The following is a 57671-nucleotide window of genomic DNA, read 5'->3' as shown; positions in this document are numbered from 1 at the left end:
CGGAAGCATCAAGCCTGAAATACGTGCTCGAACACCTCGAAGAGCTGGTCGTCAAGGAAGTGCACGGTTCCGGCGGCTACGGCATGCTGGTGGGACCGACGGCCTCCAAGAAAGAACGTGCCGATTTCGCCGAGAAGCTGAAAGCCAAGCCGAATAATTATATCGCCCAGCCGACGCTGTCGCTCTCCACCGTGCCGATCCTCGTCAACAAGGGCATTGCGCCGCGCCATGTCGATCTGCGCCCCTATGTGCTCGTCTCCGACAAGGTTCAGATCATTCCGGGCGGGCTCACCCGCGTCGCGCTGAAGCAGGGTTCGCTCGTGGTCAATTCCAGCCAGGGCGGCGGCACCAAAGACACCTGGGTATTGGAGGACTGATGCTCGGAAGAACTGCAAACGGCCTTTACTGGATGTTCCGTTACATCGAGCGCGCCGAAAATATCGCCCGCCTGGTCGATGCCGGGCTGCGTATGTCGCTCACCCGCAGCAGCGCCGGCGACGACAATTGGGACGGCGTGCTGCAAAGTGCCGGCGTGCGTGAGGCTTATGACGAGAGCCGCACGAAGCTGACCAACGCCGAAGCGATCGACTATCTCCTGCGCGATCGCGCCAATCCGTCGAGCGTCATGTCCTGCATCGAGTCCGGCCGCAACAATGCCCGCATGGTGCGCACCGCGCTGACACGCGAGACCTGGGAAGCGACCAACGAATGCTGGATCGAGCTGAAGGCCCTGCTCGAAAAACGCGTCAAGGCCGCCGACCTACCCGAAGTGATCGACGTCATCAAGCGCCGTGCCGGCCTCATCCGCGGCGCCTTTCATGGCTCGACGCTGCGCAACGAGCTCTATAATTTCGCCCGCATCGGCACCTTCATCGAGCGCGCCGACAATACCAGCCGCATCCTCGACGTGAAATATTACGTGCTGCTGCCCTCGGTCTCGGCGGTCGGCTCCTCGCTCGACAACGTGCAGTGGGAATCGATCTTGCGCTCGGTCTCCGCGCACCGTGCCTATAGCTGGGCCTATGATGGCGAATACCGGGCGATGAACATCGCCGACTTCCTGACCCTCAATGTGCAGATGCCGCGCTCGCTCGCCTATTGCTACGAGAAGATTGTCAGCAATCTCGGTTATCTCGCCCAGGATTATGAGGCGCGGCTGCCCGCCCACGATACCGCCGATGCGATCCGCACCACGCTGCAGACCAGAGCGATCCGCGACATCATGGATCAGGGCCTGCACGAGTTCCTCGAGGATTTCGTCTCGCGCAACAACCAGCTCGGCGCCGAGATTTCCGACGGCTACCGGTTCTACGTTTAAGCGGATCAGAACATGAGACTGAAGATCAGCCACCTCACCGAATACCGCTACGACGAACCGGCGCAATTCTCGCTCCAGCGCCTCAGGCTGACGCCGCCGACATCGGCCGCCCAGAAGGTGCTCGGCTGGTCGCTGAACGTCGAGGGCGCCACGCCCGAAGTGGAATATGACGACCAATACGGCAACCACGTCAATCTGGTCTCGCTGGAAGGCGCGCAGCACGTGACCCGTATTCTCGCCGAAGGCGAAGTCGAGACGGCCGACAATAACGGCGTCACCGGCCCGCACACCGGCTTCTGCCCGCTCTGGCTCTTTCTGCGCGAAACGCCGCTGACCAAGGGCGGCAAGCTGGTCAAGGAACTCGTCAAGAGTGTCGCCGGCGATAACGAGCTTGCCCGCATGCATGCGCTGATGGCGGCGATCCACGCGACGGTCGATTACAAGCCCGGCACCAGCGATACCGCAACGACGGCCGAGCAGGCGCTGGAGAAAAAGAGCGGCGTCTGTCAGGATCACGCCCACATCTTCATTGCTGCCGCCCGCGCTCTGCAGGTGCCGGCCCGTTACGTCTCAGGCTATCTGATGATGGCGGAAAAGGTCGAACAGGCAGCAACCCACGCCTGGGCCGAAGCCCATATTCCCGGCCTCGGCTGGGTCGGCTTCGATCCCGCCAACGAGATCTGCCCGGATGCCCGTTACGTCAGGATCGCCTCCGGCCTCTGCTACCGCGACGCCGCGCCGATTTCAGGCATGCGCATCGGCACACCGGGCGAAACGCTGTCGGTCATGGTGAAGGTAGAAGACAGCGGCCAAATGCAAAGCCAGAGCCAGAGCTGAGCGAGGGCGGGAAGCCGCATCTATCCAGCCGCAAGAACCTGGAGATGACCGCGCGCTCCATAGCGGAGGATTGCTTGATCCGCCGTCAGCAACGGCACGCGATGGAACCGGGCCGTGGCAGCGATGATACGATCCGCGGGGTCGGCATGAAACTCGCCGGGCAGCCGAACGCTGTCTATCGCGATGGAAGGCTCAATCGGCGCAAGCTGAAGCCCGGGCAGCGACAGAGCGCTATCGATCCATCGCCCGACATCGTCGCCGAGCGCCAGGCGCCCCTTCTGCACGAGCATGGCGATTTCCCAAGGTGTAATCGCCGAAATCAGGATGCGGCTTTTCTCCGTCATCTCGTCGATGATGCGCCGGGCTTGTGAACCGAGGCGCGCATCATCCTGCATCGCCCAGACGAGGATGTGCGTATCGATGACGATCAACGGAGGACGTCCCAATCCTCTGGTTCGACTGCCGGAGACAGCGGATCGTCATAACGCAATACGCTGCCCTTCATCGCGCCGATGATACTGCTGCGTCCGCGGGTGTGAGGTGCCGGCGAAAGCACGGCAACTGGCTTGCCGCGCTTGGTAATGACGATAGATTCGTCGTCCTTCGCCATCTGATCGATAAGGTTCAGACATTTCGCCTTGAACTCGGCTGCGCCGACGGTCTTAGACATGACCATATCTCCTGTACATTTGTACAGAATATAATACCATTTTTTTATTGAACAAGCGCAAAGAGAAAGGCGGGGTGTGCCCCGCCTTTCATCGATTTCCAATCCTGGTTTACCCAGTCAGTGGCTGTCCTTGCCGACAGCGTTTCCGCGACATCCCTTGAGGAAGTCGAGGTCGGCGCCGGTGTCTGCGCCTTCGACATGCTGCTGATGCAGGAAGGCATAGCCTGATTTGGGCAGATCGTGGTTCGGCTGCCACTCGGCGAGACGGCGCGCCAATTCCTCGTCTGATATGTCGAGATGCAGGCGGCGGTTCGGCACGTCGAGCTCGATCATGTCGCCGTTCTTCACGACCGCCAGCGGTCCGCCGACGGCGGCTTCCGGCGAGGTGTGCAGCACGACGGTGCCATAGGCCGTTCCGGACATGCGGGCATCGGAGATGCGCACCATGTCGAGGATGCCCTTCTTCAGCACCTTGGGCGGCAGCCCCATGTTGCCGACTTCGGCCATGCCCGGATAGCCCTTCGGCCCACAGTTCTTCATGACCATGATGCAGGTTTCGTCGATGTCGAGGTTATCGTCGTTGATCTTGGCCTTGTAGTCGTCGATATCCTCGAACACCACGGCCCTGCCCTTGTGCACCAAGAGATGTGGCGAGGCGGCCGAAGGCTTCAGCACCGCGCCCTTCGGGGCGAGGTTGCCGCGCAGAACGACGATGCCGCCCGAGGAGGTCAGCGCCTTTTCAGCCGGTAGGATGACATCCTCGTTCCAGTTGACGACGTCCTTGACCTCGTCCCAGACGGTTTCGCCGGAGACCGTCAGCGCATCCTTGTGCAGAAGGCCGGCCTCGCCAAGGCGCTTCAGCACGACCGGCAGGCCGCCGGCGTAGAAGAACTCTTCCATCAGGTATTTGCCCGACGGCATCAGGTTGACGATGGTGGGCACGTCGCGGCCGCAGCGGTCCCAATCGTCGAGCGACAGATCGATGCCGACACGGCCGGCAATCGCAAGCAAATGGATGACGGCGTTGGTCGATCCGCCGATCGCCGCATTGGTGCGGATGGCGTTCTCGAAGGCCTGCTTCGTCATGATCTCGGAGGGCTTCAGGTCGGCCTTGACCATCTGCACGATACGGCGGCCGGTGAGCTGCGCCATCACCTTGCGGCGGGAATCGACACCCGGGATCGCGGCATTGCCGGACAGCGCCATACCGAGCGCTTCGGCCATAGATGCCATGGTGGAGGCCGTGCCCATCGTGTTGCAGGTGCCCGACGAGCGGCTCATCGACGCCTCGGCCTCGAGGAATTCGGCCTGCGTCATCTCGCCGGCCTTCACCATTTCGGAGAATTTCCAGAGATGCGTGCCGGAGCCGACGCGCTCGCCGCGGAAATAGCCGTTCAGCATCGGACCGCCGGTGACGACGATCGACGGCAGGTCGCAGGAGGCAGCCCCCATCAGCAGCGACGGCGTGGTCTTGTCGCAGCCGACGAGCAGCACGCAGCCATCCATCGGCTGGCCGCGGATCGCTTCCTCGACTGCGAGTGCCGCCAGGTTGCGGTACATCATCGCGGTCGGGCGGAAAGTGTTTTCCGATGCCGAGAACACCGGCACCTCGAGCGGGAATCCGCCGGCTTCCCATACGCCCGCCTTCACCTTCTCGGCGAGTTCTCTCAGATGACCGTTGCACGGGGTCATATCCGACCAGGTGTTGAGGATGCCGATCACCGGCCGGCCGTCGAACAGGTCGTGCGGGTATCCCTGGTTTTTAAGCCAGCCGCGGTGATAGATCACGTCGCGGCTCGTGCCGCCATACCATTCCTGCGACCTCAGCCTGCGCGGCCATTCGGCTTTCTTTTTCATCGTCTCTGTCCTTCAAGTGATTGCCGGGCCGCCTCGTACGGCCCGGATCATCGCCCTTTGTTTTAAGCCAGCGTGTAGGCTGTTTTGACGGTTGTGTAGAATTCGGCAGCGTACTTGCCCTGCTCGCGCGGACCGTAGGACGAACCCTTGCGGCCGCCGAACGGAACGTGGAAATCGACGCCGGCCGTCGGCAGGTTGACCATCACCATGCCGGCTTCCGAATTGCGCTTGAAATGCGTCGCATGTTTCAGGCTTGTTGTGGCGATGCCGGCAGAAAGGCCGAACGGCGTGTCGTTGGCGATGGCGAGCGCCTCGTCGTAATCTCTAGCGCGGATCACCGAGACCACGGGGCCGAAGATCTCCTCGCGCGAAATGCGCATCTGGTTGGTCGCTTCGGTAAACAGCGTCGGCTGCAGATAGAAGCCGGGCGTGTCGCGGGAGACGAGTTCGCCGCCGAAGGCGAGCTTGGCGCCTTCCTTTTTGCCGATCTCGATATAATCGGTATCGGTCTTCAACTGCCGCTCATCGACGACCGGGCCGATATGGGTGCCGGCCTTCAGCGCATTGTCGACGACAAGCGTCTTCAGCTTGTCGGTCAGCGCCGCGACGAACTTGTCGTGGATGCCTTCGGTGACGATGAGGCGCGACGAGGCGGTGCAGCGCTGGCCGGTGGAGAAGAAGCCGGAATTGGCGGCGGCTTCGACGGCGACGGAAAGATCGGCATCGTCGAGCACGACCATCGGGTTCTTGCCGCCCATCTCGAGCTGGAACTTGCGGTTATGCTCGATGGAGGCGGCGGCGACCCGCCGGCCAGTGCCGGTGGAGCCGGTGAAGGTGATGCCGTGAACGTCGGGGCTTTCGAGCATGGCCTGGCCGACCACCGAGCCCTTGCCCATGACGAGGTTCAGGACGCCCTTCGGCAGCCCGGCGCGGTTCAGGATATCGACGATCGCCCAGGAGCAAGCCGGCACCAGTTCGGCCGGCTTGAAGACGATGGTGTTGCCGTAGCAGAGCGCCGGGGCGATCTTCCAGGCGGGAATGGCGATCGGGAAGTTCCACGGCGTGATGATGCCGATAACGCCGAGGCCCTCTCGGGTGATTTCGACGCCGATATTCGGGCGAACCGACGGGATGACCTCGCCGGCCAGCCTGAGCGCCTCGCCTGCAAAGAATTCGAAAATCTGCGAGGCGCGGATGACTTCGCCGGTGGCCTCCGGCAGGGTCTTGCCTTCCTCGCGGGCGAGCAGCGCGCCGAGTTCGTCCTTGCGCGCCATGATCTCGTCGCCGGCCTTCTTCAGGATGACGTGGCGTTCCCAGATGCCGGAGCGCGACCAGGCCGGAAAGGCGGCCTTGGCGGCGGCGATGGCGTTCTTGGTGTCCTCGGCGCTGCCGTCGGCATAGAGGCCGACGACTTCGTTCGTATCGGACGGGTTGATGTTCTTCGTCGCGTCGGTGCCGACCCATTCGCCGGCGATCAGGTTTTGATAAATGGTCATGGGCTGAACAAGCCTCCTCTACCGTCTATGGAAAATCAGAGCTGCGTGACGGCGATCTCTTCTTCGGCGGCCACCTTCAGCGGATTGCGCAGCGCCAGGCCGAATTCGGCGACTTCGATTTCGAAGACATCGCCCTCTTCCGCCTTGATGCCGTCGGCAAAGGACAGCGTCGCCGTGCCGAACATATGGACATGCACATCGCCCGGGACACGGAAGATGCCGTATTTGAAATGGTGATATTCGAGATTGGCGAAGGTGTGCGACATGTTCGCCTCGCCCGACAGGAAGGGCTTTTCGAAGATCACCTTGTCGCCGCGTTTGATGCGCGAAGTGCCGCGAATATCGTCGGGGGCGGCGCCGATGCGGATTTCCGGACCATAGGCGGCCGGGCGCAGTTTCGAGTGGGCCAGATAGAGATAGTTGATCCGCTCGGTGACGTGGTCCGAAAACTCGTTCGACAGGGCAAAGCCGATGCGGAACGGCGAGCCGTCCTTGGCGATCACATAGATGCCGGCCATTTCAGGCTCTTCGCCGCCGTCGAGCGCGAAGGAGGGCGAGACGAGCGGCGCGCCGGGGGCGGCCGTGCCATAACCGTTGCCCTTGTAGAACCATTCGGGCTGCACGCCCTTTTCGCCCGCCTTCGGCTTGCCGTTCTCCAGGCCCATCTTGAACATCTTCATCGAGTCGGTCAGCGTTTCCTCGGCCGCCTCGCTGGTCTTCTTGTGCATGGAATCGCGCGTTGCCGCCGATCCCAGATGTGTCAGGCCGGTGCCGGTGAGATGCAGGTGGGCGGCGTCCGGATGGGTGATCGGCGGCAGGAAACGGCCTTCCGCATAGGCCTTTTCGAGATCGACGGCATCGCCGTAACCATGGGCCTCGATGACAGCGGCAAGCGACTTGCCGCCGTCGGCGGCTTCCATCGCCAGCGCATAGACGCTGCCGGCATTGTTGACCGACCTGGCCGCGCCGCCCTGCTCGCGCACGGCGACGACGATCTCTCCGTTGGCACCCTTGATCTGGGAAATAAGCACGACTTCAATCCTTCTCGTTTCGGCGAGGCTTGAGAAAAAGCTCCGCCTGTCCGGCTCCCACGGGAGCCGGAATCCATCATTCATATGACTGCGAATGCCCGGGCTGCGCTTAGGCGCTCAGCCCTTGTTCTTGTTGTAGACGTCGAAGAACACGGCGGCGAGAAGCACCGCGCCCTTGACCATCTGCTGCGAGTCGGTGCCGAGGCCGTGGATCGACATGCCGTTGTTCATGATGCCCATGATAAGCGCGCCGATAACGGCACCGGTCACCTTGCCGACGCCGCCCTGGGCCGATGCGCCGCCGATGAAGCAGGCCGCGATGACGTCGAGCTCGAGACCGAAACCGCCCTTGGCGGTCGCCGAGTTGAGGCGCAGCGCCACGATGAGGCCAGCCAGGCCGGCAAGCAGACCCATATTGGCGAAGGTCAGGAAGGTCAGCCGCTCGGTGTTGATACCGGAAAGCTTGGTCGCCTTCTCGTTGCCGCCCATGGCGTAGATGCGCCGGCCGATGGTCGTGCGACGGGTGATGAAGGCATAGGCGGCGACGAGGACGAGCATGACGACAAGCACGTTCGGGAAGCCGCGATAGATCGACAGCTGGAGGCCGAGCCCGAGAACCGCGAGCGCGACAATGCCGTTCTGGACGAGGAAGAAGAACATGGGCTCGACATCATTGCCATGCTTCTCGTTCGAAAGACGCTTGCGCCAAGCCATATAGAAGAGCGTGACGGCGCCGATGACGGTCAGGATGATCGAGGTCGAGTTGATGCCGCCCATATCGAAGAGGTTCGGCAGGAAGCCGATGCTGATCAGCTGGAACTCCGGCGGGAAAGGGCCGATGCTGGTGCCGGTGCCGGATGCCGTCATCACGAACAGCGTCAGGCCGCGGAAGACCAGCATGCCGGCGAGCGTGACGATGAAGGACGGGATCTTGTGATAGGCGACGAAATAGCCCTGAACGCCGCCGACAACCGCCCCCATGGCAAGGCAGACGATACCGGCCAGGACATAGTTGGTGTGCCACTGCACCGTCATCACGCCGGCGATGGCGCCGATGAAGCCGACGACCGAGCCGACCGAGAGATCGATATGGCCGGCGACGATGACCAGCAGCATGCCGAGCGCCATGATGACGATGAAGGAGTTCTGCAGAATGATGTTGGTCAGGTTGAGCGGCCTGAAGAGAACGCCACCGGTCGAGAACTGGAAGAACACCATGATCGCGATGAGCGCGATGAACATGCCGTATTCGCGGATGTTGCCGCGAATATAGTCTCCGATGGAGACGACACGCCCCTGCTCAGCGATGGGTTGATTGATCGGCGTCATTGTTTCTTCTCCCCTGAGCGCATGATAGCGCGCATGATGGTTTCCTGGCTTGCTTCTCCCTTCGGCAGTTCCGCGACGATGCGTCCTTCGTTCATCACGTAGATGCGGTCACACGTGCCAAGCAGTTCGGGCATTTCCGACGAGATCATCAGAACGCCCTTTCCATCGGCGGCAAGCTGGTTGATGATAGTATAGATTTCGTATTTTGCGCCAACGTCGATGCCGCGCGTCGGCTCGTCGAGGATCAAAATATCGGGATTGGAAAACAGCCACTTCGACAGCACCACCTTCTGCTGGTTGCCGCCGGACAGATTGACCGTCTCCTGGAAGATGCTTGAAGAGCGGATGCGCAACTTCGAGCGATAGTCGGTCGCCACCCGCGATTCCTTGACGCTGTCGATGACCGAGGCATTCGACACCGCCTTCAGATTGACGAGCGTCGTATTGTGCAGGATCGTGTCGTTGAGCACGAGGCCGAGCTGCTTGCGGTCTTCGGTGACGTAGGCGAGACCGGCGTCGATCGCCTTGCGCACGGTGCTGACGTCGACCGGCTTGCCGTGCATCAGCGCCTCGCCCGAGATCTTGTGGCCATAGGACTTGCCGAACAGGCTCATGGCGAATTCGGTGCGCCCTGCCCCCATCAGCCCGGCGATACCGACGACTTCGCCCTTGCGGACGGTGACGTTGATATTGTGCAGGACCTGACGGTCGCGGTGCTGCTGGTGATAGGCGTTCCAGTTCTTCACTTCGAGAATGGTTTCGCCGATCGGCACCGAACGCGGTGGATAGCGGTCCTCGAGATCGCGGCCGACCATGTTGCGGATGATGATGTCTTCGCTGATCTCGTCGGCGTGACAGTCGAGCGTCTTGACGGTCATGCCGTCGCGCAGGACGGTGATCTGGTCGGCGACCTTGCGGATCTCGTTCAGCTTGTGGGAAATGATGATCGAGGTGATGCCCTGCTTGCGGAACTCCATCAGCAGCATGAGCAGCGCGTCGGAATCGCTTTCGTTGAGCGAGGCGGTGGGCTCGTCGAGGATGAGCAGCTTGACGCTCTTCGACAGCGCCTTGGCGATCTCGACCAGCTGCTGCTTGCCGACGCCGATATCGGTCACCAAAGTGTTCGGAGATTCGGACAGGCCGACTTTCTTGAGCAGCTGCTTGGTGCGGTTGAAGGTCTCGTCCCAGCTGATGACGCCGCTCTTGGCGTTCTCGTTGCCGAGGAAGATGTTTTCGCCGATCGACAGCAACGGCACCAGCGCCAGTTCCTGGTGAATGATGACGATGCCGATTTCTTCGGAGTCCCTCAGCGCCTTGAAGTTGCGCGTCTCGCCTTCATAGACGATGTCGCCGTCATAACTTCCGGTGGGATAAACGCCCGATAGGACTTTCATCAGGGTCGATTTGCCGGCCCCGTTTTCGCCGACCAATGCGTGAATTTCACCCTTGCGAACCTTGAGGTTCACGTTCTCCAGCGCCTTCACGCCCGGGAACGTCTTGGTGATGCTCCGCATTTCGAGGATGGTGTTGTCCATAGTCAAAGTTCCAGCGCCCCCAGCCATTTAATGGATGGGTCATCATAAAATCGAAGGCCGGAACCCGCAAGCGCGGGCCCCGGCCTCCTGTTCAACTTACTTCAGCTTGTCTTCGGTGTAGTAACCGCTGTCGACCAGGATCTGCTTGTAGTTGGTCTTGTCGACGGCAACCGGCTTCAGCAGATAGGACGGAACGACCTTGACGCCGTTGTCGTAGGTCTTGGTGTCGTTGACCTCAGGCTCCTTGCCGGACATGACGGCATCGACCATGGCAACAGTGACCTTGGCGAGTTCGCGGGTGTCCTTGAAGATCGTCGAGTGCTGTTCGCCAGCAATGATCGACTTGACCGACGGGATTTCAGCGTCCTGGCCGGTGACGATCGGCAGCGGCTGAGCAGCCGTACCGTAACCAACGCCCTTCAGCGAGGAGATGATACCGATCGACAGACCGTCATAGGGAGACAGGACGGCATCGACCTTGGCATCGGTGTAGTTGGCCGAGAGCAGGTTGTCCATGCGGGCCTGGGCCGTTGCCGGATCCCAACGCAGCGTGCCGACCTTGTCCATGCCGGTCTGGCCGGACTTCACGACCAGCTTGCCCGAGTCGATGTAGGGCTGCAGGACGGACATGGCGCCATCATAGAAGAAGAAGGCGTTGTTGTCGTCCGGCGAACCGCCGAAGAGTTCGATGTTGAACGGACCCTTGCCATCCTTGAGGCCGAGGCCGTCAACGATGGAGCCGGCCTGCAGAACGCCGACCTGGAAGTTGTCGAAGGTTGCGTAGTAGTCGACGTTGCCCGAATCGCGGATCAGACGGTCATAAGCGATGACCTTGATGCCGGCGTCGTGTGCCTTCTGGAGAACGTCGGAAAGCGTGGTGCCGTCGATCGAAGCGATGACGAGAACCTTGACGCCCTTCGTGACCATGTTTTCGATCTGCGAAAGCTGGTTCGGAATGTCGTCGTCGCCATACTGCAGGTCGGTGCCGTAACCGGCGGCCTGCAGCTGCTTGACGATGTTGTTGCCGTCGTCGATCCAGCGGGCAGAAGCCTTGGTCGGCATGGCAATGCCGACGGTGCCCTTATCCGCGGCCATAGCCGGTGCAACGAACGAAGCGACGCCGAAGGCAGCCGCAGCCATCAATGAGATAATGGATTTCATTTCTCTCTCCCTTGTTAATAGAGCAGCGGACGAAAAATCGCCCGCCCCGAAACTGTGGCAGGTTCCGTATTGGATAGTTACTTCAGATGGTGAGAAACGAAGTAGGTCTCCTCCACGATCTCACACGTGTTGAGTGCCAACCAGCACACGGCGGCAAACTGGTATGGATTCCTATAACTGTCAAATAGAATAACTGGTAATGTGCATAACAATTTTGGTATATCGTTAAAAAGTATTACTTTTGATGGAGCGCAGTGGGGAGGCTGCAACCATGACGATCGTTTCCGAGCCCATTTCGATGGACCACGTCGATATCGCCAGTGACAATTTCGGCGATGACAACCTTTTGCGTGCAGGACTTAAACTGAATCACCTGCGGATGATCGTCGCAATCGAAGATAGTGGACAGATTTCCGCAGCTGCGGAAGTCCTGAACATTTCGCAGCCCGCCGCATCGCGCATGCTGTCGGAAATGGAATCGATCACCAAGACCCAGCTCTATGAGCGGGTGGCCCGCGGCGTGGTGCTGACGACCTTCGGCGCGGCGCTCGCCAGACGGGCGCGGAAGATCCTGCTGGAACTGCGCGAGGCGAGCCGCGAAATCGGCGAGCTGAAGAGCGGCAAGGGCGGCGCGGTCTTCATCGGCGCGGTGACGGCGCCGGCCATGAGCCTCGTCGTGCCGGCGATCAACAGGGTGCGCAAGGCATATCCCGGCATCGAGATCAACATTCAGGTGGAGACCAGCAACGTGCTGGCGCGCGAGCTGCTCGCCGCCCGCCACGACTTCATCATCGGCCGCATTCCCGACGATCTCAACCCGCGCCTGTTCGAAGTGACCGAAATCGGCGTCGAGCGGGCCTGCCTGATCGTGCGCAAGAGCCATCCGCTGCTGAAGCAGAAGGCGAGCAGCCTCTCCGACGTCCGCGATTACGACTGGGTGTTCCAGCCGCCGGGCACGCTGCTGCGCCGGACGATCGAGGATATTTTCCTGTCGCGCGGCGTGGCGCTGCCGGAGAATATCGTCAACACCTCATCGCTGTTGCTCACCTGCGCGGTCATCTGCGAAACCGATGCGATCGCCCCCGTTGCCATCGACGTCGCCCAGTTCCTCGCCGGCCAGGGCGCCAAGGCCTCCGACGTGCGCATGCTGCCGATCGATTTCGACATCAACGTCAAGCCCTACAGCCTGATCGCCGCCAAGGAGAGGGCGCTGCCGCCGAGCGCAAGGCTGCTTTATGACATTATCCTCGAGGAGAGCCTGAAGCAGGCCGGCTAAAAGCGTATGCGGTTTTCGGGCGACAAGCCCGGCGCCATCTTGCTCTCTTTTAATACCCTTCGAAAGGAAGGTGGATGCTGTTCGGACAGTCGGTATTTCAATCAGTCCTCGAGCGGCTGAAGGCGGAGGACGAGACGGAAGAAGAGGCTGAGGCGCCGGCCGCCCATCGCGTCGCCGGCCTCGGCACGGGGCTGGCCTTCGATGTCATGGAGGGTGTCTCGGTCGCCTCGCAACGCCCGGGCCAGGCCTATTTCGACAATCTGGATCTCGACGCCGCCGCCGGGCTTGTGGAAAAACCGGCGCCTTTAGCTCCGCCCGAGCCTGTGATGCCGGATCATCTCACCCGCACGGCACCGCAGGAAGTCGCCGCCGAGCTTGCAATTTCGGCGGCCGATACGCCGCTGACGCTCGGCGAGAAGCGGCGCGCCTTCGCCCGCGCCAATCACCCCGACGGTGTCGCCCTGCCCTTCCGCGACAATGCGACGAAGCGCATGATGCTGGCCAATCTACTGATCGACGAAGCACTGCGGCGATTGCGCTGATTATTCCGCCTGCCCGTCCTTCGACGGCTTTGCCTGAGGGGTTTCCTCTTGCTCTTCCTCGACGTCGGGCCCGGCAGGCGGCGCGGCGACCTCAGGCTGCGGCTTGAAGGTCCAGAACAGCATATAGAAGGAATAGGCGCCGGCGCCTCCCGCCAGCACTGCCCAGAACGGATCGCCGGTGATCAGTTCGACCCCGGCCCAGCCGAAGCAGACGGCAACGATGGCAATCCGCACCCAGAGGCGCCTGTATGCCGGATGGTTGGGATCGATCAGTTGCATCTTTGCTCCGCGGTCGGATATGTCGCACTGCGCTTTGCATGTGTCGCACTGCTCTTTAGTTCGAATCTTGCAAATGTGAAAGAGCCGCGGGCTTGACGCCGCGCATGGAAGATGGAATGAAAATTCCAGATTTTTGGCAATTCGGTTCATTTATTCCGAATTCAAGGGAGGTTGAAATGACTGTAAGATTTGGTCTTCTCGGCGCCGGCCGCATCGGCAAGGTTCACGCCAAGGCCGTCAGCGGCGACGCCAATGCGACGCTGGTTGCCGTCGCGGACGCCTTTCCGCAGGCGGCGGAAGCCATCGCTTCGGCCTATGGCTGCGAGGTTCGCACCATCGAAGCGATCGAGGCCGCCAAGGATATCGACGCCGTCGTCATTTGCACGCCGACCGACACCCATGCCGACCTGATCGAGCGTTTCGCCCGCGCCGGCAAGGCGATCTTCTGCGAAAAGCCGATCGATCTCGATGTCGCCCGCGTCAAGGCCTGCATCAAGGTGGTGGAAGAAACCGGCGCCAAGCTGATGGTCGGCTTCAACCGCCGCTTCGACCCGCATTTCATGGCGGTGCGCAAGGTGATCGACGACGGCAAGATCGGCGATGTCGAAATGGTGACGATCACCTCGCGCGACCCCGGCGCCCCGCCGGTCGACTATATCAAGCGCTCGGGCGGCATCTTCCGCGACATGACCATCCACGATTTCGACATGGCCCGCTTCCTGCTCGGCGAAGAGCCGGTCTCGGTGCTGGCGACCGCCGCCGTCCTGGTCGACAAGGCGATCGGCGAAGCCGGCGACTATGACAGCGTCTCGGTGATCCTGCAGACCAAATCCGGCAAGCAGGCCGTCATTTCCAACTCCCGCCGCGCCACCTATGGCTACGACCAGCGCATCGAAGTGCATGGCGCCAAGGGCATGGCATCAGCCGAAAACCAGCGCCCGGTCTCGATCGAAGTGGCCAACGGCGACGGCTACACCCGCCCGCCGCTGCATGATTTCTTCATGACCCGCTACACCGAAGCCTACGCCAACGAAATCGCCGCCTTCATCGCCGCGATCGAAAAGGGCACGAAGATTGCGCCCTCCGGCGCCGATGGCCTGGCAGCATTGGCGCTCGCCGATGCCGCGGTGCAGTCGGTCAAAGAAGGCAAGCTGATCAAGATCGGCTGACGATCCTCTCCCGATCGGACGTCGTGCATGAGATGGCCGGGCATTGCCCGGCCGTTTTTGCGTTTGATGACAAGGCGCGAAAACCCCTCCCCAACCCCTCCCCACAAGGGGGCGGGGCTTAACCTGCCGCACCCGTTTTCCATATCCGCGACGTTTCGAGTGGAACGAGACGGGCGCTCCAGGGCAGCCCCTCCCCCTTGTGGGGAGGGGTTGGGGAGGGGTCTTTTTTCTGCCGCGACCTCTCGCCCTGTGCACGTCACAGGAATGAGCAAGAGGAGATGCGTCCTCATTCCCCGCCCTGCACCCCCGAGATTACGATATCCTGGTCGATCACCGAGAGCGCCCGGTTGAGATGGCCCTCGAAGACGAGGATCGGTTCGTCGGGGACGACGCGGATTTCCGGCATGCCTTCCATGCGGACGATATGGGATTGGCCGAGGCCTTCTTCGATGCCCTGGCGCAGCAGGTCGTAATAGCGGGTGCCGGGGCCGGTGATTGATATGGGCATGCGTTCCGTGAGGCTGAGCATGCGTGACAGGCCGTTGCCGAGCGCCAGGCCGGCCTGGCGGAAGGCGAAGGTGGAGGTGCGGTGGCCTTGGCGGGCGCGGGCGGCGATCTTGTCGAGTTCGGCGACCGGCACGAACTTGGCCGGGATCGTATCGAGCGGCACTTCGAAGGCGCTGCGCAGGATGGCGTAGAAGCCGGCATAGGCCTCGATGCAGCCGCGAGTGCCGCAGCGACAGAGGCCGCCACCTGCCATGTGCAGCATGTGGCCGAAATTCGGGGCCGAGACCTCCTGGCCGGTCTCATTGCCGCGCCGGACGATGCCGAGGCCGATGCTGTGGCCGAGCGACAGGGCGGCGAGCGAGCGGAAATCGGCGCCCTTGACGATCTCCTCGCGCGCGCCGAGGGCGGCGGCGACCAGCAGCGTCTCGTTATCGAGGATGACTTTGGCCTGCCATTCCGGCCGCAGCGCCGATTCGAAATCGATCTGGTCGCTGCCGAAGATCGGCGACCAGACAAGCACCGGCTCGGTGGAATTGACCAGTCCTTTGCTGCTGATCGAAATCAGCAGCACTTTTTCCTGGCTGATTTTCGACCGATCGAGAATGCGTGAAAGACCGGTACGCACGGCCTGGACGAATCGGCCAGCGCCCGAGGGATCATGCGAGCGCTCCTCGCTGAAACGGTCGATCAGCTTGCCGGCATAATCCACCAGCGAATATTGCACGGCATCCGAGGAGATGATGACGACGATAAGATAGCCGCAATCGCGCCGCTGGCGCAGAAGCACACGCGGCCGGCCGCGGCCGCTGGCCGCCTGCTGCTCGGATTTTTCGATGATCTGGGCTTTTTCCAGCTCCGTGGTGATCGCCGAAATGGTGGCCGAGGAAAGGCCGGTGAAATCCGATATTTCGGTATGCGCCAGCTGACCGTGGCGGCGCAGCACGGACAGCACGAGCACGCTGTTTCTCTGCCGGACCAGCTCCGTGCTCGACTTGGTCAGCATGAATGCCGCCCTCTCCTCCCGCTATTCACTCTTGCTTTCCACTGCATCTCCGGCCGCTGCTGCGCAAGGAAATTAAGCCGGCAGTCCAGTGTTGACAGCTGAAAAAATCTCTGACATCAAATTTCTCGACTGTCGAGAAAATAATCCGAACTTTCCTCGACAGCTTTACGCGGTGGCCGGAGGAAGCATGGGCTGGGCCGGTCGCAACTCACTCGGGAGGACATTATGAAGTCTATTTTGAAATTGATGGCCGGCGCTGCCATCCTCGTTTCCGTTCATACCGCCGCCATGGCTGCCGATCTCGTCGTCGGCGTTTCCTGGTCGAACTTCCAGGAAGAACGCTGGAAGACCGACGAAGCCGCCATCAAGAAGGCTCTCGAAGCCAAGGGCGCCAAGTATATTTCCGCTGACGCGCAGTCCTCTGCCGCCAAGCAGCTCACCGACGTCGAATCGCTGATCTCGCAGGGCGCCAACGCGCTGATCATTCTCGCCCAGGATTCCGACGCCATCGGCCCGGCGATCGAAAAGGCCGCTGCCGAGGGCATCCCGGTCGTCGGCTACGACCGCCTGATCGAAAATCCGGCCGCCTTCTACATCACCTTCGACAACAAGGAAGTCGGCCGCCTGCAGGCCGAGGGCGTCTTCAAGGCCAAGCCGGAAGGCAACTACGTCTTCATCAAGGGCTCGTCTTCCGATCCGAACGCCGACTTCCTGTTCTCGGGCCAGCAGGAAGTGCTGAAGGCCGCGATCGACGCCGGCAAGATCAAGAATGTCGGCGAAGCCTATACCGACGGCTGGCTGCCGGAGAACGCCCAGCGCAACATGGAGCAGTTCCTGACCGCCAACAACAACAAGGTTGACGCCGTCGTCGCCTCCAACGACGGCACGGCCGGCGGCGCGATCGCAGCGCTCGACGCCCAGGGCCTCGCCGGCTCCGTTCCGGTTTCCGGCCAGGACGGCGACAAGGCGGCGCTGAACCGCATCGCGCTCGGCACGCAGACGGTTTCCGTCTGGAAGGACAGCCGCGAACTCGGCAAGCGCGCCGCAGAAATCGCTCTCGACCTCGCCGGCGGCAAGGACATGAGCAAGGTCGACGGCGCACAGGCTTTCAAGGGCGGCCCGAAGGGCGTGGAAATGCAGTCGGTCTTCCTGAAGCCGCTTGCCATCACCAAGGACAACCTGAACGTCGTCATCGACGCCGGCTGGATTTCCAAGGCTGAAGCCTGCCAGGGCGTCAAGGCCGGCACGGTTGCCGCCTGCAAGTAAGCAGCGCCTAACTGAACTGCCGGCGCCGCAGCGGAAAGACCGCTGCGGCGCCGGATGCGGGAACTCCAACGACGAAGTTCCTCCGCCTCGCCGCGCCATCGCGGATTTTCATTCCCTGCCGGAAGGGTGTCGCGACGCCACGCGTGCGGTTTCCGGGAAGCATCGCGATGGTCAGTTGAAGAACAGACGCCGCCGCCGGCAGCCTTAAGCACGCCGGCGCGTCCGTCCAAACACAATGGGGGAACGGCAAACCCATGGCCGAAATGGTAAAATCAACGACTTCAAGCGGACCGCGAACGGCAGAAGCCGGTCCGGTGGCCCGCTTTTTCCGCGCCACCGAGATCGACACGCGCCTGCTCGGCATGATCGGCGCGCTGGTCATCATCTGGATCGGTTTCCACATCATCACCGGCGGCCTGTTCCTGACCCCGCGCAATCTCTGGAACCTCTCGGTCCAGACGACCGATATCGCGATCATGACGACGGGCATGGTGCTGATCATCGTCACCCGCAACATCGACCTTTCGGTCGGTTCCGTGCTCGGCCTCTGCGGCATGATCATGGGCGTGACGCAGGCCAAGATCCTGCCTGAATATATCGGCTTCGACAGCCCCTTCACCTGGGTGATCACGCTGCTCATCGGCCTGATCGCCGGCGGCCTGATCGGCGCTTTCCAGGGCATCATCATCGCCTTCCTCAACGTTCCCTCCTTCATCGTCACGCTTGGCGGCCTGCTGGTCTGGCGCGGCGCCACCTGGCTCGTCACCAGCGGCCAGACGGTTGCGCCGATGGACCAGACCTTCCGCATCATGGGCGGCGGCGCTGAAGGCTCGATCGGCGCCACGTGGAGCTGGATCGTCGGCATCGGCGCCTGCCTCTTCGTCATCGCCAGCATCATCGGCTCGCGCCGGCAGCGCCGCCGCTTCGGCTTTCCGCAGCGGCCGGTCTGGGCGGAATATTTCCTGGCGACGCTGAGCTGCGTGCTGATCCTTGGCGCCGTCTCGATCGCCAACAGCTATTACTGGCCGATCAACATCGCCAAGAAATATGCCGAGACCAACAATATCCCCTGGCCGGAGACCGGCCTGGATATTCCCTACGGCATCGCCGTGCCGGTGCTGATCGCCATCGTCGTCGGCATCATCATGACCTTCATCGCCACACGGCTGCGCTTCGGCCGCTATGTCTTCGCGATCGGCGGCAACCCCGAGGCGGCCGAACTCGCCGGCATCAAGACCCGCTGGGTCACCGTGCGCATCTTCGCACTGATGGGCGTTTTGGCCGCTATCGCAGCGGCGATTTCCACCGCCCGCCTCAACGCCGCGACGAACTCCCAGGGCACGCTCGACGAGCTCTACACCATCGCCGCCGCCGTTATCGGCGGAACGTCGCTGGCAGGCGGCACCGGCACCATCGCCGGCGCCATGCTCGGCGCGCTCGTCATGCAGTCGCTGCAGTCGGGCATGGTGCTGGCGCATGTCGACACACCGCTGCAGAGCGTCGTCGTCGGCACCGTCCTTGTCGTGGCGGTCTGGCTCGACACCGTCTACCGCGCCCGTGCCAAGTGAGAGGAGCCCCAGATATGGCTGATCAACGCACTCCCCTCGTGGAACTGAAAAACATCTCGATCTCCTTCGGCGGCATCCACGCCGTGGACAATGCCTCGGTGGATCTCTACCCCGGCGAAGTGGTGGCCCTGCTCGGCCATAACGGCGCCGGCAAATCGACGCTGATCAAGATCCTCTCCGGCGCCTACAAGCGTGACGGCGGCGAGATCCTGATCAACGGCGAGCCGGCCGACATCCGCAATCCGCGCGATGCCAAGAAATACGGCATCGAGACGATCTACCAGACGCTTGCCGTCGCCGACAATGTCGATGCAGCCGCCAACCTCTATCTCGGCCGCGAGCTGAAGACCCGCTGGGGCACGCTCGACGACGTGGCGATGGAAGCCTCGGCCCGCCAGGTAATGGGGCGGCTCAACCCCAACTTCAAGCGCTTCAAGGAGCCGGTGAAGGCGCTTTCGGGCGGCCAGCGGCAATCGGTGGCAATCGCTCGCGCCATCCTCTTCAACGCCCGCATCCTGATCATGGACGAGCCGACGGCAGCCCTCGGGCCGCAGGAGACGGCGCAGGTGGGTGAGCTGATCAAGCAGCTGAAGAAGGAAGGCATCGGCATCTTCCTCATCAGCCACGACATCCACGACGTCTTCGACCTCGCCGACCGCGTCTCGGTGATGAAGAACGGCCAGGTGGTGGGCCACGCCCGCACCGAGGACGTGACCAAGGACGAGGTGCTCGGCATGATCATCCTCGGCAAGGTGCCGCCGAAAGCGATCCCCGGCCCCGGCGCCATGCAGATCTGACAGCAAGGCGACAAGCCCACGACAACCCACTCCGCCGCCCGCAAGGCCGGCGGAGTTTTTTATGCGTTCTCGCAGGCTGACGGATAAAAACACGTGCCAAACCGCAGGCATCGGTATTTCTGAGAATTTCGCGATTGAAGCCGGCCGCAAGCTAGGCTAAGAACCACCCATCGGACAGGCGATTCAAACCGCCTCAGGCATGCACCCGTAGCTCAGCTGGATAGAGTGTTGGATTCCGATTCCAAAGGTCACAGGTTCGAATCCTGTCGGGTGCGCCACCGACTACCGGTTCATTCTGGACACATAGGTGGTTTATTCCTGAGAGATGGGTAACAACGTCGTGCTGGACGGTTGTCGGCTTGCAACGTCCCCTGCTCCAGGTCGACATATCCCAATTCATAATGCATTCAGCTTATGAGCCAAATGCCGTCGTCGAGGTCCTTGAGGCCGAGCCGCTGTCCGGCCATGCCGGTGGAGAGCAATGCCTGATCCAAGCGCCCGTGCGGTCGCTCATACACCCGCGATGCTGCCAATCGTTAACCTCGCGAACGCTATCGGGCTTGATATCCGCCGATAGTCTTCGTCCGCTTCCGTCCATAGAACGCCGACTGAGCGACAGCATGATTGCGTTCGACCATATCCTCGAGGTCTTGATCTCTTCTTGGATCTGGTAGTGACGCTACCGCGCCATACCTATCTGCGCTCCCATCCTGACCGATCGACGTGAGCACAAATTCTTCGGCAAGGCTATGCAGAGGTTCGAATGTAAAGCTGGCTGTGACCCGTGCGGAAATAGTGCGCGGGCGAAAAAGGTTTGGCGTATTCAAAATCATCTAGGCTCCAATCGTCGGTAATGAATATTTAGCAATCACTATCCTAGATGGGTTTTCCCCAAACAACATCCTATACTTGTAGAAACAGAATCAGTTATCAAAATCTAAGGCTTTTTGTGCGGCGCGGTGGACATGTTCAGGAGTCTGCGGCGAGCAAAGGCACCTAGGGTTTAAGTTTTCTGATAAAGGCAGAGTTAAAGTGGCATTGAAAAGTCGGGGAAGACCGTTTTTGAGTCAAGCCGAAATCGGCCTCATCACCCAAGGCACGATCTTCTCTTGCGCCCATGCATCTAGGTATCTTTCGAGGGCAGTGCATGGGCTAGCGATAACCGCCAGATGTGACATGGCGCAAAAGAAATATGGGCTGCTTAACTACGTTCCTGTAGTTAAACTCGAAGATTGGCTTCGTATAGATGGGCTAGAAATACTTATCGCAGACGAATCAAGGGACCTGAAGGGACGAGTGGAAAGTGCACTCCGAGACTCCGGGCTTGCCACATCGCTGACTGTCGCTATTCCTCTTCGCAAGATCGCTTCAATCCATTTCTCACCTGAAGGAGGCGATAGAAAATCACGCGAACGCGCCGAAAAATTCTCGGGTCTCATCGACCTTATTGAACAATTTGAAGCTTCGATCGCCGCTGGATCTGACGAAGCCCTAGGGTGGTTTAAACGTTATCGAACGAAAAAGGTCGCCGAACTGATCCGAAAACTCAGCAGACATGATGTGACCGGCTTTTACTTCCTAGAACGACTAGCAGAGCTCGACCCTCCCAGCGGTTATGTTTGTTTGCTGCGAGAAGTAACCACAATTCCGCAGGCAATAGCCGAAGAACTGGCAAATGGCCTGACGAAAGCTGCGTGGAAGGAGCGCTATGAACGGGGCGGGACGGGGTGCCTAAAATTTGACGCCGACGATTTTGGAATGCCAATCTCTCAAATTGCATCACCCACGATCGAACACTTGATGCAGTGTTTTTCAAATCTTTTCGGCAGGATAGGCTTACCTGATCCCTTGGAAGATGAAATATCTTTGATAATCACTGCATCCACACAGTTGGAGGAAGCGCATTGAAATACGTTTGCATTGACGACGGCGCGGTGCGTGAGCTTATCTCTGGCCGCGAGCTACAAAGTGTCGATTTCGAAGATGGGCGGCGGTTGATTGAAAGACTTCAAGGCAGAACCCAAGTCTTCAAAGGGACCGGCAGCTTTCTCGTCAATCTTGATAAAGATGGGATGTACCTGACAACACCTGGGAAATGGAAAGACAAAAAGTACCTCGTTGTCGATTGCGAAAGTTCGAATCTGTTTAGTAGCGTGAGAGATGCTGAAACCCTTACATCCCTCCAAAAGCTTTTGAGATTCTGCTCGAAGTTTTGGAGCGGGAGCAATGCTTATACGCCAGCCGAAAAAATGATCGCCGGCACGAGCAAAACAATTCTCTTTCCCCTGCCGTTTTCAAGTGGAACAGGCTTTCGCGTCGCGATAGAGCGCGAACCGATGAAGGAGCGTCTCGAACGTCGCGATTTGTCGGGGAATTTCTTATTAGTATACAAGACCGGCTTTGATGGGGCTAATTCCTTTACTGAAGAAGCAAGCCTCCAGAATTTTCGTAAGGTTATCGAGGCGCTCCCATCAGTCTATGATGCACTCCCTCGCAGGATTGAATTCATCAATGAGCACGAGCAGAATAAAACTCGAAATGGCGTGTTTGACGAACTAAAGATCGCTGCGCCGCGTAATCAGCTGCCACGCGGCAACATGTTGACTCTGGGTGATTGGCTTCCACGACTTACGAAACAACAGAGACAGTTTGTGCAGGCACCAGTCGAACAGGCGCTTCGATTAGTCGGCGCCGCCGGCACAGGAAAGACCACGACACTAATTCTCCGCACCATGTTTATACTTCTCAAGGCGGAGAGCGATAAGCAACAGATGAGGGCACTGTTTGTTACGCCGAGCGAGGCAACGCGGAAGTCGATACTTGAATCGCTACAAGTCATTAATCCGAACGGCTTTTGGGAGAGGGACCCGAAGAGTTCGGCCGTTTCTCTGACCGTAACAACTCTAGCGTCCATATGCGCCGACAAGCTCAATCAAACAATCCAAGAAACCGAGTTTGTAGATAGAGACGCCCAAGACTCTAAAGTGATGCAGGGCCTCTACATTGAACAAGCCATCGCAGAAGCCCGCGCGAATGATTTTAAATCCCACGCCCCTCACCTAAGCGATAAGTTCCGTTCGTTTTTCGATGAGACCGAGAATACTGATCTCGTAGACTTATTCCAACATGAGATAAGCATGCAGATAAAGGGGCGTGCCGGCGATCCTTTTGATGCTTACAAAGAATGCCCTCCGCTAAAATATGGCCTTCCAGTTGAAACTGACGCTGATCGGGGTTTTGTCTTCAGTGTATTCAGAAAATACCAGCGACAACTAGTCGATGTAGCGCAATTTGACACAGATGACGTTGTCCTTTCAGCCACCGGCCAGCTTGACACACCGATCTGGCGGCGTAGACGATCTCTTGAAGGTTATGATTTCATAGCGATCGATGAAGCACATCTTTTCAATATAAATGAACTTCACCTGTTCCATTACTTCACAAGAGATCCAAGCGCCGCGCCGATTTCTTTCGCGATCGACCAAGCGCAGGCCGTGGGTGAGCGTGGATGGGAAGTGAGCAAAGAACTCGAATCTAATCACGGACGACAGGAAGAGGAATTAAATTATGGAACCGTTTTCCGCAGCTCAACCCAAATAATTGAGCTTTCTGCTTCGATCCTTGCTTCGGGAGCTAATCTATTTTCAAACTTTAAAGATACATTAAAAGGGGCGCAGAGCGGATTTACCAGCGACGACGAAAGGAGGACACAGCCCGTTCGATTCATAGAGGCTGTTGATGACGACACCATGGTGGAGCTTGCGTTTAAACGCGCTGCCGAACTCGGAGCCCTGACAGAATCCTCGCCGTCAGACATACTAATCACCTGCCTCGCACCCGATTTGCTCCAATCGCTTAAAGATTACGCGGCAAAGCGGCGCAAACCGATCACAGTGCTGGACCGCCGGGGTGACTATGCAAAGGTCCGGTCCGCTCAACGCGATGGCCTCATGCTGCTTGGCCACGCTGACTACGTAGGTGGTCTAGAATTTAATATTGTAATTGTTGTTGGTGTCGATAAAGGGCGAGTTCCGTATGAGGGGTCTTCAACCACCAAGGAGTCGCGGAACTTCATGAGATATATCGCCCACAACAGGCTCTATGTGGCGTGTTCAAGAGCACGCTTTGCACTCGAATTATTGGGCGTCAAAGCACGCGGTCCGAGTGACATTCTAAGCGGCGCTTTTACCAAAAATCTTTTAGAGCTTGTAGAATAGCCGCGTACGTACCACGATGCTTGCATCTTGTTTGACGATACTACAGGTCCTGGTATTGGATTCCGCCCCTCAAGAGGACGGAGGCGCATGAAGAAGCAGAGATTTGCGGAATAGCAGATCATTGCGGCGCTGAAAGAACAAGAGGGCCGGACTCTGATCCATTCTGGAGGAAGTTCTCAGGGGCAAGTCAGAGGTCGCGATTGCGCCCTCCACCTTCACCGATCGGCATTGCGGTAATCGAAGCTTATAAGCAGGCTGTTTGGGCCTACGTCATATGGCGCAGAAAAGATACGGCGAACATCGTTGCGCACAACCACCGGGACTCCGTCAACCAGATCCCACTGGCTTGAGCTTATTTGCTCTTTGAGCTTATTTCGAATTGCGGAGCCGAGTTTGTCGGCCAGAATGTTATTTAGGACGTTCTTGCCAATAAATTCAGCAAGGAAGCCGATACCAAAATCCATCAGATCGTAGATAGTTCCTGCGACAAGCGTCAAGTTCAAGTCATCAATTGATACGAGCGTGCCGCGGAGCTTAACCGTGCCTTGTTGATCCACTGCTGGATAAAAGCCAAGGCGAACATTCGGATTTGGATGAAGCGGACTGCAGAACGCCAATCCGCCTCCTATTGGGATTCTGGCAAAGCACAAGTCCTGCGTAACAGCCACTTTCACCGTTACCGCAATATCCTGATCCACGAAAATACCGCCACCAGCTGTGTCGAAGGAAAGACTCGCCTCCCCGAAACTAACGGTCGCATCGGCGGTGAAACCTATAAAGCCGTTGTCCGACACGCTAAGATTAATATCCTTTGCTGCCCGATCAATCCGCGTGATTGCAGACGCTGTTTTCCGGCTAATGTACAAGCCGGCTACACCGCTACCATTGGGCCGAAGTCCGAAATCCTTATGTGGGTCTTTCCGCTCTGGAATTGGAGTGCTTAAACCTCCGGCACCGATAGTATCCCCCTCACCTTTCCCTTGAGAGTCGTCTTGAAATACTGGTGGAGGCTTCAATCCAATATCAGGACCATCACATAGACATGGCAGATGGCCCTCGTTCATCCTGAATTCGGTTACAATGCCGACTGCCTTGCCCTTGTTGACAGCAAACAACTTCGCGTTCGATCCAAAATGTATCGAAGGAAATAGGATAGATAGGTCGTAGGCAACTGGCTGACTCAGGATGTTCGCAATAGCCTTTGGGACCACTGAGTAGCCGATAACGCCTTCCATCCGAGCAAGCTCTATATCGTTATTGCCCGGATTTGCTCTCTTAAATTCGTCAACCTTAATTGAATATTCCGGTTGGGACAAAAGTATCTTGTTGTTCTGATAGGCAATCGGAATACGAATTTCGGAAAGGGAAAATCTAATAGTCGACAGGACGTTTGCTGGGGCGTCTGCTTGGAAAACTTCAACAGCAATTGTCGCCGTTGTGTCTAGGAAAACAGCGATCTTATTTGACCCCGGATTCGGGTCGCTAATCGCCGTGCTGGCATTTTGGTTCGCCCACTCGAAGGTAGAAAGTCTAGCGCCTAGAATGCTATCCTTAGGGACGATGCGTTTGTTGAGGAGCGTCTGGGCCTGCTGGTTCATAGATGCTTGCAGAACCTCACCCAGAGCCTCATTTTCCAAGTATGCAGCAAACCGATCATCGGCATAATACGCCAAATCTTCATGGATTTTTCGCATCTTCCCCCCAATTTATTTCTAATAGATCGCGTAAAACTAAATATGTATATCTTCGCTATAAAGATACCTGTTTAGCGACTTATGTATACTCATTCAAACGAGGAAAACTGAAACAAGTCTTCCATGGTTGCTATTCTTCAAGTTTTAGACATCATCCATCAAGTACTCATGCTCTAGGAATTTTCGTAAAATTGCAAGGGGCGGAGACACTAAATTCAACCATTTCGGGAATAGTTGGAAAAACGTGCCCTTATATCGGAAAAATTCAGGCTACTCTGCGGATACATGTGCAAGAGGTTGCCGTCGGAGCAGTGAAAGGAGTGAGTGGAAGGGGTTTCTCAAGGTCGGCGAAGTGAGCTGCGGCGTCAGCCTATATTCCGAGGCGAAAGAAGAAAAATCGAAAGACTGTATCAAGCCCGCGTAAGCGGGCTTTTCGTCGCCTTCTTGGTGGCGTAACCGCGGATACCCGTGGTAGGTTCAATCCTAACGCGGGAAGGATTCCACTCTCGAAACGGGAATAGACCCCACTAGCAAATGATTTTTTTAACAAAGAAGTCACTTGCAATCGAGCCGCAGGTGCAAATCTTCGCGGCCTCACCAACCAGCGTCTGGACAGGAAAGCGGTTCCGTGGCATCAAAAAAGACATGAACACCGCGCGCACCCATTCAAAGCTCCTACTCGCCATCATTCCGATGGTGGGTTAGCACGCGCTTGCGTTTTTAAAGATGCAACAACCCGCCGAAGAGGCGGGTTTTTTGTTGCCATTCCTCTTCGGTCGGAATTTCGAGACGGAAGGGAAGTCGCAATGGCATATGACCCCAAGACGATCGAGCCGCGATGGCAGGGATACTGGGAGGAAAACCAGACGTTCAGGACCGGCGACGACCAACGCCGTCCGAAGTATTATGTCCTGGACATGTTTCCCTATCCGTCCGGCGATGGCCTGCATGTCGGTCATCCGGAAGGCTATACCGCGACCGACGTCGTGGCCCGCTACAAGCGCATGATGGGCTTCAATGTCCTGCACCCGATGGGGTGGGATGCCTACGGGCTGCCCGCCGAGCGATACGCGGTGCGCACGGGCGTCCATCCGGCGATCACCACGCGGAGCAACATCGCGAATTTCAGGAAGCAGGTCCGGCGTCTGGGCTTTTCCTACGATTGGAGCCGGGAGATTTCGACCACCGATCCCGAGTTCGTGCGATGGACACAATGGATCTTCCTGCAAATGTATAAGGCCGGCTTGGCCTACCAGGCGGACGTTGCCGTCAACTGGTGCCCGGCACAAGGCACGGTGCTGGCCAACGAGGAGGTGAAGGACGGCCGCTACGTGGAAACCGGAGACCCGGTGGAACGCCGCACGATGCGTCAGTGGATGCTGAAAATCACCGCCTATGCCGACCGCCTGCTCGCGGATCTGGACGAGCTGGACTGGCCTGATGGCATCAAGGCGATGCAGCGCAACTGGATCGGCAGATCGGAAGGCGCCGAAGTGGCTTTCGCCGTCGAGGATAGAGAGAGTTCCCTGACAGTTTACACCACGCGTCCGGAAACGATCTTCGGCGCTACCTTCATCGTCCTCTCCCCTGAGCACCCTGCCATCAATGCCATCGCTTCCGCCGGCCAGCGCGGAGAGGTCGACGCCTACCGCGCCCGCGCGGCGGCAATGAGCGCGATAGAGAAGTCGCAAGCCCAAGGGAAAAGCGGAGTATTCACCGGAGCCTATGCGATCAACCCGGCGAATGGTTCGCGGATTCCGGTATGGGTCGCCGACTACGCATTGATGAGCTACGGCACCGGAGCAATCATGGCCGTTCCCGCCCATGACGACCGCGACCGCGATTTCGCGGAGGTGTTCGGGCTGCCGATCGTCGAAGTCGTGTCTGCGTCCGGCTCCCCCTCCGGCGATGTGCCGCCCGCGGCGTGGGCTGGCGACGGCTTGATGGTCAACTCCGGCTTCATGGATGGAATGGAGACGAAAACGGCGAGAACGACGGCGATCGCATGGATGACCGAGCAGGGCGTTGGCGTGGGGCGCATCGAGTACAAGCTGCGCGACTGGCTGTTCTCACGGCAGAGATACTGGGGAGAACCCTTTCCCATCCTGCATACGGCCGACGGCAGTATCGTGCCCCTGCCGGAGGACGCCCTGCCACTGCTGCCTCCCGAACTCACCGAATACAGGCCGACGCCAGACGGGGAGCCGCCGCTGGCACGGGCGGAAGATTGGGTTCGAACCACCGATCCGAAGTCCGGCATGGACGCTCTGCGGGAAACCAACACGATGCCGCAATGGGCGGGATCGTGCTGGTATTTCCTGCGCTTTGCCGATCCTTCGAACGTGACCGCGCCGATCGATCCCGACAAGGAGAAATACTGGCTGCCCGTCGACCTCTACGTGGGAGGAGCCGAGCATGCGGTGCTGCATCTGCTCTACGCGCGCTTCTGGCACAAAGTCCTGTTCGACATCGGCGTCGTGACGTCCAAGGAGCCGTTCCGCAAGCTGTTCAACCAGGGCATGATCCTGGCCTTCAGCTACAAGGATGCGACTGGGAAGTACCATCGACCCGAGGACGCGGCCGAGCGCGACGGCCGCTGGTATGTCGGAGAAACCGAGGTCGAGCGCCAGGTCGAGAAGATGTCAAAGTCGAAATTCAACGTCGTCAATCCCGACGAGGTGGTCGACCAATACGGCGCCGACGCCATGCGCCTGTATGAACTCTTCATGGGGCCGTTGGACGTTGCCAAGCCGTGGCAAATGTCGGGCGTCGCCGGGGTCAGCCGCTTCCTCCATCGCGTATGGCGGATTGCCATTGGAGAGGATGGCATGGTGTCGAGCAAAATTGTCGATGCGAAGCCGTCCCCGGAGATCGCGCGCGTTCTTCACAAGACGATCAAGGCTGTCGGCGATGACATCAAGGCCCTGCGTTTCAACACGGCGATCTCAAAGCTGATGGAGCTGTCAAACGCATTGACGGGGCTGGACATCAAGCCCCGGTCGGCGGTCGAATCCTTCGTCCTGCTGCTGGCACCGTTCGCGCCGCACATTGCCGAGGAGCTTTGGAGAAGACTGGCGCACCCGGAAAGTCTGTCGCATGAACCCTGGCCGACATACGACCCCGCTCTCGCCGACGATGATATCCGTGAGATTATCGTTCAAGTGAACGGCAAGCTCCGGGGAAGGATTCACGCCGCTTCGATGATCAGCGATGACGAACTCGTCAGGCTGGCGGCGCAGGAGCCTGACGTTCGGTCGAGGTTGACCGGCAAGGCAGTGCTGAAGGAAATCATTGTCCCTGGACGGCTGGTGAACTTCGTGCTTGCTCCATAGCACCGGGCCGCTCTGGAACGTGGTCGAGGCTATCGGCCACGCTTCCCTTCCAACTGGTCGCCCCAGTTTGGTCAGGCGAAGACACGCGGACCAGGGCATCTCATGAATTGTCAGCCCAGTTTTCAAGATCACATGGTTGGGTGACGGCCGTGGCCGCCACCTTAATTTACCCGTCATGCCGCCCACGGTCGATTGATCGTCAGGAAGTGACGGACAACCGGCTTATCGGGACCGACATGATAGGCCAGCACCTTGCCCTGGAGGTCGGCGTCGGCGTTGGAAACCCGCTTGTGCTGGCGAAGATGTTCAGCCCAGGATTCAACCATGAACCACTCCACGATCTTCTCCGGGTCGGCCGAGTCCTCGGTGACGCCCCATCCGTAGGCACCGTCCCGACGGCGCTCCTTGGAGAGATGGTCGAGGGCATGCAGGAATGCGCTCCGGTTCTGCGTCTCGATCTTGTACTCGATCAGGATCAAAACCGGGCCACGGTCATGAGCAACGGGTTCGGCGACAAGAGGCTCGGGCCAGTGGTTCGACGGCACCAGGTCGGCATCGCCGGCCGGAAGCTTCACGCGGTGCATGATGAATCCGGCGATGAGCAGGCCGATGGCCCCGACGATCAAGGTGGACTGGATGCCGACAGCCTCGCCGACCGCACCCCAACCAAGACTTCCGGCGGTCATCGCACCGTTGAAGACGGTCAGGTACACGGCAAGACCACGACCGCGCACCCAGTTGGGAAGGACGGACTGCGCAGTGCCGTTGAGCGTTGTCAGGGCGGTGATCCACGCACCACCGAGGAAGAGAAGGACGATGATGGCGACCCACTTCGGTGGCGCGAGAGCAAGGACTCCCATGACGCCTGCGGTGATCACCGCAGCGCCGAGAAGCAGGCCGTCGGAACTCAGGCGTTGGCGCAGCTCAGGCATCACCAGTGCCCCGCCGATCGCACCTGCACCGACCGCACCTAGCAGAATGCCGTAGAAGCTGGCGTCACCACCAAGAAGCTGGCGGGCAACGAGCGGCAGAAGTGCCCAGACGGCGCTGGCAAAGGCGAAGAAGATCGCGGCGCGCAGGAGGACGACATGCAGTGGCGTGCTGGAACGGGTGTAGCGAAGTCCGGCTCGAAAGGCGCCAAAGAAGTTTTCTTGGAGAGCGTCGTTTGCGTTCTTGGCGCGCGGCCACCAGACGAGAGCTGCGATCACCACGATGTAGCTGGCAACGTCCGCGCCATAGGTGATCCCCGCGCCAAAGGCTGCGAGAAGCAGGCCGCCCACAGCAGGGCCGATGGAGCGAGCGATGTTGATGCCGAGCGAGTTCAGCGCCACCGCGCTCTTCACGTCCTCGCGCTTCACCAATTCCGGAACGATTGCCTGCCAGGTCGGCCCCATCAGAGCGGCCCCAATGCCGCCGAGGAACGTCAACCCGATCAGAGCGCTGACCGAGAGCATACCCGTCTGCGAGAGGAGCATCAGCGAAATGCTGACGGAGGCCAGTAGCACCTGGACGCCGATCAGGAACTTGCGGCGATCGAGGATGTCGGTGAGAACGCCTGCCGGAATGGCAAGCAGGAAAATCGGCAGGGTTCCGGCCGCCTGGACCATGGCGACAGCGGCCGGCGATGCCGAAAGATCCGTCATCAGCCAGGAGCTTGCGACATCGCGCATGAAGCTTCCGGTATTGCCAATCACGGTGGCGATCCAGAGGACCGCGAAGACAGGCTGGGCAAGGGGAGCAAAGGTTCCCCCGGATGTTTTCACAGCGCTCACCTGCCTGCTCCCTTCGTGAGGTCGAATGCGGCGACGAAGACGAATGCGCCAGCAAGGCCGAGATGCTCGAAGAAGGCGTTGGTCGCCATCATGCGGTCCATGCCAGGCGTCATTTCCCAGAAGCGGAGGGCGACGAAGGTTGCGACAAGCGTGAAGCCGGAAAGTGCCAGTGCGCCCGCCCAACGCAGGAAGCCGATGATGACCATGGCCGAGGCCGTCAGCTCGAACACGATGACGGCGACTGCGAAATACGCGGCCGGGTGCAGGCCGAAATGATCCATTTCGGCCAAGGCACCATTGAAGTCCAGGATCTTGGTGAGCGGCCCTTGGATGTAGGCTGCGCAAAGAGCCAGCAGTGACATCGTCCGCACGATTGGCGAACCGATCATGCGGGCCAGACCGCTCCAGCCGGGGTTGGACATTTGGGTTTGGTAGGTCATATCTGCTCCTGCATGTTCGCCGCGAGCGGCTACGTTTGATGCAGTGATATTGGCGGTCTACTGCCATTCCAGCAATTGCAGCAATAGTTTCGATTTAATTGCAAAATCCGCAATTATTGACGACACTCGGGTGACTATATGTCACCCGAGTTGAAGGCTGATCAGACTGCCCAGCAAGAGCAGCCGAGAGCGCCGAAGAAACCCTTGATGTCGGCGATCGGCAGCTTGGATGTCCAGGCTCCGGCATGGTCGTGGCCGTGCACGCCGCAATCGTTGGCGCATCCGCAGGTGGAGATCGCGGTGCGACGCAATGAGCGGGCGCCTGCGCCTTCCGGTTCACCCCAGGCGGCGTAACCGCCGAACCTGCGGACAGGCGACCAGTCGGGCATCGCGGGCGGGATGGCGTTCTCGTCGAGCGTCATGAAGTCGCCTGCCCCATAGACGATCTTGCCGCCGACCATGGTCAGCTCCGATACGAGGAAGGAGATTTCGTCCTCGGCGCAGGAGAAAAAATCCTTGTCCGGCACAACGAGATCGGCGAACTGGCCCTTCTCGATCCGGCCCTTTTTGCCTTCCTCGTTGGAAAACCACGTGACCTTCTCGGTCCACATGCGCAGCGCCGTCTCGCGATCGAGGCAGTTGGCGCGCGGATAGAGCTGCATACCGCCGACCGTCTTGCCAGTCACCATCCACGACAGCGAGACCCATGGATTGTAGGAAGCAACGCGGGTGGCATCGGTGCCGGCCGATACGTTCACGCCCTTGTCGAGCATGCGACGGATCGGCGGCGTAGCCTCGGCCACGCCGTGACCGTACCGCTCAACGAAGTATTCGCCCTGGTAGGCCATCCGGTGCTGCGTGGCGATGCCACCGCCGAGTGCGGCGATACGGTCGATAGAGCGATCCGAGATGGTTTCGGCATGGTCGAAGAACCAGTTCAGTCCTTCGAGCGGAATGTCCTTGTTGACCTTCTCGAACACGTCGAGGGCGCGAGAGATCGTCTCGTCATAGGTGGCATGCAGACGCCATGGCCAGCGGTTTTCCGCCAGGACGCGGACGACCTCTTCCAGCTCGCCTTCCATCTCCGGGGCCATCTCCGGACGGGGCTGCCGGAAGTCTTCGAAGTCGGCTGCGGAGAAGACAAGCATCTCGCCGGCGCCGTTGTGGCGGAAGTAATCGTTGCCCTGCTTGTATTTGACCGACTGGGTCCACTTCAGGAAGTCCTGCTTCTCTTCCTTCGGCTTCTGGGTGAAGAGGTTGTAGGCCAGCCGGACCGTCATCTGGTTCTCGTCGGACAGCTTCTGAATGACCTCGTAGTCGTCAGGATAGTTCTGGAAACCACCACCCGCGTCGATCACGCCTGTCACGCCAAGGCGGTTCAGTTCGCGCATGAAGTGGCGAGTCGAGTTGACCTGATAGTCCAAAGGAAGCTTCGGGCCTTTGGCAAGCGTCGAGTAGAGAATGCCCGCATTCGGCTTGGCCAGCAGCATGCCCGTCGGGTTGCCGTTGACATCCCGGGTGATCTCGCCGCCGGGCGGGTTCGGCGTGTCACGCGTGTAGCCGACTGCGCGGAGAGCAGCGCCGTTGAGCAGCGCACGGTCATAAAGGTGCAGAAGGAACACGGGCGTGTCGGGCGCGACAGCGTTGATCTCCTCGATTGTCGGGAGGCGCTTTTCCGCGAACTGATGTTCGGTGAAGCCGCCGACGACGCGCACCCATTGCGGCGCGGGTGTGATCGCCACCTGGCGCTTCAGCATGTCCATCGCATCGGCGAGCGAGCGCACGCCATCCCAGCGCAACTCCATGTTGTAGTTCAGGCCACCGCGAACGACGTGGGTATGATTGTCGATCAGGCCGGGCAGAACACGCTTGCCCTTGAGGTCGACTATCTTGGTGCCAGAACCAGCCAGCGCCATGATCTCGCTGTCGGATCCGACTTCCAGAAACAGCCCATCCTTGATGGCGATCGCCGTCGCATTCGGATTGGTCCGGTCAAGGGTCGTCACGCGGCCATTGTGGAGGATCAGGTCGGGATGCATGGTGTCGGCTCCGGTCGGGTTGGGATCGGCGGCTTTTGCCGGCGAGAAGAGGTTCGAGAACGCCAGACTCGATGCGCCTCCAAGAAAGGATCGACGCGTCGTCATCAGCTCCGCTCCTCGGCCTTCGCCTGATGGGCAATCTCGATACTGCCCTTCGGCAGGTGACCGAACACGTGCGGCTTGATCTGATGGATCCAGGAAATGGCCGCAGGCTCTTTTGTCCAAAGCGCCTTCGCGAGCGGGAGGATCTGCTCGCCGACCAGAATGCCGAGAAGGCCGACCAGAGCAATGACAGGTGGCGCGGGGGATCGGACATTGAGCAGACTGTAGACGATGCCGACAAGCAGGCCTGCGCCAAGTGATAGGAGATAGACTTTCATGGGATGTTCTCCGGTTGCGGAAAAAGCCGCTCCGACGGGATCATCGGAGCGGCCTGATCAGACCCTTACTTTGCGGGGTTCGGGACGATGCGCTTGCCGTGCTTGACGCGTTCCTCTGCGCCGTGAACCATCGTGTAGGCGTAGTCGATGCCCATGCCGTAGGCGCCGGAATGCTCCTTCACGAGCGTGGTGACCGCATCATAGGTTTCCTTGCGTGCCCAGTCGCGCTGCCATTCGAGCAGAACCTGCTGCCAGGTGACCGGGATGATGCCGGCTTGCACCATGCGGTCCATCGCGTATTTGTGGGCGTCCACCGATGTGCCGCCGGATGCGTCCGCAACCATGTAGATTTCGTAATCCGGGACATCGTGGAGAGCCGAGAGCGCAAAGGTCGTGTTGCAGACCTCGGTCCACAGACCGGAGACGACGATCTTCTTGCGACCGTTGGCGGCGTTCTTTGCCAGCGCGTCACGGACGTTCTGATCATCCCAGGAGTTCATCGAGGTGCGCTCGAGGATATCGTTCTCCGGGAATACGGCGAGCAGTTCCGGGAAGGTGTTGCCCGAGAAGGACTGCGTTTCGACCGTGGTGATCGTGGTCGGGACGTTGAAGATCTTGGCGGCTTTGGCGAGACCGACGACGTTGTTCTTCAGCGTCTGGCGATCGATCGACTGAACGCCGAACGCCATCTGCGGCTGCTGGTCGATGAAGATGAGCTGGCTGTTTGCCGGGGTCAGAACTTCGAGCTTGGACATAGTCATTCCTCTTCTGTTGGTGGTTGGTTGGACCGCTTCTGCGGCGTCAGAAATGGGCAGCAGCAGTCGATCGGACGCCGCGGCACGACGCTCGTTCTGCAATCCTTGGGGTATTGCTGGCTCCATTGGAGCCGCTCGCCCGTTGTCTTGGCTGCTGAATAAAAACCTATCGCGATGCTTGGTAGCGCGGAATTGCAATATTAATTGCGAATGAATTGCATTCGTTGCAACTATTGACCTCAGGGATCGCGACGCATCAAGTTCTCCGCTATGACGACTGATGGCTCCATCAGGCAGCCAGCGGGACGAGGTTGGCCTGGATTTGATCCCGGTAATCCTCATATCGGGTCGGGAGCTTGAGGGCCTCACCGAGATGTGCCGTATCCTCATCCCGATCGAATCCTGGCTCGTTCGTGGCGACTTCGAACAGAACTCCGCCCGGTGTGCGGAAATAGATGGCCCAGAAGTAGTCGCGGTCGATGACGGGCGTGACCTGGTAACCTGTGTCCATCAGGGCCTTGCGCACCTCGAGCTGCCTCTCGCGGTTTTCGACGGCAAACGCGATGTGGTGAACCGAACCTGCGCCCTGACGCGCAAAAGGCGTCTTCGGCAATGCTGCGAGATCGATGGTGTCCGCACCGTTGCCATTGGGGATGATGAAGCGGGTTACCTCGCCTTCCTTCTCGGCGCGCTGATAACCCATAAAGCCGAGCAGCTCCTCGGTCGCGGCGGTGTTGTGAAGGCTGAAGCGAGCGCCGGCGAAACCGCGGATGGCCGCATCGTCGGGAATTCCACCTGCAACCCACGGAGCCCGCTTGTCGTCGGAGGATTCGATCAGGGCAAGGCCGTCGCCGTCCGGACCCATGAAGCGAAGCCGGTTGGCACCGAAGACGGTGTCGAGTTCCAGACCATCCACGCCTTGAGCCGTGAAGCGATCCTGCCAGAACTTCAGCGAGCCCTTCGGCACCGAGAACTGTGTTTCGCCGACTTCGCCCACGCCGGGGCGGCCAAGCATCATGTTCGGGAACGGGAAGTAGGTCATCACTGTTCCAGCCGAGCCGGTCTCGTCACCGTAGTAGAGGTGGTAGACGCTTGGGTCGTCGAAGTTGACCGTCTGCTTGACGCGGCGCAGGCCCAGGGTATCGGTGAAGAAGCGGTTGTTCTGCCGCGCGTCCGATGCCATCGAAGTCACGTGATGCAGTCCCTTGATGTCCTTGATCATGTCGATGCCTTTCATTAGCCGTTGGTGTTCAAGTGTTGATATGAATGTAGCCCCGTTGATCATGGCGCAGAATTGCAATATTCCTTTTGATTGAATTGCAATTTTTGAAACAATAAAATGAACGACTACAAAGCCCTCAGAACCTTTCTCCTCGCCGCCGAGAAACGCAACTTCGCCCAGGTTGCCCGCGAGCTGGATATGACTCCCGCGGCCGTCACGCGCGCCATCGCAGCGCTCGAGGCGGAACTTGGCGTGCAACTCTTCGTGCGCACAACGAGGCAGGTATCACTGACGACCGACGGCGCGATCTTTGCCGCGCAGATCCAGCCCGCCGTGAAGACGCTCGAAGAAGCACGGCGTGAGGTGATGAACGCCCACAAGGCCGATGAGGGGCGGCTGCGAATCAGCGCGCCGACGTGGTTTGGCAAGGCGGTGCTGCCGCCGATCCTGTCGGGGTTCAAGGAACGGTATCCCAAGATGAGCTTCGAGATCTCGCTGTCGGATGGATTGGTAAATATCGTTGACGACGACTACGATCTGGCGATCCGCATCTCGTCGCAGCCGTCGGACAAGTTCACCATCTGGCGCAAGATCAGGGTGGTGCCGCGCATCCTGGTTGCCGCTCCCGGGAGCAGGTTCATCGACATGCAACACCCGAACGAACTGACACCGGACGACTGCCTCGCCTACAGCGGCGAAAGCCGACGTGAGAACTGGGTGCTGTCGGATGGCGGATCGAGCATGACGATTTCGGCTGGCCGGGCATTCAGCGCCAACAACGGTGAAGTGCTCGCCGATATGGCCGCGGATGGCGCAGGTGTCGCCTTGCTGCCAGGGTTCAACATTTCGGAGCACCTTCGTACCGGACGGCTCGCACACGTCTTCAAGGGGTGGGCACCGCCGGACTTGTGGTTGACCCTTTACTATCCGCCCTACCAGGCCCTGCCGCCGCGGATCGCTTCCTTCTCCAAGTTTTTTGAAGAGCAGCTTCCGGCACATATGGTCATGCTGGATTGAGTCCAATCCAGGCGAACATATCAGTTCGTTTGCTGTGCTTTGATACGTTCGGCAACGAGCGCCTGCAGGCGCCAGAGGTTGCGGTCGCGGATTCCTTCCGCCTCGAGATCGATGATCGTTTTGTGCAGGTATTCCGCGCAGGATCCGCCCTGCCCGCAGGCACTGGCGATGAGGGTAGCGGTGGATTCCATGGGCAGCGGCTGCGTGAGACCGGATCGCCTCGTGCTTGCCCAAAACGTCAGGGCGCGCCGTGTGCCTTCAGGAGTCTGCACCTGGACCCACCGGACCATGTCCGCGACTTCGCGGTACCTGATCTCACGCGCGACGAGCACACGAAGATCCTTGCGGCGGCGCTCGTCGGATAATCGCAGCAGGACACCATCACATCGACCGCCTCGCTCGAGAGCCATCATCAGGCCAGGTTGCTCGCTGGTTGCCCGCCAGCGTTCGATCTTCAATGAAAACGAGCGGTGCCAGCCGTAGGCAGTCGCGCGCTTCCGGGCAGTCGCTTCGAACTCGGGACTCCAGATCAGGGAGCCATAGGCGAAGACCCAGATCGAAGCGCTGCCTGCCTCCTGCTCGAGCCTATCGACGAGATCGTCGAGTTCCACTTCGGAAAGCGGCGTCCAGCGCGGCTCCGGGCCATCATCCTGGACGTCTCGCAACGTCAGGGCAACGAGGTCAGGAGTTAGCAGCATCATTGTCGTTTTCCGGAGTGAGGCACGTGTCGAACAGGATCGGAGCCGCGACCGCTTCCGTGTCACGGCTCCGAGATTTGGGTCAGGACTGGACGAACGCCAGAAGATCGGCATTCAGCACGTCGGCGTTGACGGTCAGCATTCCGTGCGAGAAGCCCGGATAGGTCTTGAGCGAGCCATTCTTCAGGAGCCTGGAGGACTTCAGCGCCGAGTCCGCGATCGGCACGATCTGGTCGTCCTCGCCATGCAGGACGAGTGTCGGGACAGTAATCGCCTTCAGGTCTTCCGTCTGGTCGGTCTCGGAGAAGGCCTTGATGCCATCATAGTGGGCCTTCGCACCGCCCATCATCCCCTGCCGCCACCAGTTCTGGATAACACCTTCCTGAACCTTCGCGCCATCCCGATTGAAACCGTAGAACGGCCCAGCGGGAACATCACGGAAGAACTGACTGCGGTTGGCGGCCAGTGCGGAACGGAAGCCGTCGAAGACTTCCATGGGCAGGCCTTCCGGATTGGCATCCGTCTTCAGCATCAGCGGAGGGACGGCGGAGACAAGAACCGCCTTGGCGACGCGGCCTGAGGGCTGGCCGTGGTTGGCAACGTAGCGGGCGACTTCACCGCCGCCAGTGGAGTGGCCGATATGGACGGCATTCTTCAGGTCGAGTGCTTCGACAACAGCGAAAGCGTCCGCCGCATAGTGGTCCATGTCGTGACCTTCCGAGACCTGCGCGGAGCGGCCGTGGCCACGACGGTCATGGGCGACGACACGATATCCCTTGGAGAGAAAGAACAGCATCTGTGCGTCCCAGTCGTCCGAAGACAACGGCCAGCCGTGATGGAAGACGATCGGCTGAGCGTTCTTGGGACCCCAGTCCTTGTAGAAGATCTCGACGCCATCCTTGGTGGTTACATATGCCATTGTCCTGGCTCCTTCGCTGGTGTTGATGCCGGCAGCCGCATTGGCCGCGAAGCTGAGAGAGGGTGAAATCGTCATGACTGCAGCGGCGGCACCTGCGGAGAGCAGCATGCTCCTGCGGGTCATGGAGGAAAGGGTTTCGGTCATTTCGCGTCCTGCGAACTTCGTTTTCGATAGCTTCAGGCGACGCTGAGTTCGTCTGACGGGTTGGAGAATGCCGTCAGAACGCGTTGATCACAATTGCATCAATAGTTTCTACTTTATTGCTTATTTAGCAATTATTCCTGCCCTCGCTGGTAACGAGGCTGCGGCACCTCTGGGAAGTTCCGGCTCTGCACCTTCAGCGTATCTCTGTGCAAATCCGGAACGAAGATGTCCCGCACCTTGTTCGGCTTGGCCGATCGCGAGCATCTCCGGCGAAATGGGAACGCCGATCTTCCGGGCAGCGCCGAGGTTGACGATCAGTTCAGGTTGTTTGACCCATTCAATGGGCAGGTCGCCGGCCTTGCTCCTTTGGGAATACGATCCACCATCCAGGCCATCTGCCGCGCCGCGGCTGCGAGACTGGTGCCGTAAGCAAACACGGGCTCGTAGCGGGCGAGCCGCCTCGTCCTTCGAGGCCCCTGCGGGGCGCCTGAGCATGAGGGCGGGGAGAGAGCGGTGCATGACGGCTGGGTGCATCCGTGCGCGGGCCACCGAAATCAATGAAGGTTCCTGAATGCTGATTTACAACAGCGCAGAAAATAAAGATTGAAATCGGCCTCGCCCGCAAATCTTTTATCGGGGCGTCCTGTTCTCCCTCCAGGATCTCTGTGTTAGGCAGCCCCAAAAGCGCCAATCTTGCGCGCGACCAAGGTACGCTCTCGATATGAAGGCCGCTGGCATTGAAGGTTTACAGACCAGAGATTGATGGCCTCAGGGCCATATCGGTGATCGCGGTTATTCTTTATCACGCCGAGTTCACGGTTGCCGGCCACACGTTGCTTTCTGGTGGATATATCGGCGTCGATGTATTTTTTGTGATCAGCGGCTTCCTGATTTCCCAGATTTTGCTGACGGAAATCGAAGCGACGGGGCGGATCGATTTCCTGAAATTCTATGCCCGGCGTGCCCGAAGAATTCTGCCTGCATTGTTCGCAGTCATTTTCGCGACGATGCCCTTCGCCTATTATTTTCTGTTGCCGTTGGAACTCACGGACTACGCGAACTCCGTAGGCTCTTCGCTGCTGTTTGGATCGAACATCTATTTTTATTTTACGGCGGCCCAGTACGGGGAGCCCAATACCCTTCTCAAGCCTTTTCTTCACACCTGGTCATTGAGCGTCGAAGAGCAGTTTTATATCGCCTTTCCGGTCTTGTTGCTGATCGTGCGCCGATACCTGAAATCAAGGTTTTTGCCATGCGTGTTGGTCGCGGCGGCCCTCAGCTTCGTATTCTGTTTCGTCACGGTGCGGCACGATCCGCAGCAGGCCTTCTACTCGCCGCTCACCCGGGCCTGGGAACTGCTGGCCGGAACACTTCTCGCCCATTACGAGCTGAGGCGCGGACGACCTCGCCCCCAGCCATTGCTCGCGGCGGCCGGGCTCATCCTCGTTCTTGGTTCGCTGATCCTGTTTAAAAAGGGCACGGTTCATCCCGGCCTGCTGACTGTGGTCCCGGTCTTTGGGACCTGTCTGGTGCTGGCATTCGCCAGCCGTGAGAACGCCGTCGGGCGCCTGCTGGCTTCTCGGCCTGCGGCGCTCACCGGATTGGTATCCTACTCTTTATATTTGTGGCACTATCCGATCTTCGCCTTCTTTCGGCTGACGAGCTTGAATTTCAGCAATGGCGACAAGTTTCTTGCCATCGCAGCGACGGTGCTGGTCTCAGTCGTCAGCTTTGTCGTCATCGAAAAACCCCTACGCCACACCAGGAGAAGCCGCGCTCTGTGGATCACGCTCGGCTCATCGGTTGCCACCATCGCGGCGGCTGTCCTTTCAGCAATCCATATGGCCGGCTTTCCCAACAGATTGGATGAAGTCTATTCACCTCTCGCGCAGGCGAACGAGGCGCGGCTCGAAAGCACTTTTCTAAGCTTGAACGACAACATTCAGGCTGGGAAACCCATTATCTTCATCATTGGGGACTCGCACGCCAGAAACTGGTCGATCGCGCTGAAAAATTACATCGATACCGACCGATATCAAATCGTGGCAGTCAGCTACTTGAACTGCATGGTGGAGATCAAGAACGATATTGTTAAGGCTCCCTCTCGCGCCAGCATTTACGACAAATACTGCATTCCCTTTGAAAAATATATCAACGACAAATCATTGCTCAGCCGAACCAAAGCGATCTTCCTCACCAGCCTTCGGCCTTTCGAGTACACCGTCAACCCGTTCAGGTTCGAGCTTATTTCCTGGATGAAAAGCCATTCGGATGACGCGCGCGTTTTCGTTTTCGGAAATTATTTCCAGCTCGACGAATTGCACTCGTGCCTGGGGCTGATGTTTCAGAGAAAATCCGATGCCTCCATCTGCATGCGGGAAGCGCGCTATCCGCCGGCCAACCAGCCCTTGGAGCAACTGCCATTTTTCCCGTCCGATCTTGCCTTCACCTACGTCGATATCGTCAAGCTTCACTGCGATTACGACAAGGAGAAGTGCCTGACCAGCAGCAAGGGTGTTCCGTTCATCATAGACTGGAACCATATGACGGCAGAATTTCTGACGACCTTGATTGGCGACATTCTGGAAAAGAGAACCGCCGACCTGCGGAGCGACGGTCTCCTCGATTTCCTGGTACCGCCGCACGCCAGCCAAGCCGAACGAACGGCGAGTTCTCAGCCGAGCGCTGGTCCGACGTCTTCCGCTTCGCCATCAAATTAGGCGGTTAGCCACTGATAACGAGCATCAGAGGAGCGAAGCTTCGCTCCTGTGCCCGTCCGCCATGCCGAGTCTTTGCATCGATAGCCGCCTTTTTCCTCGCAAACAGCGACGCCCGAGGCGGATCGGCAACGGGGCGCTTCACCAGGGAGGTTCTGACCGGAGTTCAGCAACATCGCTAAAACCTCCCTGGCGTCCTTTCGACAAGGATCAGGAGAATCTAAGCCGGATCGTGCCGGGGGAAAGCCGGACCTAAGTCGGACTGGCGACCGCAGTGCCTGCTGCTCATATATAGGATCGAGGCAATATGAAGGTCCGTGGAGGGGCGGAACAGGAGGAGGCTATGACATTCGGCCCCAACAACCACAGCCATGAAGAATGCTGCTCGGAAGGCCATAGCGCGGCAGCGACCATTGCGACGATATCGGCAGCCCTTTCCGCCGATCCTGACATCGACAGCAGCGCCATCGAGATCAGGATGCTCGGCCCTGTCGTGCTGCTTGAAGGCTATATAAGCAAGGCCGCAGACCGCGAAAAAGCCATCTCGCTTGCGGCGATGATCGTCGGCCCGGAGCACGTCCAGGACCGGATGCTGAGCCGCTTCCCCACGCAGTGACGGCCCTCATGCGCAGCGCACCCAAGCTTACACATCCGCTTGTTAGGGATTTGTTGACCATAAGCTGGCTTTACTGAGCCGGATGGATGCGGAGTTTCCGCCCGTCGTCGAGTGTTTGGTGTGGCGGGGTTGTTGGTGTTGACGGATCCGGGGCAAGGATTATGGGGCGGAATTGCCAACCTCCTGTCGCGTGCGGAGCGCTTCGCATCGCAGACCATTCTGCCGGCTCTGTTTGCGCTGCCGGCACTGGTCGGTTCCGCATCCTTTGCCTCGGCGGAAGACCGGGCGCTGAAGCTGTTCTTTACCCATACCGGCGAGAGGGCGACGATTACCTATAAACGGGATGGAAAATTCGATCCCAAGGGCCTTGCCCAGATCAATCGGTTTCTGCGCGACTGGCGACGGAACGAGCCGACGCGGATGGATCCGCGGCTGCTCGATCTGGTCTGGGAGGTGTACAAGAAGAGCGGCGGCAAGGACTATATCCATATCGTCTCGGCCTATCGTTCGCCTGCGACCAACAACATGCTGCGCAACCGCTCGCGCAGCACCGGTGTCGCCAAGAAGAGCCAGCACATGCTGGGCAAGGCGATGGATTTCTACGTGCCCGGCGTGAAGCTTGCGACGCTGCGGGCAACGGCCATGCAGATGCAGGTCGGCGGTGTCGGATATTATCCGACCTCTGGATCGCCTTTCGTGCATCTCGACGTCGGCAATGTCAGGGCCTGGCCGCGCATGTCCCGCCAGGAACTCGCGCGCATATTCCCGAATGGGCAGACGATGCATCTCCCGGCCGACGGCCGGCCGCTGCCGGGGTACAATCAGGCGGTTGCCAATGCCAAGAAACGCGGCGCCACCGCCCCGATAGAGATCGCCAGCAGCGCCGGAGACGACGAGGACGCGGGAGCACCGGCCAGGCCGGGCGGCGAGACCGCGGACAATAGGCTCGTGACGGCGCTTCTGCCGTCGCCGAAAAGCCGGGCATTGAATGCACTGGCGCTGCAGACCGGCGCGGCCGCTCCCGAGCTTTCATCCTTGCCGGTTCCGATACCGGCGATGCGGCCGGCCCCCCCGGCGCGCGGCGCGGATGCCGACGCCACACTGGTGACGGCATCGATCGGCCCGATTGCCGCGCTTGCCGAGAAACCGGCGCCCGTTTTGCCGGCGCACGCCCGCTTCGCACCTCTCGCTGTACGTGAGAGCTCCAAACAGGGCGCCGATATGATCGCTTCGCTGCCCATGACTGCTTCCTGGGAAGAAGCAAATTTCCTTGAATCGACCTCCGAGGCGGCGCTGATGAAATGGGCGCTGCATTCTCCGGGCGAGGCGTTCGACTTGAGTGCGCCGCGCCTTTCGCCGCGCACGGTTCATCGTCAGGTCGATGTCGCGGCATCAGGGGAAGACATCCTCCCGGCAGCAGCCGCGGAACTCTTCGATGCCAGCCGGTTTGTGTCGCCTCCGGAGGGCTGACCTCGATCGTCAGCAGGGCCGGGATGACGACCGCCGCGATTGATCGAAGCCGGCGATGAAACCACGCGACGACGTGTGGATCAACAAAACCGGCTCGACCAACGGCTTCGGCGCCTATGTCGCCTTCATTCCCAAAGAGCATCTCGGCGTCGTCATCCTGGCGAATAAAAGCTACCCTAACGAGAAACGCGTTGCCGCAGCCTATCAAATCCCGACCGCACTCTCGGCCGACTGAGCGGAATGGGCTTCTTTGCGACGACACTGGACCTGGCCGGCGAGACGCGCGGGAATGCCGTTCACTTTGAACCGGCGGTCGGACTTTGGCCCGATGCGCCAGTCGGCGCCCGCATGATACAAACTCGTTGAGTTTGACGGACATAGTGTGGGCTTACTTCGGCACTATCCCAATCAGCGAAGAGACGCGGAAATCGAGCGGACATGGCCATGTTCCACGCCCGCCTTGTCGTTCGACAAAGCACGGAATGCTACCGTAAGTAAATGAGTCAATAATTAAGATTAATAAGCGAGTATTTATCGGAGGTTTTCTAGGTAATTGCCACACGTTACAGGTGATGCTAATAAACAAATCACCTTTTCCTGAAGTCACGAGGCGAACCAAATGAAAAGTGTATTGGTATCTGGCGGGGCCGGCTTTATCGGATCGCATTTGTGTGACAGGCTTTTGCTTAGAACTGACATCCAGAAACTGGTCGTTGTTGACAATCTCTGGACCGGACTTTTCGAAAACATCTCGCATATCAGGGACCCGCGTTTTCACTTCGTGAAATCGGACGTCGAGACGTTTCAGAGTTCCGAAAAATTCGACGAAATCTACCATCTTGCCTCCCCGGCATCGCCGCCTTGGTACATGAAGGAACCGCAAAGGACGATTTCGGCCAATCTTATCGGCGCATTCCGGCTGCTGGAGCTGTTGAAGAAGGGCGGCCGTTTCGGCTTCACCTCGTCCTCCGAAGTCTATGGCGACCCCCTGGTTTCGCCGCAGCCGGAATCCTACAAGGGCCAGGTCGACTGTACCGGGCCGCGCTCGTCCTATGACGAGAGCAAGCGGTGCACTGAATCGCTGCTGTTCGAGATGCAGCGCACCCGCGGTCTCAACGTCAAGGTCATCCGTCCCTTCAATATTTATGGTCCCCGAACCCGCGCCGACGACGGCCGCGCGGTCTCCAACTTTCTCACCCAGGCGCTTTCCGGCCGCCCGATCACCGTGTTCGGCGATGGCCTTCAGTCCCGCAGCTGGGGGTATGTCGACGATATCGTCGATGGCTTCGCCCGCTATTTCTGGATCAACGAAACCGACTACAAGGGACCCCTGAACATCGGCAATGATCGTGAGATTTCGGTTCTCGAGGTGGCGCGATATGTTTCCAAGCTCGCCGGCGGCGTGCCGATCGTCTTCGAGCCGTCACCGCCGCAAGACCCGACGAACCGGCGGCCGGACCTGACCAATGCGCATTACGTCATGCCCGAGTGGTCGTGCAAGATCTCCTACGAACAGGGTGTGGCGATGACGCTCGACTGGTTCAGGCAGAAGATGACGGCGGGCGCGGCGGAATAAGCATCGCCCCTGCGGGCGGCAGGAACTAAGCCTTTGCCTGGCCTCGATCCGCACGCAGTCGCTCGATGACCTGCCGCTACGATTCACTCGTATTATCATAGAGTGCTGAAGGCAATTTCGCCTGCGTCCACTGGACGTGCTGTTCGATTGTATGCACGTGGAAACTGCGATTGTTGAGGATGTTCAATGTGAAGTCGGACAAAGGCGTGCGGACGTTGGTCGGCTGACCCAGCCATTCGGCAAGCGCCACAGGAAGATATCCGTGTATTGCCTGGCGGTTCAGCCACGGACGGAAGTGCCGTGCGTCCCACGGTTCGGCGCCGATCTGGTGACTCATATCGCCGACGGGGACCGTCCCATTCACGATACGAACAGCCAGCGGTCGGCGTTCCGCCAGCATGGCTTCGGCTGCCTCAAGGCCCTGCTCCAGATTGATCTCGAGCACCTCGATGTCGTCGGCAGACGCTGTCGGATCCGTCGGAAGCCGCCAATCCTCGCCCAAGACTTCGGCGGCGCCGCGAAGATAATGATATCCATTGAGCTGTCGCTCCAGCTTCTCGTAGAGCCTGCGCAGGCCAGCCTTTTCCAACATTTGGAGGACGCGGGGTCCGGCCTTGACGAGGGGGTCAAGGACAGACCCGGCGCGGGTAGCGATGGTCATTTGCAGACGTCTCTTCCGCCCCGTTCTTCCGGCAAACCGATGGATTTCGAGCAGCCGCTGTATGTCCGGGTGCTTGCGAGCCATCAAGGCATCGGAGCGTCCCTCTTGATGCCTGCGCACCATCTTTCCGGTGAGTGTCGACGTCTGATGCTCAAGATGATAGCCCAATGCGTCAGGCGCAAAACGAATTGGAACTCCCTTTTTGATCAGGCGTAGACCAAATTCGAAGTCTTCTCGTGCACGGGCGAATTGCGGATCGAGCCCGCCCATTGCGTGAAACAGTTCCGCATCCAGCGAAAGGTTTCCTGTCAGCACATCGGTAAAAGCGAACCGATGTCCAGGGCGGGACACGCGCTCGAAGTGCCTCGTCCACCATGCGCGCGCGTTGAGGCGGAAGCGGTCCTTTGCAATGTGCGGAAGTGGCGGGTAAGGCCCCAATACCACGCCCCCGGGTTGGCGCTGATGTTCAACGACGTGCGCCCAAACGAAGTTTTCCCCGGGCTCGATGTCGTCATCCAGGAAGATCAATAAACGGCCGCTCGCGACCTGCGAGCCCGCATTGCGGGCAAGTGCCGGACCGACGCCCGGCAACGAAAGGGTACGAAGCGGAACGCGGGTACGAAGCGAGGCGAGCATTGCCAACGTGTCGTCCTCACACCCGTCCGCCACAACCAGGATTTCGAACGCCGGGGTCCCATCTCGCTGGGCGTCGAGCCTGCCCAGAAGCGATCTCAGCATGGCGGCACGATTATGCGTTGGTATGATAACGCTGATGTCAACCGCCACTATGCCCTGCCTTCCCTGCTCGCGCCCGCGCTCTGACATAACGAAGCGGGCCGCTCGCAGCCCCTCTGAACTGGGTTAAGGCGTCGTTGTAAGGCAGGCTGAATTGGTGTGTCTGTCGAGGTTGAAAAACGCGCCGAAGAAGCCTGATGTAGGAACGAACCATGCGAGGGAGCGCACGCGGGTTTCCCTCGAACAGGAGGGCCTTCGTGAAGATGGCAAACGATGCAGCCTCGTAGCCATACATCTGCTGCTGCAGTTCCTTGCTTGAGCGACGATGGCGGTGCCAGTTCAAAGCCTCGGGATCGTAGATGATCCGGTACCCGCCTTCGAGTACACGCCGGAACATGTCTGTATCGCCTCCAGCCAGGCTTAGCGTTCCGGCGTCGAGGGCCTCGTCGAACCACCCTACCGCATCGACGATCGTTCGGCGCAATGCCATATTGACGCCGGCACCCGCATGCCATCCGGTGAATGGGTCCAGGTTGTGGGCGTCGTAGACCTTGCGCCTGAAACCACGGCAAAAACCGCCCAAATGTTGAAAGGCGATCTGCGAGTCCGTTTCCAGTTCTACCGCCATAGTGAGGCCGGTTACGGCCAGCACCAGCGGATCCTCGAAATTGCGAAGCAAGGTTCTAAGCCATAGCGGGTCGGGGACCGCATCGTCGTCGATGAAGGCGACGACGTCTGCTTCTACATTGCGAAGGGCCGTGTTGCGCGCGACGTCAAGACCAGGCCGCGGTTCGCGCAGATATCTCACAGTGTCGAAGCGGCCGACTAAATCTCGCGTCGCCTCGTTCGACGGGGCATTGTCGACGACCAGAATATCGGCCTTATCGGGCATAGCCAAAAGCCCGGTGAGGCAGCGCTCCAGATCGTCGGTACGATCGCGCGTACAGATCACGACGGACGCTTTCGGCAACTGACTTGGAGCGGGCGACGGATCAGGGAGGGCCAGCCGATGCCTCAACCAGGCCTCGAACACCGACGAACCGGCCGCAGACAGAATCCGGTCCTTGATTGGCGTGCCGCCATCGGTGTCGAAGGCGATCACAGCTTGGCCGCACGGACGACCGGCGACCCGGATCAGCACAAGTGCGCCGTGATAATCACCCGTCGGCTCAAAATCTGGCGGAAGGTCAAGAATGTCGATGTCTCGAACCGCAAGGCGCATCAGGAGTTCGGATCCATGCTGTGCTGACCCAATGAGCCGTGGTCCGGCGAGGTCGCGGTGGGGCGCGACTGCACCTGCTGCCACTGTGTCGGGGGATTCAGCATACCCTTTCTTGGGCCGGGCCCGGTCACGGCGAGAGGATAGACTTCGGCGTGATAGTCGTAAACCTGCTGCCAGTCTGCCGAAAAAAGCCCCACCGTAACGCGATAGTCGCCTGGCGCCAGGTCGATGCGATTGAGTGTCGTTTCGATGCGCACCATGTCCGAGTCGACGAGAGGGGCGAATTCGACCAACTTGCTGTCGGTCTCGAAGCAGCACGTATCGTCCGCGGCGTAGACGCCGATGACGATAATGGCGTTGCGATCTCTGGTGGCCCCAATATAGGTCAGTGAAACCGACAGCCGGTCGCCCGCAACGATGGCACTTGTCGGCGCGCCTTGCTCGTTCAGCAATGCTACGGCTGTGATCTGGAGTTCGCCATTGCCGAACCGGCTGACCTGCGGCACCAGTTCGACGGGCAGTTTCGTAACGGCGAACGGTTCGTGCTGGACACTGGCGACCTTCGCCTCGACAGCCGAGGTATAAAGCGGCAGCATTTCGTCGATTGGCCCGTAGCCTACGACGCGGCCGGCTCTCAGGAACAGCACGTGATCGCAGATTTCTCTTACCTGCGCGACGTCGTGTGACACGAAGAAGATAGTGGCGCCGCCGTTGAGTATCTCCTTCACTCTTGCAATGCACTTCTGCTGGAAGGCTTGGTCGCCTACGGCAAGCGCCTCATCGATCAGCAAGACGTCCGGGCGCACATGGACCGCCACGGCGAATGCCAGGCGCATGCGCATCCCGGTGCTATAACTGCGAACCGGGTTCTCGACGGCCGCCTCCAGCTCGGCGAAGGCGACAATCTCATCGAACCGCTCGGCCACCTCGGTTCGCCGCATTCCCGCGATAACACCCAGCAGGAAGATGTTCTCGCGCCCCGTCAAATCGTCGGTCAGGCCCGCCCCGATGTCGAGCAAGGCGCCAATCCGCCCCATCACCTTGATCTGCCCTTCGTCGGGACGGCCAACGCCGCCGATCAGGCGCAGCAAAGTGGACTTGCCGGCGCCGTTTAGCCCGACCACGCCGACAGCCTGCCCTGGCGCAACCGCAAAGCTGATGTGGCGCAGTCCCCAAAAGCTTTGCGACTGTCCCACGGACCGTCCGGACAAAAGATAACCCTTCAAGGTGGTGGAGCGCGCGCCCCCTTGCGCACGGTAGCGCTTGCCGACGTCGTGGACGGTGATGGCGCCTCGTCTCATACCTCGTCCACCAGGCGTGCGCTGCCACGCTCGACCAGCCAGATACCGGCAAATAACATCGGCAAGGAAACCACCGCAGTCTTCCAATAGATCGCAGCGGAAGGCCACACGTGTTCGATGAAAATGGCGCGGTAGCCCTCGAGAATCCAGGCCATCGGGTTCCAGGTGTGAATTAACGCCATCGGCTCACTCGCCTTAAGCGGGCTGTAGAACACGGGGGTCAGGTAGAAAGCCAGCATCAAAACGACGCCTACCAAATGTTGAGTATCCCGGAAGTGGACATGCGCAATCGCAACAAGATAGGACAGCCCCATCATGAACAGCGCCTGCGCAAGGAAGACGAGTGGAAGCGCCGCGACGCTGGAGGTCAGACCGCCGGTCTCGATATACGAAATGATGAAGAGGAGCGGCAGAGCGAGCAAAAAATGCACTGCCTGTGAGATGACTGCGACAACGGGAAGGACTCCGATCGGAAAGCCCGGCCGGCGCACCAATTCGCTGCTGCCGGTTATAGACGTCGTCGCTGCGGGTACCGCAGTGCTGAGCCAACCCCAGGCCAACACGCCGGAAAAGACGAAAGTCGTGTAATGGGGAATATCCAGGGGCAGGACGTGACGAAAGATCAGCGAAAAGACCAGCAGCTGGCTCAATGGCCGCATCAAGGACCAGCCGAGGCCAATTGCCGACCGTTGATATCTCATCTTCAGATCGCGTGCCAGAAGGGCCAACAGCAAATCGTTCCATTGCAGACAGATGTGGATCAAGGGCCTCCACTGATCGCGACGCCAGTATTGGTCCCGCCGCTTCGCGCGATCAAGCGCATGATCCTTGAGATGTTCAGGCATTTCGGCTCACTTTTGCCACCGATTAAATACACCTTGCCTCAAAGTAGTAAAGATCATCATACTGGCGAAGTGACACGGTAACTCCAGCGTGATCTTTATCGCAGGAAGCAATAATTATGCCGATGGTTTCCATCATTACACCGGCGCATGGAGCGGAAACAACACTTTCCTCGACGTTGGAGAGTCTGATAGCGCAAACTCATGCTGACTGGGAATGCATCATCATCGATGATGGTTCAACCGATCGGACCGCTGAAATCGCGGACCGTTTCGCGGCTCGGGATAGGCGCTTCCATGTACTGCGGCAGGAGCAGAGCGGCGTGTCAGCTGCTCGCAATGCGGGGCTGGCACAGGCGAAAGGCGACTGGGTCGTCTTTCTCGACTCAGACGACGCGCTGGCACCGGCCCATCTCGAAATCATGCTGCATCACACACGAACTTTGCCGCAGGCCGACATTCTGCATTGCGGTTGGCGCCGCCTGAAAGATGGTGCTCCCTGGTGGCAGCCTCACCCCGCCGTGAAAATGGACAATCCGTTTGCCGAAACAGCGCGCTATTGCCCCTTCGCGATCCACGCCGCCTTGCTTCGCCGGTCCCGGCTTGCGGAAATCGGCGGCTTCGATCCAGAAATGACAATGTGCGAGGACTGGGACCTGTGGCAGCGCCTCGCTCGGGCTGGCGCCGAGTTTGCGCCGGTCGAAGGCCCGATGGCTGACGTTAGCGTAACGGCCGGCTCGCTGTCGTCGGACAGGATCAAGCATCTCGATTTTGGTCTTAAGGTGATCCGGCGCGGCCACCATTCCGATCCGCGCATCGCCTATCCGGTGCCGGCGCTCGCCCAGGGAATAACACAAGCCGCATTGGGAACAGCGTGCTGGTATCTCGCGACCTGGCTCGTCGGCGCCACAATAGGTCAGGGGGACGATCCTGGCGAACTGCTTGACCGGGTAGCAGAGCCACTTCCGCCTGACGCCGATGCCTACGCGCTCAGCGCAATATTGCTAGACGGGATTGTGGTCGGCGCCTTCCCGGACGAGCCGATTTGGCCCGGACTCTGGTCGAAGATCCAGGGCAAGCTTCCGGAGCTTGAGGCTTGGTTTAATCGGCATGGTCCCCAAGAAGCTTTTGGTTCCCTGTTGGTTCGTTCACTGGAGCGAAAGATCGCTGACCAACTGCCGACCAACGTGCCCGCCACGATCGGAACAAGAAGGATACAGCCAATCGATTTGGATCGACCGATCGTCGACCTGATCTTGCCCGGCATTGAGCGGTTGCGCTGTTGCATCTGGCAAGGTCCGACGCTGCTGGGGCAGCTGGAGTTTGTTGTCTTCGGCGCAATCGAAGCGGATGCTATACGAAATCGACTTAGGCTGGCGTTCAGCCCGGAGTTCGACGATCTGACGCACGCAACTGCGGCAGAAGATGGCTCCGTCAATCCTGATCAGGATGATGAGCGCGCCGCCTCCGCCAGCATAGTAGCGCCAAGCCACCGGGGGGGAGCTCAACGGGCGCTGAAGCTCATGGCCAAAATATCATATTGGGCCGAAGCCAAGGCAGTAGCGGGTTGGTGGAGCAAGAAGGAGCCGACACCAGCACCTGTCGACTCGATATCGGCCCTCGCGCATGCCGGGCGCGTCGAATTCGATCGAATCGTTGAAGAGGAAAGCCAGCGGGCAGCTGCAGCCTCGGCGCAGATGTTAAAGGAGACGCCGTCGAAAAAAACCGGCCCGGTGGACGATGAGGTGCCGAAGTACGATACGGAGGCGTATTGGGAGGAGCTGTTTTCCCAGGTCGATCCTTGGGACTACCGAAATAACTACGAGACTGTGAAATATCTTCAAACACTCTCGTTGTTGGACGATCGGCGCTTTTCAAGCGGCCTTGAGCTGGCCTGCGCGGAGGGAACCTTTACACGGATGTTGGCCTCCCGCGTCGACAACCTGCTGGCGACCGACATTTCGGCGTCGGCAGTCGCTCGAGCGGCCTCGCTTCAGGACCATGATGGCGCGGTAGACTATCGGCAGTTGGATCTTTTGCGCGACGAGCTGGGAGGGCCTTACGATCTCATCGTCTGCAGTGAAGTTCTGTACTATTTCGAGAACAGAGAAAAACTCCGGCAGATAGTCGATAAGATTGCAGGCAGCCTTCGCACTGGCGGTTGGTTCGTGACCGCCCACGCCAACCTTCTGATTGATAGGCCGAATGAGACGGGATTTGGGTGGCCGCATGAATTCGGTGCGGTCGGCATAGGTGAGATGTTTGACCAGCATCCGGATTTAACTCTCTCGGTTGAAGCCAAGAGTCCACTCTATCGAATCCAAAGGTTCGAGAAGGTGGAGCACGGGGGCTTCGTTGAGCCGACACGCGTGGAAGTAAACACGGCGCAGCCTTTGCCTCTTCAGGTCGCCAGCCAGGTACGCTGGAGAGGGGGGCAAGTTGTGGAAGCAGCGGCCGACTGGAACGATGTCCCGATCCTGATGTATCATCAAGTTTCGGACGACGGGGCGGAACAGCTTGCTCGATACCGCCAGTCTCCGGAGGCTTTCGAAGCTCAACTGGCCTTCCTGCGCGACGCCGGATGGCGCGGGATGACTTTGGATCGGCTGCTTGCTTGTTTCGATGAAGGGGCCAAACCGCCCGAAAAGACATTAGTTCTGACCTTCGACGACGCTACACGCGATTTCATGACCCATGCCCTCCCACTGCTACATCGATACGGCTTCCCATCCTCCCTCTTTGTCCCAACAGGTAGGGTCGGCGGCTCTGCAATATGGGATTCGGCCTATGGATCGCCAGCTCCACTGCTAACGTGGGAGGAACTTGCTGCAGTCGCGAAAAGCGACGTGACGCTGGGCGCCCACGGTGTCCGACACGTGCGTTTATCTGCCCTGGCACCGGACAACCTGTTGCGAGAGCTTGCCGGCTCCAAAGCTATGCTTGAAAAATGCCTGGGTCGAGACGTGCTGGCGGTCGCATATCCGTACGGCGACTTCGACCCCGCTATCCGGGACTTGGCCGAACAGTGTGGTTACCGGATCGGGTTAAGCTGCGTCGGTGGCACGGTGCGGGCGGATGCAGATAAGCTCGCATTGAAAAGACAGGAGGTTTTTCGCGGGATCACCCCGTCAGAGTTCGCAAATCTGCTATTCGGCTGAAACAAGCATCGGGGCTTCCACCTTCCAACCCGCATCGTACTTTGTTCCCAGAGCAAAACGATGGTTGGGATTTGGAGAGAAATAAGGTTCCTGCTTCCGCCATGATCGGATCTTTTTTTTGAGGCTCGTCATCGCCTTTGATCTCGCCTCGACCGCCAGCATCCTGGCGGCAATTGACTTGTCATGTCGCGACATGGTTGCCACAAGTCCGATGAGCGCGCGGTATCGGCCTTGTTCAACCGCCCTTTGGGCGAGCCACCGGCCACAGCTGCGCAGACCGGCCCGGATTGCAGAACTCCTGTCCGGGTGTCTCTTTAGCATTTCATCCGCGACCAGAATCCAGGACCGAAGCATTCGCGTCAGATTGGCTGACATGTTGTCGGGGGTTTGGCGGTAGCCGACAAGATGATCCGGCACCACCGCAAAATGCGAGAATTCAGCGGCCAAGCAGTAGAACAGGAGATCTTCACATCCCTGCGCGCCGCGCTGTTGAAGTGAGGAGTCAAATCCTCCCGTCGCCTCGAGGATATTCCGCCGTACGAGTGGCGAACTTCCATTTCCAATGAAGTTATTGGCAAGCACCTCGTCGAGCACATCTCCCTCGATGGAAATTTCATTGCTTCGGTAAATGACGTAATTCTTGTGGTCGATCATCGCATACCAAGTGTAGACCAGCCCGACTTGAGGACCACCTGCCTCCAATGCCGCCAATTGTCGCTCAATTTTATCCGGTGACCAAAGGTCATCGGCATCCAGGAATGCCACCAAGTCGGCAGACGTAGAGCGCCAACCCGCATTTCGAGCAGCAGCGACGCCGGAATTTCTTTGCTTCAATACTCGCACGCGCGGATCTATTTTAGCGACTGCTTGCGCAACAGCCAGGGTATGGTCCTTAGAACCGTCGTCGACCACAACGATATCGAGCGCCTGATGTGTTTGATTGCGAACGCTGCTGATTGTTTCAGTCAGAGTTTGTTCCGCGTTATAGGCGGGGATTACAACAGCAACAGTTACGTCACTTCTTGCGGATTTCTTCAAGCTCTCAACTCCGAAATCTACACCATCGCAAATAAGGTACACCAAGATGCAGGTTTGAGTGTCAATAAATGGAGCAGCGGCAGACGAAATGAGCGCCTCCTCCAGATCGCCGCGCTATAAGATCAAGCCCGCCCCAAAATCGCAGTGCGCGATATAGCCGATCAGAACGCTCAGGCGCAGTTCCCCCGCCGCGCTTTGGTGCGGGCCGCGTCAAGCATGCGCGTTCGCAAGCTGCCAAGCTCAAACTCGCTAATGCTCTGGTTCTCAATGTTTTTTGGACATGGATCACCTGCTGAGAGAACACTGTAAATCCTCAATATTTTTCAAGACGAAATGCACATATTCAATAGAAAATCAATCAGAAAAATACAATTAAGTCACGATAAGAAATAACCACCCAATAATGATCTGTGACAATCATATTTTTTACTGTAACCATACCTGGGCACTGTGCAAGCATTCCTACCGGAGGACCCGCCACCCACCCCGGCGGGTCCTCAACCTGCTTATGGCAGATTGCCGAAATGCAATCGCTTTTATCGCTGCGTCGGCACAGGCAGATCCCGTTGCGGAAGGCGCTATTGTCTTGTCGGGATCGGCTTTGATGAGAAAAGCCGATATCATTGGCAAGTGAGGTTGCAGCGCCGATTCTTCCCGCTCGACATCTCGACGCCATTTCCGCTGATCCATAAAAACATTCGGATCAGCAATGAAATTGCGAAAGCCAAGCAATCTCCATGAAATCGATATTACCATTCGAGAGAACTCGTCGGCATCGATACAATCATTCGAAAGAAATACATATTTCTATTAATATCCATAGGAATTCCAGCCATGTTATAATTGAAACTTAAATACAACTTTTATCTGAATTTCACAAATTTACCTTTTGATAAATTTTTAAGCAATATACATGAAATGCCGATTGCAGTTTATTCTGAACTGGCGCTCGAGAGAACACCGGACTTACCTTCGGGGCGGAAGAAGAAAAACTATTCAGAGCTATTTCCGCCTTGGCTTCTCAGCCACGTCGCCTTGCTAATGAGGCCTTTTAACCGACAGCCCAGCGATCCTCGGTTGTTGATGCATCAAGAAGCCGGCATGCAATTCGATAGCGCGATAGCGGCCGCGAAAATGCCCTAGCCGTAATATACTGATAGACCTTCACATTTCCCTGTTCCCCACGACCTCGGCCACCCATGCCGCCGGTCGCATCCCGCCTGCCGTTTCAACTCGGCATCCGGTCTTGCCTCGTCCGCCTGAAAGCCTGAGGCGCCGGCATGCGCCGCTTTCTTTCGCAAGCCTTCCGATACGAAACAACTTATATGCGCGGCCAGCTGGCACGGTTCTATATCAACAGGCCTGAAGGCCCGCCCCAAGGTTTCCAGCTGTGTCGAAATGGTCGCACTCCCTCAGCGAATTAACCGTTCATAAAGCATTTGCTTGCTCAACTTATAATTTGTGTCATGGTCACTGTAAGTAGTGAGGGAGCTGAGCTGATGAGTGATCTAGCATCGCAGATTCCGGAATTTGGTTATGATGAACGCGTAATGATCTGCCGGAAGCAGATCGAGAAGGCGGTCTATCAATTCATTGCAAATACGAAGGTCGAGGGATGCGATCCGGCGGAAGTCGCAATGGCCATCGCAGACATTGCCGACGATTACATTTTACTGCTGGCGCAGAAGCGCAATCTAACCCATTGAGGTCAATGATCGGCCATCGAGCGGCCGATCGACCGGGAAACATTTGAAACGCAAAATCGCCGCCGCCTCCCTGCCCGGAGACAACGCCGCGGGATCGTTTACCGGTCGCAAGTTTCAGTATAGTCTCAACTCTCCGGCAGCATGCAGTCCCCCGGACCTTGTCCAGGGTCCGACTGTAAACTGTCTCGTATACGCACAGCGCATTCGATATCCATAATGCGCTTTTTAACTGCACGCGATTAAGACATTTACCCCTTGTAAACCAGAGAACTCCAAATTTGGGGTGAAGCGCTTTCCCATGCAGATCAAGAATTTGGTTGGATGGACGGCGTTTCAGAAATCTCGAATACAGGTAGTTTCCATGAGCAATATCATCACTTTTCCCTTCAACCAGGCTCCCGACGCTTCTGGCTTTGCCGGCGAAGACGCGAGTTCAGTGCAAAAGATGACGGATGTCCGCGTGGAAATTGAACACGTTTTCAGGCGACTGACGACCATTCTGGATGAACTGACGAATCCCGATCATTTTGCCCCTCAGCGTCGGGAGGCTGCAATCTCTCCCTCTCCCCACCGGACGGTATCGCCTCGCCTGAAATCTATGGGTGGTTGAATCCACCCGTTCATTCTCTCGGAACTATCCTATCCCAGTTTTGGAATTCCCGTGCATCGTCAATAGACAACAACACTGCCCTGGCCCGCATCGATGAGCCGGCTTTCTCGCTGCCGCTTGCCGCGGATGCCGAATGCAGATGCGCGAGGGCGATCATTACAAAAGCAAAGCGGCTTTCAGGTGCCGCACCAGGAGGAAACAGTATGAAAGCAATCGCGTTTGGCTTTGGTTCAGATGCCAAAGCAGTCTTGGCTGCGATGAACAAATCGCAAGCCATTATCGAATTCGACATGACAGGTAAGATACTGACCGCAAACAGCAATTTTTGTAGAGCCTTGGGCTACCAAGCATCGGAGATCATCGGTCAGCATCACCGGCTGTTCGTCGATCCCACGGAAGCCTCCTCCAATGCCTATCGCGAATTTTGGGCGAGGCTCAACAGTGGTGACTTCGACCAGCGCCAGTACAAGCGCATCGGCAAAGGCGGCAAGGAGGTCTGGATCGAAGCCTCCTACAATCCCATCTTCCGAGGTGGGAAGCCCTATAAGGTCGTCAAATTCGCAACGGACATCACGGCGCAGAAGCTGAAAGGCGCTGAGGATGCCGGCAAACTCGACGCCCTATCACGCGCTCAGGCCGTTATTGAGTTCACACCGAATGGAGAGGTCCTTACGGCGAACCAGAATTTTCTCTCGGCGCTTGGCTATCAGCTTTCGGAAATCCAGGGGCGCCACCATTCGATGTTCTGCGACAGCGTCTACACGAGCACCGACGACTATCGCCGCTTCTGGCAGCGTCTGTCCGAGGGCGAGTTCATCGCCGAAGAATTCCTGCGCATCGGCAAGGGCGGAAAGAAAGTCTATATCCAGGCCTCTTACAACCCCATCTTCGATATGAACGGCAAGGTCTTTAAAGTCGTCAAATTCGCAACCGATGTGACCGCCCGGGTGACCAATGTCGATCAGCTTGCAACCGCCCTCACGCAACTGTCGAATGGCGACCTCACGCAGAACCTAAACACTTCCTTCATTCCCACGCTGGAAAAGCTCCGCACCGACTTCAACAGTGCAGTGGAAAAGCTGCGCACTGCAATGCAGACGGTGGCAGAGAACACCCGCGCAATCGCCGCCGGCTCGCAGCAGATCCGTTCGGCCTCCGACGACCTGTCGAAGCGAACGGAGCAGCAAGCAGCTTCGGTGGAAGAAACGGCCGCCGCCCTCGAAGAGATCACCACGACGGTAGCCGACTCGAGCCGCCGCGCCGAAGAGGCAGGCCAGCTCGTCCGCAAGACGCGCGACAATGCCGAGCATTCGGGCTCGGTCGTGCGTAGCGCCATCGATGCCATGGGCAAGATTGAGAAGTCATCCTCCGAGATTTCCAGCATCATCGGCGTTATCGACGAGATCGCCTTCCAGACCAATCTGCTGGCGCTGAATGCAGGAGTCGAAGCTGCGCGCGCGGGTGATGCCGGAAAGGGCTTCGCGGTCGTCGCCCAGGAAGTGCGCGAGCTTGCACAACGCTCTGCCAAAGCCGCCAAGGAGATCAAAGAGTTGATCACCGATTCGAACACTCACGTTAAGAGCGGCGTGGCGCTGGTTGGCGAAACGGGTACGGCGCTCAATACGATCGTATCGCAAGTCCAGGAGGTCAACGGCAACGTTGAAGCGATCGTCGAAGCCGCCAGGGAGCAGGCAACCGGGATCAAGGAGATCAACCAGGCCGTCAACACCATGGATCAGGGTACGCAGC

Annotated in this window: 45 protein-coding genes, 1 tRNA gene and 2 pseudogenes (2 of these 48 running past the window's edge); 23 read left to right on the top strand and 25 right to left on the bottom strand. The window is 58.9% G+C overall.

Annotated features, from left to right (window positions below):
- The 3 genes in view from CO666_RS22455 to CO666_RS22445 are tightly spaced (at most 12 nt apart) and all read left to right on the top strand, a layout consistent with a single transcriptional unit that may run on beyond the window.
- A protein-coding gene (locus CO666_RS22455; protein ID WP_097614390.1) for a circularly permuted type 2 ATP-grasp protein crosses the window boundary here: on the top strand, nt 1-377 show its 3' portion. 1033 nt of this gene lie to the left of the window's left edge; only the last 377 of its 1410 coding nucleotides appear in the window; its start codon lies off the left edge, out of view; it ends in the stop codon at nt 375-377.
- Nucleotides 377-1318 (top strand): alpha-E domain-containing protein, encoded by a 942-nt coding sequence (locus CO666_RS22450; protein ID WP_012484822.1) that lies wholly within the window; start codon nt 377-379, stop codon nt 1316-1318. Before CO666_RS22455 ends, CO666_RS22450 begins: the two co-directional genes overlap by 1 nt.
- Before the next feature lie 12 nt (nt 1319-1330).
- Complete coding sequence (locus tag CO666_RS22445) at nt 1331-2155, top strand: transglutaminase family protein (RefSeq protein WP_097614389.1); 825 nt, start codon at nt 1331-1333, stop codon at nt 2153-2155.
- Nucleotides 2156-2175: 20 nt separating this feature from the next.
- Here the strand turns inward: CO666_RS22445 and CO666_RS22440 are convergent, their stop codons facing one another.
- The 8 genes from CO666_RS22440 to chvE form a co-directional block, all read right to left on the bottom strand.
- Entirely contained in the window at nt 2176-2586 is a 411-nt protein-coding gene (locus CO666_RS22440; protein ID WP_097614388.1) for a type II toxin-antitoxin system VapC family toxin, read from the bottom strand.
- Complete coding sequence (locus CO666_RS22435; RefSeq protein ID WP_179869744.1) at nt 2583-2825, bottom strand: type II toxin-antitoxin system Phd/YefM family antitoxin; 243 nt, start codon at nt 2823-2825, stop codon at nt 2583-2585. The genes CO666_RS22440 and CO666_RS22435 overlap by 4 nt, the downstream gene beginning before the upstream one ends.
- 117 nt (nt 2826-2942) lie before the next feature.
- Nucleotides 2943-4682, bottom strand: coding sequence for an L-arabinonate dehydratase (araD, locus tag CO666_RS22430; RefSeq protein WP_097614386.1), 1740 nt, complete (start codon nt 4680-4682; stop codon nt 2943-2945).
- A gap of 62 nt (nt 4683-4744) precedes the next feature.
- Nucleotides 4745-6178: an aldehyde dehydrogenase family protein gene (locus CO666_RS22425; protein WP_097614385.1), complete on the bottom strand. Its 1434-nt coding sequence runs from the start codon at nt 6176-6178 to the stop codon at nt 4745-4747.
- 35 nt (nt 6179-6213) lie between these two features.
- Nucleotides 6214-7209 carry an AraD1 family protein gene (araD1, locus tag CO666_RS22420; RefSeq protein ID WP_097614384.1) on the bottom strand — a complete coding sequence of 332 codons (996 nt, stop codon included), beginning with the start codon at nt 7207-7209 and terminating at the stop codon, nt 6214-6216.
- Nucleotides 7210-7326: 117 nt separating this feature from the next.
- Nucleotides 7327-8538: a multiple monosaccharide ABC transporter permease gene (gene mmsB / locus CO666_RS22415; protein WP_097614383.1), complete on the bottom strand. Its 1212-nt coding sequence runs from the start codon at nt 8536-8538 to the stop codon at nt 7327-7329.
- Entirely contained in the window at nt 8535-10073 is a 1539-nt protein-coding gene (mmsA, locus tag CO666_RS22410) for a multiple monosaccharide ABC transporter ATP-binding protein (RefSeq protein WP_085738038.1), read from the bottom strand. The genes mmsB and mmsA overlap by 4 nt, the downstream gene beginning before the upstream one ends.
- 96 nt (nt 10074-10169) lie before the next feature.
- Nucleotides 10170-11234, bottom strand: a complete 1065-nt coding sequence (gene chvE / locus CO666_RS22405; RefSeq protein WP_097614382.1) for a multiple monosaccharide ABC transporter substrate-binding protein — start codon at nt 11232-11234, stop codon at nt 10170-10172.
- Nucleotides 11235-11505: 271 nt separating this feature from the next.
- Between chvE and CO666_RS22400 the strand changes: the two genes are divergently transcribed.
- The gene (locus CO666_RS22400; protein ID WP_097614381.1) at nt 11506-12510 is read left to right on the top strand and encodes a LysR family transcriptional regulator; all 1005 of its coding nucleotides are present in this window, start codon (nt 11506-11508) and stop codon (nt 12508-12510) included.
- A gap of 74 nt (nt 12511-12584) precedes the next feature.
- Nucleotides 12585-13052, top strand: coding sequence for a hypothetical protein (locus tag CO666_RS22395; protein ID WP_097614380.1), 468 nt, complete (start codon nt 12585-12587; stop codon nt 13050-13052).
- Here the strand turns inward: CO666_RS22395 and CO666_RS22390 are convergent, their stop codons facing one another.
- Nucleotides 13053-13331, bottom strand: coding sequence for a hypothetical protein (locus CO666_RS22390; protein WP_097614379.1), 279 nt, complete (start codon nt 13329-13331; stop codon nt 13053-13055).
- A 176-nt stretch (nt 13332-13507) separates the two neighbouring features.
- Here CO666_RS22390 and iolG point away from each other — a divergent pair, with 176 nt between their 5' ends.
- On the top strand, nt 13508-14500 hold the full coding sequence (gene iolG / locus CO666_RS22385) for an inositol 2-dehydrogenase (RefSeq protein ID WP_097614378.1): 993 nt from the start codon (nt 13508-13510) through the stop codon (nt 14498-14500).
- Between the two features lie 286 nt (nt 14501-14786).
- Here iolG and CO666_RS22380 read toward each other — a convergent pair whose 3' ends face one another.
- Nucleotides 14787-16010 (bottom strand): ROK family transcriptional regulator, encoded by a 1224-nt coding sequence (locus tag CO666_RS22380; protein ID WP_097614377.1) that lies wholly within the window; start codon nt 16008-16010, stop codon nt 14787-14789.
- A gap of 225 nt (nt 16011-16235) precedes the next feature.
- On the opposite strand from CO666_RS22380, the gene xylF reads away from it, so the two are divergent.
- The 6 genes from xylF to CO666_RS22345 all read left to right on the top strand — a co-directional run bounded on the left by xylF (nt 16236) and on the right by CO666_RS22345 (nt 23858).
- Complete coding sequence (gene xylF, locus CO666_RS22375) at nt 16236-17276, top strand: D-xylose ABC transporter substrate-binding protein (protein WP_097614376.1); 1041 nt, start codon at nt 16236-16238, stop codon at nt 17274-17276.
- A gap of 254 nt (nt 17277-17530) precedes the next feature.
- Nucleotides 17531-18844 carry a sugar ABC transporter permease gene (locus CO666_RS22370; RefSeq protein WP_097614375.1) on the top strand — a complete coding sequence of 438 codons (1314 nt, stop codon included), beginning with the start codon at nt 17531-17533 and terminating at the stop codon, nt 18842-18844.
- A gap of 14 nt (nt 18845-18858) precedes the next feature.
- Nucleotides 18859-19641: an ATP-binding cassette domain-containing protein gene (locus tag CO666_RS22365; protein WP_003581354.1), complete on the top strand. Its 783-nt coding sequence runs from the start codon at nt 18859-18861 to the stop codon at nt 19639-19641.
- A 201-nt stretch (nt 19642-19842) separates the two neighbouring features.
- Nucleotides 19843-19919 (top strand) — tRNA-Arg (locus tag CO666_RS22360).
- Between the two features lie 898 nt (nt 19920-20817).
- Nucleotides 20818-21549, top strand: a complete 732-nt coding sequence (locus CO666_RS22350) for a hypothetical protein (RefSeq protein WP_143540356.1) — start codon at nt 20818-20820, stop codon at nt 21547-21549.
- Nucleotides 21546-23858, top strand: coding sequence for a UvrD-helicase domain-containing protein (locus CO666_RS22345; RefSeq protein ID WP_097614373.1), 2313 nt, complete (start codon nt 21546-21548; stop codon nt 23856-23858). Before CO666_RS22350 ends, CO666_RS22345 begins: the two co-directional genes overlap by 4 nt.
- A gap of 215 nt (nt 23859-24073) precedes the next feature.
- On the opposite strand, the gene CO666_RS22340 is transcribed toward CO666_RS22345, so the two are convergent.
- Nucleotides 24074-25552: a hypothetical protein gene (locus tag CO666_RS22340; RefSeq protein WP_143540354.1), complete on the bottom strand. Its 1479-nt coding sequence runs from the start codon at nt 25550-25552 to the stop codon at nt 24074-24076.
- A gap of 806 nt (nt 25553-26358) precedes the next feature.
- Between CO666_RS22340 and leuS the strand changes: the two genes are divergently transcribed.
- Nucleotides 26359-28884, top strand: coding sequence for a leucine--tRNA ligase (gene leuS, locus CO666_RS22335; RefSeq protein WP_097614371.1), 2526 nt, complete (start codon nt 26359-26361; stop codon nt 28882-28884).
- A gap of 173 nt (nt 28885-29057) precedes the next feature.
- Here leuS and CO666_RS22330 read toward each other — a convergent pair whose 3' ends face one another.
- The 6 genes from CO666_RS22330 to CO666_RS22305 form a co-directional block, all read right to left on the bottom strand.
- Nucleotides 29058-30656, bottom strand: a complete 1599-nt coding sequence (locus CO666_RS22330) for an MFS transporter (protein WP_097614370.1) — start codon at nt 30654-30656, stop codon at nt 29058-29060.
- Complete coding sequence (locus CO666_RS22325; RefSeq protein WP_097614369.1) at nt 30653-31096, bottom strand: DoxX family protein; 444 nt, start codon at nt 31094-31096, stop codon at nt 30653-30655. Before CO666_RS22325 ends, CO666_RS22330 begins: the two co-directional genes overlap by 4 nt.
- 161 nt (nt 31097-31257) lie before the next feature.
- Nucleotides 31258-33240, bottom strand: a complete 1983-nt coding sequence (locus tag CO666_RS22320) for an amidohydrolase (protein ID WP_097614368.1) — start codon at nt 33238-33240, stop codon at nt 31258-31260.
- On the bottom strand, nt 33240-33515 hold the full coding sequence (locus tag CO666_RS22315) for a XapX domain-containing protein (RefSeq protein WP_097614367.1): 276 nt from the start codon (nt 33513-33515) through the stop codon (nt 33240-33242). The genes CO666_RS22320 and CO666_RS22315 overlap by 1 nt, the downstream gene beginning before the upstream one ends.
- A 65-nt stretch (nt 33516-33580) precedes the next feature.
- Nucleotides 33581-34270, bottom strand: a complete 690-nt coding sequence (locus tag CO666_RS22310) for a hydrolase (RefSeq protein ID WP_097614366.1) — start codon at nt 34268-34270, stop codon at nt 33581-33583.
- A gap of 289 nt (nt 34271-34559) precedes the next feature.
- Nucleotides 34560-35492 carry a VOC family protein gene (locus CO666_RS22305; protein ID WP_097614398.1) on the bottom strand — a complete coding sequence of 311 codons (933 nt, stop codon included), beginning with the start codon at nt 35490-35492 and terminating at the stop codon, nt 34560-34562.
- 117 nt (nt 35493-35609) lie between these two features.
- On the opposite strand from CO666_RS22305, the gene CO666_RS22300 reads away from it, so the two are divergent.
- The gene (locus CO666_RS22300) at nt 35610-36509 is read left to right on the top strand and encodes a LysR family transcriptional regulator (protein WP_097614365.1); all 900 of its coding nucleotides are present in this window, start codon (nt 35610-35612) and stop codon (nt 36507-36509) included.
- A 20-nt stretch (nt 36510-36529) separates the two neighbouring features.
- On the opposite strand, the gene CO666_RS22295 is transcribed toward CO666_RS22300, so the two are convergent.
- Together CO666_RS22295 and CO666_RS22290 are read right to left on the bottom strand one after the other, a co-directional pair.
- Nucleotides 36530-37207, bottom strand: a complete 678-nt coding sequence (locus CO666_RS22295; protein WP_097614397.1) for a gamma-glutamylcyclotransferase — start codon at nt 37205-37207, stop codon at nt 36530-36532.
- Between the two features lie 82 nt (nt 37208-37289).
- Nucleotides 37290-38126 carry an alpha/beta fold hydrolase gene (locus CO666_RS22290; protein WP_342588131.1) on the bottom strand — a complete coding sequence of 279 codons (837 nt, stop codon included), beginning with the start codon at nt 38124-38126 and terminating at the stop codon, nt 37290-37292.
- Nucleotides 38127-39007: 881 nt separating this feature from the next.
- Here CO666_RS22290 and CO666_RS22280 point away from each other — a divergent pair.
- From CO666_RS22280 to CO666_RS22260, 5 genes and pseudogenes are all read left to right on the top strand, one after another.
- Complete coding sequence (locus CO666_RS22280) at nt 39008-40990, top strand: acyltransferase family protein (protein ID WP_097614362.1); 1983 nt, start codon at nt 39008-39010, stop codon at nt 40988-40990.
- A gap of 340 nt (nt 40991-41330) precedes the next feature.
- Nucleotides 41331-41603: a BON domain-containing protein gene (locus CO666_RS22275; RefSeq protein ID WP_097614361.1), complete on the top strand. Its 273-nt coding sequence runs from the start codon at nt 41331-41333 to the stop codon at nt 41601-41603.
- A gap of 129 nt (nt 41604-41732) precedes the next feature.
- Nucleotides 41733-43073 carry a peptidoglycan L,D-endopeptidase MepK gene (locus CO666_RS22270; protein WP_425352430.1) on the top strand — a complete coding sequence of 447 codons (1341 nt, stop codon included), beginning with the start codon at nt 41733-41735 and terminating at the stop codon, nt 43071-43073.
- A 76-nt stretch (nt 43074-43149) separates the two neighbouring features.
- Nucleotides 43150-43308: pseudogene (locus CO666_RS22265) on the top strand (serine hydrolase); the annotation flags it as partial.
- 384 nt (nt 43309-43692) lie between these two features.
- Entirely contained in the window at nt 43693-44649 is a 957-nt protein-coding gene (locus tag CO666_RS22260; RefSeq protein ID WP_097614359.1) for an NAD-dependent epimerase/dehydratase family protein, read from the top strand.
- Between the two features lie 76 nt (nt 44650-44725).
- On the opposite strand, the gene CO666_RS22255 is transcribed toward CO666_RS22260, so the two are convergent.
- Genes CO666_RS22255 through CO666_RS22240 form a run of 4 tightly spaced genes read right to left on the bottom strand, consistent with a single transcriptional unit; the run spans nt 44726 to nt 49413 of the window.
- Nucleotides 44726-46096 carry a glycosyltransferase family 2 protein gene (locus CO666_RS22255; RefSeq protein ID WP_245436837.1) on the bottom strand — a complete coding sequence of 457 codons (1371 nt, stop codon included), beginning with the start codon at nt 46094-46096 and terminating at the stop codon, nt 44726-44728.
- Nucleotides 46086-47267: a glycosyltransferase family 2 protein gene (locus tag CO666_RS22250; protein WP_097614358.1), complete on the bottom strand. Its 1182-nt coding sequence runs from the start codon at nt 47265-47267 to the stop codon at nt 46086-46088. The genes CO666_RS22255 and CO666_RS22250 overlap by 11 nt, the downstream gene beginning before the upstream one ends.
- Complete coding sequence (locus tag CO666_RS22245; protein WP_097614357.1) at nt 47267-48568, bottom strand: ABC transporter ATP-binding protein; 1302 nt, start codon at nt 48566-48568, stop codon at nt 47267-47269. Before CO666_RS22245 ends, CO666_RS22250 begins: the two co-directional genes overlap by 1 nt.
- On the bottom strand, nt 48565-49413 hold the full coding sequence (locus tag CO666_RS22240) for an ABC transporter permease (protein WP_097614356.1): 849 nt from the start codon (nt 49411-49413) through the stop codon (nt 48565-48567). The genes CO666_RS22245 and CO666_RS22240 overlap by 4 nt, the downstream gene beginning before the upstream one ends.
- A 116-nt stretch (nt 49414-49529) precedes the next feature.
- Here CO666_RS22240 and CO666_RS22235 point away from each other — a divergent pair, with 116 nt between their 5' ends.
- Nucleotides 49530-52568 (top strand): trifunctional glycosyltransferase/class I SAM-dependent methyltransferase/polysaccharide deacetylase, encoded by a 3039-nt coding sequence (locus CO666_RS22235; RefSeq protein ID WP_097614355.1) that lies wholly within the window; start codon nt 49530-49532, stop codon nt 52566-52568.
- Here CO666_RS22235 and CO666_RS22230 read toward each other — a convergent pair.
- Together CO666_RS22230 and CO666_RS34610 are read right to left on the bottom strand one after the other, a co-directional pair.
- A complete protein-coding gene (locus CO666_RS22230; protein ID WP_097614395.1) occupies nt 52557-53606 on the bottom strand; it encodes a glycosyltransferase family 2 protein in 1050 nt (349 codons plus the stop codon). The two genes, CO666_RS22235 and CO666_RS22230, sit on opposite strands and share 12 nt — an antisense overlap.
- 123 nt (nt 53607-53729) lie before the next feature.
- Nucleotides 53730-53863: pseudogene (locus tag CO666_RS34610) on the bottom strand (recombinase family protein); the annotation flags it as partial.
- Nucleotides 53864-55105: 1242 nt separating this feature from the next.
- Here CO666_RS34610 and CO666_RS22220 point away from each other — a divergent pair.
- The 3 genes from CO666_RS22220 to CO666_RS22210 all read left to right on the top strand — a co-directional run.
- Nucleotides 55106-55312, top strand: coding sequence for a hypothetical protein (locus tag CO666_RS22220; protein WP_085738057.1), 207 nt, complete (start codon nt 55106-55108; stop codon nt 55310-55312).
- A 361-nt stretch (nt 55313-55673) separates the two neighbouring features.
- A complete protein-coding gene (locus CO666_RS22215; RefSeq protein ID WP_179869743.1) occupies nt 55674-55922 on the top strand; it encodes a hypothetical protein in 249 nt (82 codons plus the stop codon).
- A 203-nt stretch (nt 55923-56125) separates the two neighbouring features.
- Nucleotides 56126-57671: the 5' portion of a methyl-accepting chemotaxis protein gene (locus CO666_RS22210; protein ID WP_097614353.1), read on the top strand. 248 nt of this gene lie beyond the right edge of the window; only the first 1546 of its 1794 coding nucleotides appear in the window; the start codon lies at nt 56126-56128; its stop codon lies beyond the right edge, outside the window.

Origin of the sequence: Rhizobium chutanense (assembly GCF_002531935.1) — a bacterium.
Classification (GTDB): Bacteria; Pseudomonadota; Alphaproteobacteria; order Rhizobiales; family Rhizobiaceae; genus Rhizobium; species Rhizobium chutanense.
The sequence above is the reverse complement of the archived record's forward strand: the minus strand, read 5'-3'. Positions and strand labels throughout refer to the sequence as shown.

What these genes read in the sequence shown, in the direction of transcription:
- chvE (WP_097614382.1), bottom strand. Translation starts at nt 11,234, where the DNA reads ATGAAATCCATTATCTCATTGATGGCTGCGGCTGCCTTCGGCGTCGCT.
- CO666_RS22220 (WP_085738057.1), top strand. Translation starts at nt 55,106, where the DNA reads ATGAGTGATCTAGCATCGCAGATTCCGGAATTTGGTTATGATGAACGC.
- CO666_RS22425 (WP_097614385.1), bottom strand. Translation starts at nt 6,178, where the DNA reads ATGACCATTTATCAAAACCTGATCGCCGGCGAATGGGTCGGCACCGAC.
- CO666_RS22395 (WP_097614380.1), top strand. Translation starts at nt 12,585, where the DNA reads ATGCTGTTCGGACAGTCGGTATTTCAATCAGTCCTCGAGCGGCTGAAG.
- araD (WP_097614386.1), bottom strand. Translation starts at nt 4,682, where the DNA reads ATGAAAAAGAAAGCCGAATGGCCGCGCAGGCTGAGGTCGCAGGAATGG.
- CO666_RS22435 (WP_179869744.1), bottom strand. Translation starts at nt 2,825, where the DNA reads ATGTCTAAGACCGTCGGCGCAGCCGAGTTCAAGGCGAAATGTCTGAAC.
- mmsB (WP_097614383.1), bottom strand. Translation starts at nt 8,538, where the DNA reads ATGACGCCGATCAATCAACCCATCGCTGAGCAGGGGCGTGTCGTCTCC.
- CO666_RS22315 (WP_097614367.1), bottom strand. Translation starts at nt 33,515, where the DNA reads ATGAAAGTCTATCTCCTATCACTTGGCGCAGGCCTGCTTGTCGGCATC.
- CO666_RS22275 (WP_097614361.1), top strand. Translation starts at nt 41,331, where the DNA reads ATGACATTCGGCCCCAACAACCACAGCCATGAAGAATGCTGCTCGGAA.
- CO666_RS22365 (WP_003581354.1), top strand. Translation starts at nt 18,859, where the DNA reads ATGGCTGATCAACGCACTCCCCTCGTGGAACTGAAAAACATCTCGATC.
- CO666_RS22450 (WP_012484822.1), top strand. Translation starts at nt 377, where the DNA reads ATGCTCGGAAGAACTGCAAACGGCCTTTACTGGATGTTCCGTTACATC.
- CO666_RS22390 (WP_097614379.1), bottom strand. Translation starts at nt 13,331, where the DNA reads ATGCAACTGATCGATCCCAACCATCCGGCATACAGGCGCCTCTGGGTG.
- xylF (WP_097614376.1), top strand. Translation starts at nt 16,236, where the DNA reads ATGAAGTCTATTTTGAAATTGATGGCCGGCGCTGCCATCCTCGTTTCC.
- iolG (WP_097614378.1), top strand. Translation starts at nt 13,508, where the DNA reads ATGACTGTAAGATTTGGTCTTCTCGGCGCCGGCCGCATCGGCAAGGTT.
- CO666_RS22260 (WP_097614359.1), top strand. Translation starts at nt 43,693, where the DNA reads ATGAAAAGTGTATTGGTATCTGGCGGGGCCGGCTTTATCGGATCGCAT.
- mmsA (WP_085738038.1), bottom strand. Translation starts at nt 10,073, where the DNA reads ATGGACAACACCATCCTCGAAATGCGGAGCATCACCAAGACGTTCCCG.
- CO666_RS22240 (WP_097614356.1), bottom strand. Translation starts at nt 49,413, where the DNA reads ATGCCTGAACATCTCAAGGATCATGCGCTTGATCGCGCGAAGCGGCGG.
- CO666_RS22380 (WP_097614377.1), bottom strand. Translation starts at nt 16,010, where the DNA reads ATGCTGACCAAGTCGAGCACGGAGCTGGTCCGGCAGAGAAACAGCGTG.
- CO666_RS22370 (WP_097614375.1), top strand. Translation starts at nt 17,531, where the DNA reads ATGGCCGAAATGGTAAAATCAACGACTTCAAGCGGACCGCGAACGGCA.
- CO666_RS22215 (WP_179869743.1), top strand. Translation starts at nt 55,674, where the DNA reads ATGAGCAATATCATCACTTTTCCCTTCAACCAGGCTCCCGACGCTTCT.
- CO666_RS22245 (WP_097614357.1), bottom strand. Translation starts at nt 48,568, where the DNA reads ATGAGACGAGGCGCCATCACCGTCCACGACGTCGGCAAGCGCTACCGT.
- CO666_RS22350 (WP_143540356.1), top strand. Translation starts at nt 20,818, where the DNA reads ATGGCGCAAAAGAAATATGGGCTGCTTAACTACGTTCCTGTAGTTAAA.
- CO666_RS22340 (WP_143540354.1), bottom strand. Translation starts at nt 25,552, where the DNA reads ATGCGAAAAATCCATGAAGATTTGGCGTATTATGCCGATGATCGGTTT.
- CO666_RS22400 (WP_097614381.1), top strand. Translation starts at nt 11,506, where the DNA reads ATGACGATCGTTTCCGAGCCCATTTCGATGGACCACGTCGATATCGCC.
- CO666_RS22305 (WP_097614398.1), bottom strand. Translation starts at nt 35,492, where the DNA reads ATGATCAAGGACATCAAGGGACTGCATCACGTGACTTCGATGGCATCG.
- leuS (WP_097614371.1), top strand. Translation starts at nt 26,359, where the DNA reads ATGGCATATGACCCCAAGACGATCGAGCCGCGATGGCAGGGATACTGG.
- CO666_RS22235 (WP_097614355.1), top strand. Translation starts at nt 49,530, where the DNA reads ATGCCGATGGTTTCCATCATTACACCGGCGCATGGAGCGGAAACAACA.
- CO666_RS22300 (WP_097614365.1), top strand. Translation starts at nt 35,610, where the DNA reads ATGAACGACTACAAAGCCCTCAGAACCTTTCTCCTCGCCGCCGAGAAA.
- CO666_RS22290 (WP_342588131.1), bottom strand. Translation starts at nt 38,126, where the DNA reads ATGGCATATGTAACCACCAAGGATGGCGTCGAGATCTTCTACAAGGAC.
- CO666_RS22320 (WP_097614368.1), bottom strand. Translation starts at nt 33,240, where the DNA reads ATGACGACGCGTCGATCCTTTCTTGGAGGCGCATCGAGTCTGGCGTTC.
- CO666_RS22445 (WP_097614389.1), top strand. Translation starts at nt 1,331, where the DNA reads ATGAGACTGAAGATCAGCCACCTCACCGAATACCGCTACGACGAACCG.
- CO666_RS22295 (WP_097614397.1), bottom strand. Translation starts at nt 37,207, where the DNA reads ATGCTGCTAACTCCTGACCTCGTTGCCCTGACGTTGCGAGACGTCCAG.
- CO666_RS22310 (WP_097614366.1), bottom strand. Translation starts at nt 34,270, where the DNA reads ATGTCCAAGCTCGAAGTTCTGACCCCGGCAAACAGCCAGCTCATCTTC.
- CO666_RS22250 (WP_097614358.1), bottom strand. Translation starts at nt 47,267, where the DNA reads ATGCGCCTTGCGGTTCGAGACATCGACATTCTTGACCTTCCGCCAGAT.
- CO666_RS22325 (WP_097614369.1), bottom strand. Translation starts at nt 31,096, where the DNA reads ATGACCTACCAAACCCAAATGTCCAACCCCGGCTGGAGCGGTCTGGCC.